The sequence below is a fragment of the Arthrobacter sp. NPDC057009 genome, assembly GCF_042673905.1.
In the GTDB taxonomy this organism is placed as follows: domain Bacteria; phylum Actinomycetota; class Actinomycetes; order Actinomycetales; family Micrococcaceae; genus Arthrobacter.
Genome location: NZ_JBHUSB010000001.1, coordinates 1 through 55532 on the forward strand (window position 1 = coordinate 1; position 55532 = coordinate 55532).

Annotated in this window: 52 protein-coding genes, 4 tRNA genes and 1 other RNA gene (1 of these 57 running past the window's edge); 22 read left to right on the plus strand and 35 right to left on the minus strand. The window is 66.4% G+C overall.

Translation table 11 applies throughout. The features are described 5' to 3' along the window. Positions 1-62 precede the first annotated feature (62 nt). The 4 genes from ndk to ileS are packed head-to-tail and all read right to left on the minus strand — an operon-like array spanning position 63 to position 5693. A complete protein-coding gene (gene ndk, locus ACFTR6_RS00005) occupies positions 63-482 on the minus strand; it encodes a nucleoside-diphosphate kinase (protein ID WP_076802543.1) in 420 nt (139 codons plus the stop codon). 40 nt (positions 483-522) lie between these two features. Further along, on the minus strand, positions 523-1017 hold the full coding sequence (locus tag ACFTR6_RS00010) for a DUF4233 domain-containing protein (RefSeq protein ID WP_377956474.1): 495 nt from the start codon (positions 1015-1017) through the stop codon (positions 523-525). Continuing rightward, the gene (locus tag ACFTR6_RS00015) at positions 1017-2378 is read right to left on the minus strand and encodes a bifunctional folylpolyglutamate synthase/dihydrofolate synthase (RefSeq protein ID WP_377956475.1); all 1362 of its coding nucleotides are present in this window, start codon (positions 2376-2378) and stop codon (positions 1017-1019) included. Before ACFTR6_RS00015 ends, ACFTR6_RS00010 begins: the two co-directional genes overlap by 1 nt. A 3-nt stretch (positions 2379-2381) precedes the next feature. Further along, entirely contained in the window at positions 2382-5693 is a 3312-nt protein-coding gene (gene ileS, locus ACFTR6_RS00020) for an isoleucine--tRNA ligase (protein WP_377956476.1), read from the minus strand. Between the two features lie 347 nt (positions 5694-6040). On the opposite strand from ileS, the gene ACFTR6_RS00025 reads away from it, so the two are divergent. Then, a complete protein-coding gene (locus ACFTR6_RS00025) occupies positions 6041-7084 on the plus strand; it encodes an endonuclease/exonuclease/phosphatase family protein (protein ID WP_377956477.1) in 1044 nt (347 codons plus the stop codon). A 20-nt stretch (positions 7085-7104) separates the two neighbouring features. Here ACFTR6_RS00025 and ACFTR6_RS00030 read toward each other — a convergent pair whose 3' ends face one another. Beyond that, positions 7105-7884: an SDR family oxidoreductase gene (locus ACFTR6_RS00030; protein WP_377956478.1), complete on the minus strand. Its 780-nt coding sequence runs from the start codon at positions 7882-7884 to the stop codon at positions 7105-7107. Between the two features lie 9 nt (positions 7885-7893). After that, positions 7894-8256, minus strand: coding sequence for a DUF488 domain-containing protein (locus ACFTR6_RS00035; RefSeq protein WP_377956480.1), 363 nt, complete (start codon positions 8254-8256; stop codon positions 7894-7896). 75 nt (positions 8257-8331) lie between these two features. Here ACFTR6_RS00035 and valS point away from each other — a divergent pair, with 75 nt between their 5' ends. Then, positions 8332-10953 carry a valine--tRNA ligase gene (gene valS / locus ACFTR6_RS00040; RefSeq protein ID WP_377956481.1) on the plus strand — a complete coding sequence of 874 codons (2622 nt, stop codon included), beginning with the start codon at positions 8332-8334 and terminating at the stop codon, positions 10951-10953. A 362-nt stretch (positions 10954-11315) separates the two neighbouring features. Here valS and ACFTR6_RS00045 read toward each other — a convergent pair whose 3' ends face one another. The 6 genes from ACFTR6_RS00045 to ACFTR6_RS00070 form a co-directional block, all read right to left on the minus strand. Further along, the gene (locus tag ACFTR6_RS00045; protein ID WP_377956482.1) at positions 11316-11930 is read right to left on the minus strand and encodes a DsbA family protein; all 615 of its coding nucleotides are present in this window, start codon (positions 11928-11930) and stop codon (positions 11316-11318) included. Between the two features lie 123 nt (positions 11931-12053). Next, positions 12054-13340: an ATP-dependent Clp protease ATP-binding subunit ClpX gene (clpX, locus tag ACFTR6_RS00050; RefSeq protein ID WP_076802524.1), complete on the minus strand. Its 1287-nt coding sequence runs from the start codon at positions 13338-13340 to the stop codon at positions 12054-12056. Positions 13341-13535: 195 nt separating this feature from the next. Beyond that, positions 13536-14195, minus strand: a complete 660-nt coding sequence (locus ACFTR6_RS00055; RefSeq protein WP_076803851.1) for an ATP-dependent Clp protease proteolytic subunit — start codon at positions 14193-14195, stop codon at positions 13536-13538. A 33-nt stretch (positions 14196-14228) separates the two neighbouring features. Further along, entirely contained in the window at positions 14229-14843 is a 615-nt protein-coding gene (locus ACFTR6_RS00060; protein WP_003803391.1) for an ATP-dependent Clp protease proteolytic subunit, read from the minus strand. A gap of 259 nt (positions 14844-15102) precedes the next feature. Continuing rightward, a complete protein-coding gene (gene tig / locus ACFTR6_RS00065) occupies positions 15103-16494 on the minus strand; it encodes a trigger factor (protein WP_076802521.1) in 1392 nt (463 codons plus the stop codon). Between the two features lie 78 nt (positions 16495-16572). Then, positions 16573-16647: transfer RNA gene (locus ACFTR6_RS00070), tRNA-Pro, on the minus strand. A 154-nt stretch (positions 16648-16801) separates the two neighbouring features. Here ACFTR6_RS00070 and ACFTR6_RS00075 point away from each other — a divergent pair. Then, positions 16802-16875, plus strand: a tRNA-Gly gene (locus ACFTR6_RS00075). A 75-nt stretch (positions 16876-16950) separates the two neighbouring features. Here ACFTR6_RS00075 and ACFTR6_RS00080 read toward each other — a convergent pair. From ACFTR6_RS00080 to ACFTR6_RS00090, 3 genes are all read right to left on the minus strand, one after another. Next, a complete protein-coding gene (locus tag ACFTR6_RS00080) occupies positions 16951-17850 on the minus strand; it encodes an Fpg/Nei family DNA glycosylase (protein WP_377956483.1) in 900 nt (299 codons plus the stop codon). Continuing rightward, positions 17850-18344: a ribose-5-phosphate isomerase gene (locus ACFTR6_RS00085; RefSeq protein WP_076802514.1), complete on the minus strand. Its 495-nt coding sequence runs from the start codon at positions 18342-18344 to the stop codon at positions 17850-17852. The genes ACFTR6_RS00080 and ACFTR6_RS00085 overlap by 1 nt, the downstream gene beginning before the upstream one ends. A gap of 122 nt (positions 18345-18466) precedes the next feature. Further along, positions 18467-19498, minus strand: a complete 1032-nt coding sequence (locus ACFTR6_RS00090) for a hypothetical protein (RefSeq protein WP_377956484.1) — start codon at positions 19496-19498, stop codon at positions 18467-18469. A 193-nt stretch (positions 19499-19691) separates the two neighbouring features. Here ACFTR6_RS00090 and pepN point away from each other — a divergent pair, with 193 nt between their 5' ends. From pepN to ACFTR6_RS00110, 4 genes are all read left to right on the plus strand, one after another. After that, complete coding sequence (gene pepN, locus ACFTR6_RS00095) at positions 19692-22244, plus strand: aminopeptidase N (protein ID WP_377956485.1); 2553 nt, start codon at positions 19692-19694, stop codon at positions 22242-22244. A 9-nt stretch (positions 22245-22253) separates the two neighbouring features. Continuing rightward, positions 22254-22733, plus strand: a complete 480-nt coding sequence (locus ACFTR6_RS00100) for an OsmC family protein (protein ID WP_377956486.1) — start codon at positions 22254-22256, stop codon at positions 22731-22733. Between the two features lie 106 nt (positions 22734-22839). Beyond that, positions 22840-23502 (plus strand): mechanosensitive ion channel family protein, encoded by a 663-nt coding sequence (locus ACFTR6_RS00105; protein ID WP_377956488.1) that lies wholly within the window; start codon positions 22840-22842, stop codon positions 23500-23502. 2 nt (positions 23503-23504) lie between these two features. Further along, complete coding sequence (locus ACFTR6_RS00110) at positions 23505-23975, plus strand: globin (protein ID WP_377956489.1); 471 nt, start codon at positions 23505-23507, stop codon at positions 23973-23975. A 12-nt stretch (positions 23976-23987) separates the two neighbouring features. Here ACFTR6_RS00110 and ACFTR6_RS00115 read toward each other — a convergent pair whose 3' ends face one another. Then, entirely contained in the window at positions 23988-24665 is a 678-nt protein-coding gene (locus tag ACFTR6_RS00115) for a hypothetical protein (RefSeq protein ID WP_076802498.1), read from the minus strand. A 63-nt stretch (positions 24666-24728) separates the two neighbouring features. On the opposite strand from ACFTR6_RS00115, the gene ACFTR6_RS00120 reads away from it, so the two are divergent. Then, the gene (locus tag ACFTR6_RS00120; RefSeq protein WP_377956490.1) at positions 24729-25700 is read left to right on the plus strand and encodes an acyl-CoA thioesterase; all 972 of its coding nucleotides are present in this window, start codon (positions 24729-24731) and stop codon (positions 25698-25700) included. Positions 25701-25821: 121 nt separating this feature from the next. On the opposite strand, the gene ettA is transcribed toward ACFTR6_RS00120, so the two are convergent. The 3 genes from ettA to ACFTR6_RS00135 form a co-directional block, all read right to left on the minus strand. After that, positions 25822-27504, minus strand: a complete 1683-nt coding sequence (ettA, locus tag ACFTR6_RS00125) for an energy-dependent translational throttle protein EttA (RefSeq protein WP_076802493.1) — start codon at positions 27502-27504, stop codon at positions 25822-25824. Between the two features lie 78 nt (positions 27505-27582). Further along, entirely contained in the window at positions 27583-28164 is a 582-nt protein-coding gene (locus ACFTR6_RS00130) for a DUF6993 domain-containing protein (protein WP_377956491.1), read from the minus strand. 57 nt (positions 28165-28221) lie between these two features. After that, a complete protein-coding gene (locus ACFTR6_RS00135; protein WP_377956492.1) occupies positions 28222-28773 on the minus strand; it encodes a single-stranded DNA-binding protein in 552 nt (183 codons plus the stop codon). Between the two features lie 207 nt (positions 28774-28980). Here ACFTR6_RS00135 and ACFTR6_RS00140 point away from each other — a divergent pair. Next, positions 28981-29053, plus strand: a tRNA-Arg gene (locus ACFTR6_RS00140). A 421-nt stretch (positions 29054-29474) separates the two neighbouring features. Next, positions 29475-29735 carry a lipopolysaccharide assembly LapA domain-containing protein gene (locus tag ACFTR6_RS00145; RefSeq protein ID WP_367301644.1) on the plus strand — a complete coding sequence of 87 codons (261 nt, stop codon included), beginning with the start codon at positions 29475-29477 and terminating at the stop codon, positions 29733-29735. A gap of 15 nt (positions 29736-29750) precedes the next feature. On the opposite strand, the gene ACFTR6_RS00150 is transcribed toward ACFTR6_RS00145, so the two are convergent. Genes ACFTR6_RS00150 through ACFTR6_RS00165 form a run of 4 tightly spaced genes read right to left on the minus strand, consistent with a single transcriptional unit; the run spans position 29751 to position 33459 of the window. Next, on the minus strand, positions 29751-30182 hold the full coding sequence (locus ACFTR6_RS00150) for an SRPBCC domain-containing protein (protein WP_377956493.1): 432 nt from the start codon (positions 30180-30182) through the stop codon (positions 29751-29753). 57 nt (positions 30183-30239) lie between these two features. Continuing rightward, positions 30240-31079 carry a sugar phosphate isomerase/epimerase family protein gene (locus ACFTR6_RS00155; RefSeq protein ID WP_377956494.1) on the minus strand — a complete coding sequence of 280 codons (840 nt, stop codon included), beginning with the start codon at positions 31077-31079 and terminating at the stop codon, positions 30240-30242. Continuing rightward, a complete protein-coding gene (locus tag ACFTR6_RS00160; RefSeq protein ID WP_377956495.1) occupies positions 31076-32290 on the minus strand; it encodes a dihydrodipicolinate synthase family protein in 1215 nt (404 codons plus the stop codon). The genes ACFTR6_RS00155 and ACFTR6_RS00160 overlap by 4 nt, the downstream gene beginning before the upstream one ends. Then, positions 32290-33459, minus strand: a complete 1170-nt coding sequence (locus tag ACFTR6_RS00165; protein ID WP_377956496.1) for a Gfo/Idh/MocA family protein — start codon at positions 33457-33459, stop codon at positions 32290-32292. The genes ACFTR6_RS00160 and ACFTR6_RS00165 overlap by 1 nt, the downstream gene beginning before the upstream one ends. Positions 33460-33646: 187 nt before the next feature. Between ACFTR6_RS00165 and ACFTR6_RS00170 the strand changes: the two genes are divergently transcribed. Both ACFTR6_RS00170 and ACFTR6_RS00175 read left to right on the plus strand, forming a co-directional pair. After that, positions 33647-34732 carry a LacI family DNA-binding transcriptional regulator gene (locus ACFTR6_RS00170; protein ID WP_377956497.1) on the plus strand — a complete coding sequence of 362 codons (1086 nt, stop codon included), beginning with the start codon at positions 33647-33649 and terminating at the stop codon, positions 34730-34732. Between the two features lie 73 nt (positions 34733-34805). Then, positions 34806-35417 (plus strand): GNAT family N-acetyltransferase, encoded by a 612-nt coding sequence (locus tag ACFTR6_RS00175; RefSeq protein WP_377956498.1) that lies wholly within the window; start codon positions 34806-34808, stop codon positions 35415-35417. Here the strand turns inward: ACFTR6_RS00175 and mptB are convergent. Further along, positions 35410-36966 (minus strand): polyprenol phosphomannose-dependent alpha 1,6 mannosyltransferase MptB, encoded by a 1557-nt coding sequence (gene mptB, locus ACFTR6_RS00180; RefSeq protein WP_377956499.1) that lies wholly within the window; start codon positions 36964-36966, stop codon positions 35410-35412. The two genes, ACFTR6_RS00175 and mptB, sit on opposite strands and share 8 nt — an antisense overlap. A gap of 308 nt (positions 36967-37274) precedes the next feature. On the opposite strand from mptB, the gene orn reads away from it, so the two are divergent. From orn to def, 3 genes are all read left to right on the plus strand, one after another. After that, complete coding sequence (gene orn, locus ACFTR6_RS00185) at positions 37275-37904, plus strand: oligoribonuclease (RefSeq protein ID WP_377956830.1); 630 nt, start codon at positions 37275-37277, stop codon at positions 37902-37904. 131 nt (positions 37905-38035) lie between these two features. Beyond that, positions 38036-38108: transfer RNA gene (locus ACFTR6_RS00190), tRNA-His, on the plus strand. A gap of 125 nt (positions 38109-38233) precedes the next feature. Beyond that, the gene (def, locus tag ACFTR6_RS00195; RefSeq protein WP_076802467.1) at positions 38234-38806 is read left to right on the plus strand and encodes a peptide deformylase; all 573 of its coding nucleotides are present in this window, start codon (positions 38234-38236) and stop codon (positions 38804-38806) included. A gap of 11 nt (positions 38807-38817) precedes the next feature. Here def and ACFTR6_RS00200 read toward each other — a convergent pair whose 3' ends face one another. The 5 genes from ACFTR6_RS00200 to rnpB all read right to left on the minus strand — a co-directional run bounded on the left by ACFTR6_RS00200 (position 38818) and on the right by rnpB (position 43966). Then, positions 38818-39615, minus strand: a complete 798-nt coding sequence (locus ACFTR6_RS00200; protein WP_377956500.1) for an HNH endonuclease family protein — start codon at positions 39613-39615, stop codon at positions 38818-38820. Positions 39616-39746: 131 nt separating this feature from the next. Continuing rightward, entirely contained in the window at positions 39747-39956 is a 210-nt protein-coding gene (locus tag ACFTR6_RS00205; RefSeq protein WP_076802462.1) for a hypothetical protein, read from the minus strand. 115 nt (positions 39957-40071) lie between these two features. Then, entirely contained in the window at positions 40072-41565 is a 1494-nt protein-coding gene (locus ACFTR6_RS00210; RefSeq protein WP_377956501.1) for a glyceraldehyde-3-phosphate dehydrogenase, read from the minus strand. Between the two features lie 233 nt (positions 41566-41798). Next, complete coding sequence (locus ACFTR6_RS00215; protein WP_377956502.1) at positions 41799-43466, minus strand: GMC family oxidoreductase; 1668 nt, start codon at positions 43464-43466, stop codon at positions 41799-41801. Positions 43467-43574: 108 nt separating this feature from the next. Continuing rightward, positions 43575-43966, minus strand: an RNA gene (rnpB, locus tag ACFTR6_RS00220) — RNase P RNA component class A. A 71-nt stretch (positions 43967-44037) separates the two neighbouring features. On the opposite strand from rnpB, the gene ACFTR6_RS00225 reads away from it, so the two are divergent. Beyond that, the gene (locus tag ACFTR6_RS00225) at positions 44038-45012 is read left to right on the plus strand and encodes an alpha/beta hydrolase (RefSeq protein ID WP_377956503.1); all 975 of its coding nucleotides are present in this window, start codon (positions 44038-44040) and stop codon (positions 45010-45012) included. Between the two features lie 31 nt (positions 45013-45043). Next, positions 45044-45808, plus strand: a complete 765-nt coding sequence (locus ACFTR6_RS00230) for a YaaA family protein (protein WP_377956504.1) — start codon at positions 45044-45046, stop codon at positions 45806-45808. A 65-nt stretch (positions 45809-45873) separates the two neighbouring features. Here ACFTR6_RS00230 and ACFTR6_RS00235 read toward each other — a convergent pair whose 3' ends face one another. After that, on the minus strand, positions 45874-46611 hold the full coding sequence (locus ACFTR6_RS00235; RefSeq protein ID WP_076802446.1) for a zinc ribbon domain-containing protein: 738 nt from the start codon (positions 46609-46611) through the stop codon (positions 45874-45876). 180 nt (positions 46612-46791) lie between these two features. Then, the gene (locus ACFTR6_RS00240) at positions 46792-47694 is read right to left on the minus strand and encodes a Nif3-like dinuclear metal center hexameric protein (RefSeq protein ID WP_377956831.1); all 903 of its coding nucleotides are present in this window, start codon (positions 47692-47694) and stop codon (positions 46792-46794) included. A 101-nt stretch (positions 47695-47795) separates the two neighbouring features. Here ACFTR6_RS00240 and msrA point away from each other — a divergent pair, with 101 nt between their 5' ends. The 3 genes from msrA (at position 47796) to epsC (ending at position 49949) form a co-directional block, all read left to right on the plus strand. Further along, positions 47796-48320, plus strand: a complete 525-nt coding sequence (gene msrA / locus ACFTR6_RS00245; protein ID WP_076802442.1) for a peptide-methionine (S)-S-oxide reductase MsrA — start codon at positions 47796-47798, stop codon at positions 48318-48320. Positions 48321-48387: 67 nt separating this feature from the next. Next, a complete protein-coding gene (cysK, locus tag ACFTR6_RS00250; RefSeq protein WP_076802439.1) occupies positions 48388-49323 on the plus strand; it encodes a cysteine synthase A in 936 nt (311 codons plus the stop codon). A 41-nt stretch (positions 49324-49364) separates the two neighbouring features. After that, on the plus strand, positions 49365-49949 hold the full coding sequence (gene epsC, locus ACFTR6_RS00255; protein ID WP_076802437.1) for a serine O-acetyltransferase EpsC: 585 nt from the start codon (positions 49365-49367) through the stop codon (positions 49947-49949). A gap of 118 nt (positions 49950-50067) precedes the next feature. Here the strand turns inward: epsC and gndA are convergent, their stop codons facing one another. Next, a complete protein-coding gene (gndA, locus tag ACFTR6_RS00260) occupies positions 50068-51504 on the minus strand; it encodes an NADP-dependent phosphogluconate dehydrogenase (protein WP_076802434.1) in 1437 nt (478 codons plus the stop codon). Between the two features lie 196 nt (positions 51505-51700). On the opposite strand from gndA, the gene ACFTR6_RS00265 reads away from it, so the two are divergent. After that, on the plus strand, positions 51701-52441 hold the full coding sequence (locus ACFTR6_RS00265) for a FadR/GntR family transcriptional regulator (protein WP_076802432.1): 741 nt from the start codon (positions 51701-51703) through the stop codon (positions 52439-52441). A gap of 38 nt (positions 52442-52479) precedes the next feature. Here ACFTR6_RS00265 and ACFTR6_RS00270 read toward each other — a convergent pair whose 3' ends face one another. Genes ACFTR6_RS00270 through ACFTR6_RS00280 form a run of 3 tightly spaced genes read right to left on the minus strand, consistent with a single transcriptional unit; the run spans position 52480 to position 55276 of the window. Next, a complete protein-coding gene (locus ACFTR6_RS00270) occupies positions 52480-53580 on the minus strand; it encodes an L-idonate 5-dehydrogenase (RefSeq protein WP_377956505.1) in 1101 nt (366 codons plus the stop codon). Next, positions 53580-54350 carry an SDR family oxidoreductase gene (locus ACFTR6_RS00275; protein ID WP_377956506.1) on the minus strand — a complete coding sequence of 257 codons (771 nt, stop codon included), beginning with the start codon at positions 54348-54350 and terminating at the stop codon, positions 53580-53582. The genes ACFTR6_RS00270 and ACFTR6_RS00275 overlap by 1 nt, the downstream gene beginning before the upstream one ends. After that, entirely contained in the window at positions 54347-55276 is a 930-nt protein-coding gene (locus tag ACFTR6_RS00280; RefSeq protein ID WP_377956507.1) for an NAD(P)-dependent oxidoreductase, read from the minus strand. The genes ACFTR6_RS00275 and ACFTR6_RS00280 overlap by 4 nt, the downstream gene beginning before the upstream one ends. Positions 55277-55356: 80 nt before the next feature. On the opposite strand from ACFTR6_RS00280, the gene ACFTR6_RS00285 reads away from it, so the two are divergent. After that, positions 55357-55532 carry the beginning of a D-2-hydroxyacid dehydrogenase gene (locus ACFTR6_RS00285; RefSeq protein WP_377956508.1) on the plus strand. Its footprint extends 889 nt past the window's final position, so 176 of the gene's 1065 nt are visible here — the first part of the coding sequence; it begins with the start codon at positions 55357-55359; its stop codon lies beyond the right edge, outside the window.

Consider the following 55532-nt stretch of genomic DNA (forward strand, 5'->3'; position numbering starts at 1 on the left):
GCCCCTGACTCTTCGGAGTCAGGGGCCACAACTGTACGTTCGCGCTTAACCGGGCGGAGAGATTAAGCCTGGAACCAGATCTTGATCTCGCGCTCGGCCGAGTCCACGGAGTCGGAGCCGTGGACGAGGTTCTGCTGGACCTTCAGGCCCCAGTCGCGGCCGAAGTCGCCGCGGATGGTGCCGGGGGCCGCCGTCGTGGGGTCGGTGGTGCCGGCCAGCGAGCGGAAGCCCTCGATGACGCGGTGGCCTTCGAAGATCGCCGCGACCACGGGGCCGCTCAGCATGAACTCCACGAGGGGCTCATAGAAGGACTTGCCTACGTGCTCCTCGTAGTGCTGCTCGAGCAGTTCACGGCTGGCGTTGGTCTTCTTGAGTTCAGCCAGGGTGTAGCCCTTGGCTTCGATCCTCTTGAGGATTTCGCCGGTCAGGTTGCGGGTGACGCCGTCCGGCTTGATCAGGACAAGGGTGCGCTCAATGCTCACAGTTGCTCCAATGAGGTTGGTTGCGGGTTTACCGGTAAGTCTACGGGGTCTGGCCAGTGCCTTCAGTGCCAGCGCCTTCGTTACCGGCGCCTTCATTTCCGGCTGACGCCGGGTGCGCGGCCTCCCATTCAGCCTGCTCGCGCTCCCGCTGGGCTGATTCGCGGTCGATCCGAATGCCGGTCCGGATGCCGTACCACCAGGACAGGGCGAAGAGTGCCCCGACCAGGAACATCATGGGCTCCACGAAACCAAGGAGGATGAGCACCAGCTGCAGGATCCAGCCCAGCGCCACGCCCCACGGCTTGGACAGCACGGCGCAGGCCAGGATCAGGACAACGCTCAGCCCGATGCCCACGGAGAGGATCAGCGCCGGGGGGATCTCCGCGCGCCGCAGGCCGAACACGGCAAGCGTTGCGAAGAAAACCACGAACGCTTCCAGCAGCAGCACCGTCGAGGCGAACATGACCTTGGTGGAGCGCCGCTTCTTGGGCATGCCCGGGCGCCATTCGCGCTGGGCCTTGGTAAGCCGGGCCATCAGGTGGCCGCCTTGCCAAGCAGGATGCGGGCGTCCGCCACCAGCGTGATGGAACCGGTCACCAGCACGCCGCCGGCGAGGTCGTCGTTGGCTTCGGCGCGCTCCACGGCCCACTCCAGCGCATCGTCCAGCTTCTCGGCGATGTGCACGTTTTCCTCGCCAAAGCCGAGGTCGACGGCGAGCTCCGCCAGTTCCGCTGCCGGCACGGCCCGCGGGGAGTTGGACTGGGTGAAGCAGAATTCCTCCGCGAGGTCCCCCAGCGACTCCTTGAGCTGGCGCAGGATTTCCTCGGCGTCCTTTTCCTTGAGCACGCCCACCACGGTCACCAGTTTGCTGAAGCTGAAGGCCTCCTGGATCGCCTCGGCGGAGGCACGGATGCCGTCCGGGTTGTGCGCGGCGTCCACGATGATCGTCGGTGCCGTCCGCACCACCTCGAGGCGCCCGGGGGACGAGACATTGGCGAAGGCCTCCTGCAGGACCTCCAGGGACAACTTCTTCTCGCCGCCGCCCAGGAACGCTTCCAGTGCCGCCACGGCCACGGCGGCGTTCTCGGCCTGGTGGGCGCCGTGCAGCGGGACCATGAGGTCCGGGTAGCGGCCGGCGATGCCCTGCACGGTCACCACCTGTCCACCGACGGCGACCTGCCGGGATTCGACGCCGAACTCCACCCCCTCAAAGCGGAACGGGACCTGCACCTCCTTGGCCTTCTCCAGCAGGACCTGCGCGGCGTCCAGCGGCTGGGCCGCGCTGACGAGGAAGCCGCCGGGCTTGATGATGCCGGCTTTCTCGTAGGCGATGTCCTCGGTAGTGTCGCCGAGCAGGTCGGTGTGGTCGAGGGAGATGGGTGTCACCACAGACACCTGGCCGTCGCCGACGTTGGTGGCGTCGGTGATGCCGCCGAGCCCCACCTCCATGATCGCCACGTTGACCGGCTGGTCGGCGAACACGGCGAAGGCCAGGATGGTCAGGCACTCGAAGTACGTCAGCCGGGGCTGGCCCTCGGCGGTGAGCTCGTCGTCCACGATCTGCAGGTAGGGGCGAATCTCGTCCCAGATGCGCACGAACGTCTCATCGGGCACGGGCGCGCCGTCCAGGCTGATCCGCTCCGTCACCTTGGACAGATGCGGGCTGGTGTAGCGCCCGGTGCTGAGGCCATGGGCCCGCAGGCCGGCCTCGATCATCCGGGCCGTTGAGGTCTTGCCGTTGGTGCCGGTGATGTGGATGATCGGGAAGGCCTTGTTCGGCTCCCCCAGCACATCCATGGCGCGGAACAGCGGCGCAAGCCGGGGCTCCATCTTGTTTTCCGGCGCCCGGCCCAGCAGCTCGGCGTAGACGCTCTCCACGGAGAATTCGTCGGTCATGTTTCAGGCCCCCACTTTTTCGACGGTGATGCGCGGTTCCGCGGCGTCGGCGGGCACGGCATCCAGTTCCAGCGTCAGCGTTTCGGTCTTGACCAGCTCGGAGTTGGCCAGCAGGGCGTCGATGACGTTCTGCGCGGCGCTGACTGTGGTCCGGATCCTGTCGCTCACGTTGAGCGCGGCATCCTTGCGTGCCTGCTGGATGGCCCGGACCATGTCCCGGGCCAGGCCTTCGGCCTCGAGTTCCGGGGTCACCTCGGTGTTCAGGACCACGAAGCCGCCGCCCGGAAGCACCGCAACGGAGGCCGAACCGGCGTCGGACTCTGCCACCACCGTCTCCAGCGTGTATTCCTGCGGCTCCAGCTCAAGGCCGCCGGCGGTGACCACGCCGGCGTCGGAAACAGACCAGTCACCGGACTTGGAGCCCTTGATGGCCAGCTGCACGTTCTTGCCCAGGCGCGGACCGGCGGCGCGGGCGTTGACCACGAGCTTCTGTTCGATGCCGAATTCCTCCGGGGAGGCGGTTGCGGCGTCCAGCAGGCGGACCGAGCGCAGGTTCAGTTCGTCGGCGACGACGGCGGCAAAGCCTTCCAGCGCATCTGCACCGGGTGCGACGACGGTGAGCTCCTGCAGCGGCAGGCGCACGCGCAGGTTGGCGGCCTTGCGCAGCGAGGAACCGGTGGAGCAGATCTGCTGGACCCGGTCCATGGCCTCCACCAGGGCGGCGTTGGACGGGAACAGCTCCGGGTCCGGCCAGTCGGCCAGGTGCACGGAGCGGCCGCCGGTGAGGCCGCGCCAGATCTCCTCGGACACCAGCGGCAGCAGCGGGGCGGCCACGCGGCACACGGCCTCCAGGGCGGTGTACAGGGCGTCGAAGGCGTCGGCGTTCTCGTCGAAGAAGCGCTGCCGGCTGCGGCGGACGTACCAGTTGGTGAGCATGTCCAGGTAGCTGCGGAGCTCATCGCAGGCGCCGGAGATGTCGTAGGTGTCCAGCTGGGCGGTCATGTTGCGGACGAGGTCGCCGGTGTTGGCCAGCAGGTACTGGTCCAGCGTGTCCGTGTAGCCGTCGTACCGGAGCTGGGCGTCGTAGCCGGATCCGCCGGCAGCGGCGTTGGTGTACAGCGTGAAGAAGCTGTACACGTTCCACAGCGGCAGGATCACCTGGCGGACGCCGTCGCGGATGCCCTGTTCGGTGACCACGAGGTTGCCGCCGCGCAGGATCGGGCTGGACATGAGGAACCAGCGCATGGCGTCGGAACCGTCGCGGTCCAGGACCTCGGAAACGTCCGGGTAGTTCCGCAGGCTCTTGGACATCTTCTGCCCGTCGGAGCCGAGCACGATGCCGTGGCTGATGACGTTCCGGAAGGCCGGGCGGTCAAACAGCGCCGTGGACAGGATGTGCAGCATGTAGAACCAGCCGCGGGTCTGTCCGATGTACTCCACGATGAAGTCGGCCGGGTTGTGGGTGTCGAACCAGGCCTCGTTCTCGAACGGGTAGTGCACTTGGCCGTACGGCATGGAGCCGGAGTCGAACCAGACGTCCAGCACGTCCTCCACGCGGCGCATGACGGACTGGCCCTCTTCGGGCGTGCGGGGGTCGTCCGGGTTGGGCCGGGTCAGCTCGTCGATGAACGGCCGGTGCAGGTCAACCTGCCCGTCCTTGTTCAGCGGCAGCCGGCCGAAGTCGGCCTCGATCTCGGCGAGCGAACCGTACACGTCGGTGCGCGGGTACTCGGGGTCGCTGGACTGCCACACCGGGATGGGGCTGCCCCAGTACCTGTTGCGGCTGATGGACCAGTCGCGGGCGTTGGCGAGCCACTTGCCGAACTGGCCGTCCTTGACGTTGCCGGGGATCCAGTTGATTTCCTGGTTCAGCTCGGACATCCGGTCGCGGAACTTGGTGACCTCCACGTACCAGGACGAGACGGCGCGGTAGATCAGCGGGTTGCGGCAGCGCCAGCAGTGCGGGTAGCTGTGCTCGTAGCTGGCCTGGCGGACCAGGCGGCCCTGGGCACGGAGCACCTGGGTGATGGGCTTGTTGGCCTCGAACACCTGCAGCCCCACGATGTCGTGCAGGTCGCCGTGGGCGAACAGGTGCAGGAACTTGGCGCCCTCGTCCACTGAGAGGACCACGGGGATGCCGGCTTCCTCACAGACCTTCTGGTCGTCCTCACCGTAGGCCGGGGCCTGGTGGACGATGCCGGTGCCGTCGGTGGTGGTGACGTAGTCCGCCACCAGGAAGCGCCAGGCGTTCTCGGTGCCGTACTTTTCGGTGTCTGCGAAGTCGTGCCACAGCGGCTCGTAGGTGATTCCTTCAAGCTCGGCGCCGGTGTGGGTGGAGGTTACGGCGGCGGCCGCAGCCGCTGCATCGTCGTACCCCAGGTCCTTGGCGTAGGTGCCCAGCAGGTCCTCGGCCAGCAGGAAGCTCCCGCTGACCGGCGCCTCTGCCGAGGCGGCCTTGATCCCGTTCGGTCCGGCGGGCAGCACGGCGTAACTGATGGCAGGCCCGACGGCGAGCGCCAGGTTGGTGGGCAGCGTCCAGGGCGTGGTGGTCCAGGCGAGCGCCTGGACGCCGCCCAGCTGCCGGGAGAGTACGGATTCCCCCGCCTTGATCGGGAAGGTCACCGTGACAGTCTGGTCCTGGCGGTTCTTGTAGACGTCGTCGTCCATGCGCAGCTCGTGGTTGGACAGCGGAGTCTCGTCCTTCCAGCAGTACGGCAGCACGCGGTAGCCGTTGTAGGTCAGGCCCTTCTCGTGCAGCTGCTTGAAGGCCCAGAGCACGGACTCCATGTACTCGACGTTGAGCGTCTTGTAGTCGTTGTCGAAGTCCACCCAGCGGGCCTGGCGGGTGACGTAGGCCTGCCATTCGTTGGCGTACTTCATCACCGAGGCGCGGCAGGCGTCGTTGAACTTGTCGATGCCCATGGCCTCGATCTGGGTCTTGTCCGTCATGCCCAGCTGCTTCATGGCTTCCAGCTCGGCGGGCAGGCCGTGGGTGTCCCAGCCGAAGCGGCGCTCGACCCGCTTGCCGCGCTGGGTCTGGTAGCGGCCCACCAGGTCCTTGGCGTAGCCGGTCAGCAGGTGGCCGTAGTGCGGCAGGCCGTTGGCGAAGGGCGGGCCGTCATAGAAGACGAATTCGTTGCTGCCGGGGGCACCGCCGGGAAGGTCGGCGCTGCGCTGGTCGATGCTTGCCTGGAAGGTGCCGTCCTCGTCCCAGTACTTGAGGATCCGCTCTTCGATCTCCGGAAACTTCACGGAGGCGGAAACTCCTGCGGAGGAGCCCGACGGGGCTGCTGAGGCCTTGGGGTAATACGTCATCTCGACATCCTGGGTTGAGCTGGTGAACAAGTGGATCATTCAGGATGCGAGGACGGCACGTGGCAGTCAGAACGACTGCACCGGCACCGCGGTACCACCTCACTTACCGGCACCGAACCGCACCTTTCCAGGAAAGGGCTGCACCGGCGCCGGCCGCTCATTGCTGCTGTGACGGGCTTACCCGTCCGGTTCTACTTGCCTGGTCCCCCGCGAACGGTGTCCGCACCGCGGGCCGGGTGTTCTTCCGGAAGCTCGCCGGTGATGGCCGGGTCAAAGCTGTTGCGTCCAGTCTAACTGTTGTGGCCGCGGCGGCCATAACCGCAGCACCGTGGGCCTACACTCGATCCATGACTGCTTGGGCGCGGGTTTTGGCGCTGTGCATCCTGCTGCCGGTGGCGGCGCTTTCGGTGTTCCGCGCCGTCCCGGCAGAGTGGCCTACAACGGTGGTGCAGCTGCTGTCCTTCACTCCCTGGCTGGTGATTCCGGCCGCGCTGGCACTGGCCCTGCCCGGCCGGCGGCCCGTGGTGACGGCGGCTGCCGGCCTGCTCCTGGGCGCGCAGCTTTTCTGGCTCTGGGCGCCGGACGCCGGCCGGGCGGACACCAGACCATCGGATACCGGACAAGCGGAGGCGGGACGGGCGGGCACCGCGGCCTCCCGGCCCGGCAGTGCGGCGCAGCTGACGGTGATGAGCATCAACTCCCTCTTCGGCAGGGCCGATGCTGCGGAAATCGTCAGGTTGGTCCGGGAAAACCGTGTTGGTCTGCTGGCCGTCCAGGAGCACACACAGGCGCTGGAGGACAGGCTGGCTGCGGAGGGACTGGGGAAGCTCCTGCCCCACAGGATCAGCAATCCGGGGAAGAAGGCCTCGGGCAGCGCAACCTACTCCAAACATCCCCTCGAAGCCATCGGGTTGGTTCCCGATACCCCTTTCCGGATGCCGACCCTCCGGTTGACACTCTCCGAAGCCGGTCCCGGAACGGCCGCCACTCTTGAGGTCACGAACGTGCATGCGTTCCCGCCGGTACATGACCGCGTCGGGCAGTGGCGCAGCGACCTGGCGGCGCTGGGCCGGATCGCCGCGCGCAACGGAGCGGAGGCCAGGGGCAGCCAGCTCCTGCTCGGGGACTTCAACGCCACCTATGACCACTCGGAGTTCCGCCGTCTGCTCGACGGCGGCCCGGGCAGCCGCAAGCTGGTGGATGTCGGCATGGCGTCCGGGACGCGGTTCACGCCCACTTGGCCGATGGACGGCCAGGCGCTGCCCGGCGTCACCATCGACCATCTGGTCACCAGTCCGCACATTCCGGCGTCGGGCTATGCCGTGCACCGCGTCACCGGGACGGACCACGCGGCCGTCCTGGCCACGCTGCACATCCCGGCCGGGGGCTAGCCTGCCGGCGCTTCGCCGGATCAGGCCTGCTTGCGGATCAGCTTGAAGGTCGACGCCTGCGCCACCGGGCGGATCACGATCTGGTCGAGGTTGACGTGGTGCGGGGCGCTCACGGCATAACGCACCACCTCGGCCACATCCTCGGCGGTCAGCGGCTTCTCCACGCCCTGGTACACCTTGCTGGCCGCCTGGGCATCACCGAGCCGGTTAAGGGCAAACTCCTCGGTCTGGACCAGGCCGGGCGCGATCTCGATGACCCGGACATTGTGCTCGGCTTCTTCCAGCCGCAGCGCCCCGGTCAGGGCGTGCTGGGCGAACTTGGCGGCGTTGTAGCCGCCCCCGCCCTCGTACGCATCGAGCCCGGCCGTGGAGGTGAGGTTCAGGACGGTGCCTTCGCCGTTCTCCCGCAGCATCGGCAGGAAGGCGCGCGTGACCTTCATGGTGCCCAGGACGTTGACGCGGTACATCCACTCCCAGTCTTCGGTCACGGCCTGGCCCACGCGGTCAGCCCCGCGGGCACCGCCGGCGATGTTGACCAGCGTGTCGATCCCGCCGGCGGACGTCACTTCGGCCAGCAGGCGTGCCACAGCGCCGTCCTCGGCGATATCCGCGGCCAGGGCGACGGCACCGGTCTCGGCGGCCAGCGCATCCAGCCGTTCCTGGCGGCGGGCGACGGCGTAGACGGTCCAACCGTCGGCGCGGAGCGCGCGCACGGTGGCCTCGCCAATGCCGGAACTGGCGCCTGTAACCAGGGCTGCTTTGTTGGTGGACACGTCAGAACTTGCGGAAACGTCAGTCATGGCACCACCCTAACGGGCTGCCAGGAACTCCAGCAGCACCCTGGCGTGGTTCACCTCCGGATCCCGGGCCGCGTACAGCAGCGTCACCTTCCCGTGCTTCGCCGCCAACTCCAGGAGCTGACCGACGGCAGGGTTGCCGGCCAGTTCGTCCTCGTACCGGGCCCGGAAGTCCTCGAACCTCTCCTGCATGTGGGCGAATTCCTGCCGCAGCGGCGGCGAGGGGGCAATGTCCTTCAGCCACAGCTCCAGGCGGGCCCGGTCCTTGCTGACCCCGCGCGGCCAGAGCCTGTCCACCAAAACCCGGCAGCCGTCGTCGTCCGCGGGTTCCTCATAAATGCGTTTGATCGCAAAGGAAGCGTCTGCTTTGGTCATAGGCGGCATGCTACTCCCGGCTGCCGGCGGGCAGCATGGGCAGGAAACAAATGTCCGGCATGAAACAATTGGGCCATGGCTGAATCAACGCAGGGTACAGACACGCCCGCCACCACCCCCATCAACGTTCCCGACAAGCCGGCCCTGGAAGGCCTGGAGGCTGCCCTTACGCAGCGCTGGCTCGAGGAAGGAACCTACCGGTTCGACCCCAACACCGCCCGGGAGCAGGTCTACTCGATCGACACTCCCCCGCCCACCGCTTCGGGTTCCCTCCACGTGGGCCACATGTTCTCCTTCACGCAGACGGACGTGCAGGCCCGCTACATGCGCATGACCGGCAAGAACGTCTTTTACCCCATGGGCTGGGACGACAACGGCCTGCCCACCGAGCGCCGCGTCCAGAACTACTACGGTGTCCGCTGCGATCCCGCCATCCCGTACAACCCGGATTACCAGCCGCCGGCACAGCCGGCGAAGAACCAGCGGGACTTCGACGTCGTCTCCCGCCAGAACTTCATCGAACTCTGCGAGGAGCTCGCGGTCGAGGACGAAAAGGTCTTCGAGAACCTGTTCCAGACCCTTGGCCTGTCCGTGGACTGGAACCTCACTTACCGCACCATCGATGACACGTCCCGCGCGGTCTCCCAGCGCGCGTTCCTCGCCAACCTGGCTGCCGGTGATGCCTACATGGCCGAGGCCCCCACGCTGTGGGACGTCACGTTCCGCACCGCCGTGGCCCAGGCAGAGCTCGAGGACCGCGAAGTGCCGGGCGCCTACTACCGCTACCCGTTCTTCACGGCCGACGGCGAGAAGATCTTCATCGAGACGACCCGTCCGGAACTGCTGGCGGCCTGCGCCGCGCTGGTGGCAAACCCCGACGACGAACGGTACCAGCCGCTGTTCGGCAAGACTGTGAAGTCCCCACTGTTCGACGTCGAGCTGGAGGTCAAGGCACACCCGCTGGCCAAGGCAGACAAGGGCTCCGGCATCGCCATGGTCTGCACCTTCGGTGACCTGACCGACGTGACCTGGTGGCGCGAACTGCAGCTCCCGACCCGCGCGATCGTGGGCCGCGACGGCCGCATCCTCGCCGACACCCCGGACTGGATCACCACAGAGGCCGGCCGTGAGGCCTACGCCGCCATCGCCGGCAAGACGGTCTTCTCCGCCAAGGAGGCCGTGGTGGAGCTGCTCACGCAGGCAGACCTGCTCGACGGCGAGCCCAAGAAGATCACCCACCCGGTGAACTTCTTCGAAAAGGGCGACAAGCCCCTCGAGGTGGTCACCTCCCGCCAGTGGTACATCCGCAACGGCGGCCGCGACGAGGACCGCCGCGAACGCCTGATTGGCCGAGGCCACGAGATCGATTTCCACCCGTCCTTCATGCGCTCCCGGTACGAGAACTGGATTGCGGGCCTGAACGGTGACTGGCTGGTTTCCCGCCAGCGGTTCTTCGGAGTCCCGATCCCCGTCTGGTACCCGCTGGACGCCCAGGGCAACCCCGACTACGACTCCCCCATCCTGCCGTCCGACGAGCAGCTGCCCGTTGACCCGGCAGCGGACGCCGCTCCCGGGTACGACGAATCCCAGCGCGAGCAGCCCAACGGCTTCACCGGCGACGCCGACGTGCTGGACACCTGGGCCACGTCATCCCTGACCCCGCAGATCGTGGGCGGCTGGAGCCGGGACGAGGACCTGTTCGGCAAGGTCTTCCCGTTCGACCTGCGTCCCCAGGGCCACGACATCATCCGGACCTGGCTGTTCTCCTCCGTCGTCCGCGCCGACGCCCTGCAGGGCGTCGCGCCGTGGAAGCACGCGGCAATCTCCGGCTGGATCCTGGATCCGGACCGCAAGAAGATGTCCAAGTCCAAGGGCAACGTGGTGGTGCCGACGGATGTCCTGAACGAATACGGCTCCGACGCTGTCCGGTATTGGGCTGCCTCGGCACGCCTAGGCGCGGACACGGCCTACGAGATCGCGCAGATGAAGATCGGCCGGCGCCTGGCCATCAAGCTTCTGAATGCCTCGAAATTCGTCCTGAACCTGGGCGCCACGGAGAACTCGGTGGTCTCCACGGACCTGTCCGTCCTGACGAACCCCCTGGACCGTGCCCTGCTGGCCCAGCTGTCCGACGTCGTGGCCCAGGCCACGAAGGCGTTCGACAACTACGACTACGCCCGTGCACTGCAGATCAGCGAATCGTTCTTCTGGCAGTTCACGGACGATTATGTCGAGCTGATCAAGGACCGCGCCTACGGTGCCGCCGGCGAGACCGAGCAGGCTTCCGTGCTGGCGGCCCTGGCTACAACGCTGGACTCGCTGCTGCGCCTCTTCGCGCCGTTCCTGCCCTTCGCCACCGAAGAGGTGTGGAGCTGGTGGCGGGCCGGTTCCGTGCACCGCGCCGCGTGGCCCGCTCCGCTGGAGATCGCCGACGGCGACACCGCCATGCTGGGCACCGTTGGCCTTGCGCTCAGCGGCATCCGGAAGGCCAAGTCCGAGGCCAAGGTCAAGCAGCGCACCGAGGTGCTGTCGGCAACGATCACGGCCTCGGAGGCGCTTGTGGCGCAGCTCCAGGCAGGACTCGGGGATCTGAAGGCTGCGGCCAACGCGCAGGAGATCTCGCTCAACACGGGCGAGGGCGAGCTCACGGTCAGCGATGTGGAGCTGGCCCCGGCCGAGGAGCCGGCGCAGGCCTGACAGAAAAATAAGCCCGGACCAAGTCCGGGCAGCCCGGATGTTTTTGGGCAAAGGGGAAGCCCCATCAGCGTTTTGCCGTTGGTGGGGCTTCGACTTTTCGGCTGTCTGGTGACATCTTTGACAGTCTGGCAAGATCCTTAGAATTTCGGGTCTTCCTACCTTGTCACTGGTAGCCTGCTTCTAACTTTGCCAAAGGCTGCGTTGGAAGCATGTCACTGAATCTTTGGTTCTTGCGTCCCGCTTCTTTCGAAGTGGGTAAGAACTATCCTCGTCCTCCTGATCCGAATGCGCAAGAGCCCCGGCAGAACTACTCTGGTGTAGTTCTGCCGGGGCTCTAACATGGCCCGACGGCGGGCGCCGGCTCAGTCGAAGGCAGGGCTTTCGGTGCGGCTGCGCTTGATCTCGAAGAAGTGCGGGTAGGCAGCGAGGGTCACCGCTGCGTCCCAGATCTTCCCGGCTTCCTCGCCCCGCGGGATGCGGGTGAGGACGGGTCCGAAGAAGGCGGTGCCGTTGAAGGCGACCACGGGGGTTCCAACATCCTGGCCCACCAGCGAGATGCCCTTTTCGTGGCTGGCGCGCAGCTGCTGGTCGTACTCGTCGGAGTCGGCGACGGCTGCCAGCTCGGCGGGGAGGCCGACCTCGGCCAGGGCCTTGCTGATGACGATCGAGAAGTCCTGCTGGCCGCCGTCGTGGATCTGCGATCCCATGGCGTCATACAGCGGCTTGACCACGTGGTCGCCGTGCTGCTCCTGCGCGGCGATGATGACCCGCACCGGCCCCCACGCCTTGTCCATGGCTTCCCGGTACTTGGGGTCGAGGTCGCGGCCTTCGTTCAGCACGGACAGGCTCATCACGTGCCATTCCGTCTTGATGTCGCGGACCTCTTCCACTTCACCGATCCAGCGGGAGGTGATCCAGGCGAACGGGCAAAGGGGGTCGAACCAGAAGTCGGCCTTGTTGGCGGCGTTCTCAGACACAGCGAATCTCCTCAAGGAAGTCATTGGGGTGTGGCGTGCCGCATGGCAATACCCGGTCGGCACGCTTAAGGGACAGCGACGGGCCGGGTGAATTTATTCCAGCCGGGCGGATGTTTATTTCCGCTACGCGGACTTGTTGCGGCGCTTCGCCACGACGTCGTGCGTGATCATGGTGGGCTGTGCCTTCTTGGCCACCACGTCTGCGGTGATGACCACGCTGGCGATGTCGTCCCTGCTGGGCAGGTCGAACATGACCGGCAGGAGGACTTCCTCCATGATGGCGCGCAGGCCGCGTGCTCCGGTGCCCCGCTCCAGTGCCTGGTCGGCAATCATGTCCAGGGCGGCGTCGTCGAACACCAGCTCCACGCCGTCCAGCTGGAACATCTTTTGGTACTGCTTGACCAGGGCGTTCTTGGGCGTGGACAGGATCTGGATCAGGGCGGGACGGTCAAGGTTGGATACCGTGGTGATGACCGGCAGGCGGCCGATGAACTCCGGAATCAGGCCGAACTTCAGCAGGTCTTCCGGCATCACTTCGCCGTAGGAGTCGGTGTTCTTGACCTCGTTCAGCGGTGCACCGAAACCGATGCCCTTGCGTCCGGACCGGGAGCCGATGATGTCCTCAAGGCCGGCGAACGCACCGGCAACGATGAAGAGGACGTTGGTGGTGTCGATCTGGATGAATTCCTGGTGCGGGTGCTTGCGGCCGCCCTGCGGGGGAACCGAGGCAACGGTTCCCTCAAGGATCTTCAGCAGCGCCTGCTGCACGCCCTCGCCCGAAACGTCGCGGGTGATCGAGGGGTTTTCGCTCTTGCGCGAGATTTTGTCGATCTCGTCAATGTAGATGATGCCCTGTTCGGCCTTCTTGACGTCGTAGTCGGCGGCCTGGATGAGCTTGAGGAGGATGTTCTCCACGTCTTCGCCCACGTAGCCGGCTTCGGTCAGTGCTGTGGCATCGGCAACGGCAAACGGGACGTTCAGCCGGCGCGCCAGGGTTTGCGCAAGGTAGGTCTTGCCGCAGCCCGTGGGGCCAATCAGGAGAATGTTGGATTTGGCGATTTCCACGTCGTCATGGTGGACGCCGTCGGCGAGCGTGCCGCTCTTGGGTGAGTGGCCGGCCTGGATCCGCTTGTAGTGGTTGTAAACCGCGACGGCCAGGGAACGCTTGGCCGGTTCCTGGCCGATGACATATTCCTGCAGGAAGTCAAAGATCTCGCGGGGCTTGGGCAGTTCGAAGCTGCCCAGGTCGGCGACTTCTGCGAGTTCTTCCTCGATGATCTCGTTGCAGAGCTCAATACACTCGTCGCAGATGTAGACGCCGGGCCCGGCAATGAGCTTGCGCACCTGCTTCTGGCTCTTGCCGCAGAAAGAGCACTTTAGCAGATCCGCGCTCTCGCCAATCCGAGCCATATGTGAACCCCTTAGAATCTTGCCGCAAGGGCAGCTTTGCACCGGTCGCTGACAGTCACCGCCGGAAACCGGCAATGACTACATCCACTCTAGGTCACATTCGGCCCGAGGGGTGGAAACCCGGCGCCGGTGCGGTTCAAAAATCTCAACCGCACCGGCGTCCGTTACTGCTGTTTACCCGGCAGGTACCTGTCGTTACCTGACGAGCGCCTGCGGCTTGATCTTGCGGGAATCGAGGACCTGGTCGATCAGGCCGTAGCTCTGTGCCTCGGCAGCGGTGAGGATCTTGTCCCGCTCGATGTCGTTGTTGACCTGTTCCGGCGTGCGGCCGGAGTGCTTGGCCAGGGTCTCTTCCAGCCAGGTACGCATGCGCATGACCTCGGCCGCCTGGATCTCGAGGTCGGACGCCTGTCCGCCCTGGCCGCCGGACAGCGCCGGCTGGTGGATCAGGACACGGGCGTTGGGCAGGGCGAGGCGCTTGCCCGGCGTGCCCGCGGCCAGCAGCACGGCGGCGGCACTTGCCGCCTGGCCCAGGCACACGGTCTGGATCTCGGGGCGGATGTACTGCATGGTGTCGTAGATCGCGGTCATGGCGGTGAAGGAGCCGCCTGGCGAGTTGATGTAGATGGTGATGTCGCGGTCCGGGTCCGTGGACTCCAGCACCAGCAGCTGCGCCATGATGTCGTCGGCAGAGGCGTCGTCCACCTGCACCCCGAGGAAGATGATGCGGTCCTCAAAGAGCTTGGTGTAGGGGTCCTGGCGCTTGAAGCCGTAAGGTGTCCGCTCCTCGAACTGCGGCAGCACGTAGCGGCTTGTCGGCAGGTTACCGGCAGACGATCCGAAATTGTAGTTCATGTTCATTGCTCCTGGATTCTGTCTTGATGCCGGTTAGCTCTGGCCGTTGGATGAAGCGTTCTGGGTTCCGCCGCCGCCGGCGACAGATCCTGCGTGCGCGGAGATCTTATCGAAGAAGCCGTATTCCAGCGCTTCGGTGGCGGTGAACCACTTGTCGCGGTCGTTGTCCTTGAGGATGGTCTCCACCGTCTGGCCGGTCTGGTCCGCGGTCAGTTCAGCCATGACCTTCTTCATGTGGAGGATCAGCTCGGCCTGGATCTTGATGTCAGACGCCGTTCCGCCGATGCCGCCTGAGGGCTGGTGCATCAGGATGCGGGCATTCGGGGTGGCGTACCGCTTGCCCTTGGTGCCGGAGGACAGCAGGAACTGTCCCATGGAGGCCGCCAGGCCGGTGGCGACGGTCACGACGTCGTTGGGGATGAACTGCATGGTGTCGTAGATGGCCATGCCGGCCGTCACCGAGCCGCCGGGCGAATTGATGTAGAGGTAGATGTCCTTGTTGGGGTCCTCGGCGGACAGCAGCAGCAGCTGCGAGCAGATCGCGTTCGCGTTCTCGTCGCGGACCTCGGAGCCAAGCCAAATGATGCGCTCTTTCAGCAGGCGGTTGTAGATGTAGTTGTCCTGGGCTGCAGGATCGACGGTTGCCATGCGGGGGGCCGCTGCTTGCTGTGACATTTGTACTTACCTCTCGCTGGTGACGGTGACGTTACTGTTCGACATCACTGAACTTCACTACTTGGACACTAACCGCTTTCGGAGTGGAATTGTTCGCCGGAATCGCACTGTTCGCTGACGGCGCACGATTGCCCGCAGCGGCTGCCCAATGCCGTTAACGCGCCAGCCCCCGGATCCGAGGACCCGGGGGCTGGCACACTGCTTGCACGCTGCTGCTAGAACTTCACAGCTGCTAGAACTTCACGGCCGCGGGATCGTCGTTCGCGACGGTCTCGCCGGCTGCCTCGTCAGCTTCGGTAACTTCTTCGGCGTCGACGGCCGGGGCCTCTTCGCCGGCGGGGCGCACGAAGTCGGTCAGGTCGACCTTGTTGCCCTCGGAGTCGGTGACCTCGGCCTGGCCCAGGACGACGGCCAGCGCCTTGCGGCGGCGGACCTCGGAAACCATCATGGGAACCTGGCCGCTCTGGTCGATGATCTGGGCGAACTGGTTCGGGTCCATGCCGTACTGGCTGGCAGTGGTGACGATGTAGTCGATCAGCTCGTTCTGGCTGACGCCCACTTCTTCCTTCTCAGCGATGGCGTCGAGGATGATCTCGTTCTGGAAGGCGCGCTCGGTGTTGGCCTTGACCTCGGCGCGGTGCTCTTCGGTGTCGTGCTCGCCTTCACCGTGGGAGTTTTCGGCCTTGAAGTGCTGCTCAAGCTGCTCTTCGACGACGGATTCCGGAACCGGAACCTCAACCAGCTCAACGAGCTTGTCCAGGACCTTGTCGCGGGCTTCGACGCCCTGCTCCACGACCTTGGAGCTGGCAGCCTGCTTGGCGAGGTCCTCGCGCAGTTCGGCGAGGGTGTCGAACTCGGAAGCCAGCTGGGCGAAGTCGTCGTTCGCCTCGGGCAGCTCGCGCTCCTTGACGGACTTGACCACAACCTTGACCTGCGCGGCTTCGCCGGCGTGGTCGCCGCCCACGAGGGTGGTGTCGAAGATGGCGTCCTCGTCAGCGCTGAGGCCGGTCACGGCCTCGTCCATGCCCTCGAGCATGGTGCCGGCGCCAACCTGGTAGGACAGGCCGGAAGCGGAGTCCACCTCGGCGCCGTCGATGCTGGCCGTGATGTCGATGGTCAGGAAGTCGCCGTCAGCGGCGGGGCGCTCAACGGTCTTCAGCGTGCCGAAGCGGCCACGCAGTTCGTCCAGGGCCTTGTCGACGTCGGCGTCGGAGGACTCGGCGGCGGCAACCTCGACCTTGATGCCGGAGTAGTCGGGCAGTTCGATCTCGGGGCGGACGTCAACCTCGGCCTGGAACTTCAGCTCACCCTCGGTGGCGGAAGGATCCGGAACCTCGGTGATCTCAACCTCGGGGCGGCTCAGGGGACGGATACCGGATTCCTGGACAGCAGCCTGGTACCAGCCGTTGAGGCCCTCGTTGATGGCGGTCTCCAGGACGTAGCCGCGGCCGACGCGCTGGTCGATCAGCTTGGCGGGAACCTTGCCCTTACGGAAGCCAGGAACCTGGATCTGCGAAGCAACAGTCTTGTATGCCTCGTCGATGCTGGGCTTCAATTCCTCAAAGGGGACCTCAACATTGAGCTTGACCCGCGTGGGGGTGAGGTTCTCGACAGCGCTCTTCACGGTCTAAGTACTCCTGGTTTTGTTGGATGGGCTCTGCAACGCGTTGTTGTGACCAGGCCTGGGGCCCGGGCCGCAGAGTCGGGGTGACAGGATTTGAACCTGCGACTTCCTGCTCCCAAAGCAGGCGCTCTAGCCAAGCTGAGCTACACCCCGTAATGCACAGGACAGTCTACGTTCATACCTGCCGGGTTTGCACATTTGACACTGGGGGCATGAATTAGGTTTAGTTATATCCGGCTTGAACAGCCGCCGAAGAAAAGCCCCAAGGCCAGTGCCGGAACAAGACCAGCGCCGGAACGCTTTCCTCGGGGACGTAGCTTAATGGTAAAGCCTCAGTCTTCCAAACTGATTACGCGGGTTCGATTCCCGTCGTCCCCTCCAGAACCAAAGAGGCCCCTCGATGAGGGGCCTCTTTTCGTTAAGGCTGCTGGTTGGCTGCCGTCGCGGGCATAAAAGTCAGGGCTGCTGGCAGGACGGGCACCAGTACAGCTTGCGGGCCGCGTGTTCGGACAGGGCAACCGCGGTGCCGCACACCCGGCACGGCTGGCCGTGCCGGCGGTAGACAAAGTGCGCCTCCTCCCCCGGCGGAAGCTGGTCGCTCCGGGTCCAGAAACCGGCGGTGGTGGTAATGATCCGCCCGTCGCGGACGCCGTCGGACATCACCGCGGCCGTGTCGTCCCAGAGGAGGCCGGCGGCGTCCTCAGTGAGCGCGCGGCCGGGAAGCAGGGGGTCGATCCTGCCGCGGAACAGCACCTCGGCCCGGTAGACGTTCCCGACGCCGGCAATCACCTTCTGGTCCATCAGCAGCGTGGCCACCGGGGTCCGCTTGGTCAGGATGCGCCGGATGAAGCCATCCCTGCTGCTGCCGGAGTTGTGGAGCGGATCCGGGCCAAGCCTGCCCAGCACCGCGGCCGCCTCGGCCTCGGTGATGGCCGCGCACGTGGTGGCGCCACGGAGGTCGGCCCAGCCGTGGGCGCTGGCCAGCCTGACCCGCACCGCACCCACCGGCACGGGCGGACCGGCGTACCCGGCTGGAGCAGGATCACCGGTGCTGCCGGCAACCTCCCGCTCCCCCACCCTGCGCGGCGCGCCGATGCTGGAGGCGCCGCGGAACTGGCTGTCCCCGCCGAAATCCCAGGCGCCGTAGAGCCCCAGGTGGACGTGCAGCACCAGCCCGTGCTCGAAGTGCAGGAACAGGTGCTTGCCGTGCGCGGACGCGTGCAGCATGCTGTGCCCGTCCAGCAGGGCGGCGCCGGCGGCAAAGCGGCCCTGCGGGCTGCTGACGGCCAGCCGCTCGCCGGCGAAGACGTCACCGAACTGGCGGGCAAGCCGGTGGATCGAGTGGCCTTCCGGCACTATTCGACGATCTCGCCGGTGGTTTCGTAAGTGGCGATCTTGCCAATGCGGCGCACGTGCCGCTCATCGTTGCTGAAGGGTTCCTGCAGGAAGGCTTCGATCAGCGCCGTGGCTTCCTCGACGCTGTGCTGGCGCCCGCCGACGGCCACGACGTTGGCATCGTTGTGCTCGCGGGCCAGCGTGGCGGTGGCGTGGTTCCAGGCGAGGGCGGCGCGGACACCCTTGACCTTGTTGGCGGCGATCTGCTCACCGTTGCCGGATCCGCCCAGCACGATACCAAGCGCGTGGACGCCGGCTTCCTGGTCAGCCACCACTGCGAGCGCCGCATTGATGCAGAACGACGGGTAGTCATCCAGCGCGTCGTATTCCTTGGGGCCGTGATCGACCACCTCGTAGCCGTTCGCCGTCAGGTGCTTAACCAGATGGGCGCTCAGCTCCATGCCGGCGTGGTCGGTGGCGATGTGGACCCGCGGAAAGGCAGGGTTTGTTGTCACGGTAGCTTCCGTTCAGTCGTCAGCACCGGGGCGCGGCCGGGCTGGTACAGGTCAAATCAACAGATCCAAGAGTACTCGGTGTGATTCCCGCGGCGGTTGAGGGCCGCGCAGTTACGCGGCAGTTACGCCTCCGCCCCGCCCTCGGCGGGCGGACGGTTCTCCGGCGGGCGCCCGTCGCGGCGCGCCCTCGCCGCCACACGGGTCAGGACCTCGGCGAGAAGGGCGGCGGAGTCGGGGTTTTTGCCGCTTACGGCGAGCCGGTGGCCGTCGGTCTTCCGGACGACGACGGCGGGGCCGCTGCTGACCAGGACGGCTGCGGTTCCGTCGTGATGGCGGTAGCCCCAGCCGCCGTAGTCGGCGGCACGGACGTCGGCGGGATCCGCTGCTGAAATGGCGGCGGCGGGGACATCAACCACACGCAGGATGCCGGCGAGGAAAACGCGAAGGCCGCTGCGGTCAGCGGTAACCCGGGCGAAAAGGAACGCGGCACCCACCAGTGCGGCGGCCACCAGCAGGGCCCCCAGCCACGGCACGGCAATGGCGATCAGCGAAGCGGGAAACAGGCTGGCGATGGCGATCATGACGAAGACGGAGCTGCGCGCATGCACCCAGAACCGCACGGAGTCCTTGGCCAGCTCGGGGTCGAGTTCCTGCTCCAGCGCCCGCTGCAGGGCGCGGTCATCCTCCGGTGTCCACTGGTGGTCCGCCTTGAAGACGAATCCGATGATGACGCCCAGCGACAGCGCGGCACCGCTGCCCATGGCGAGGACAATCATGTCGACACTGGATTCCCGTGCATCGGCCACCCCGGCCTGGCCCACGAGGGCGGCGGCCAGCACGGTGGTGACAAACAGGCTCACCGTCAGCCCTGCGCCCATCATGATCCGGCGCATCACTGTTGGCCGCGAAAGCGGCACGGACTGCAGCAGGGCCAGCCAGCCGATGATGACTATCAGGGCCGCCCCGCCGCCCACAAAGGCGGGGAACGGCGCGAAGGCGGTACCGCCGTCGCTGTCCCACATGACCGCGACGGGTTCCGGCAGATCCGGGCGCAACAGCACGGCACTGACGGCGAAGCCCGCGGCGAGCAACACTGGGAAGCCGATCGCGAACCGCAGCGCCTTGGTGTCCACAGCATCGAGGATCTTTCCCATGCCTTAACGCTACCCCTGCGGCTGCCGGCTGAAGAGTGCCGCCAGGGACGTGAGCTGCGCAACTTGCCAAGGCACGCCGGAATGAAACAATGGCTTCACAGTGATGCAACGCATGCGGGAACACCGTGCGCGCAGCCGGCGGACCGGGCCAGTCCGGCCACCACAACCTCTGGAGGCACCCACCTTGCCAGGCATGAACCTGACCCGCGCCGAAGCACGCGAGCGCGCCGCCCTGATCGCCGTCGACTCCTACGATGTCAGCCTGGACCTGACCAGGGGCGAGACGGTCTTCGGTTCCACCACCACTGTCAGGTTCACGGCGGCGCCGGGATCGTCGTCGTTCATTGACGCCGTGACGGACGCTGTCCACAGCGTGACGCTGAACGGCCGCGGCCTGGACCCCGCCGAGGTGTCGGACGGCATCCGGATCCAGCTGCCGGACCTGGCCGCGGAGAACGAGCTGACCGTGGTGGCGGACGCCCCCTACATGAACACCGGCGAAGGCCTGCACCGCTTCGTGGACCCCGTGGACGGCGAGGTGTACCTGTACACCCAGTTCGAGGTGCCGGATTCGCGCCGCATGTTCGCCGTCTTTGAACAGCCCGACCTCAAGGCCACCTTCCGGTTCCGCGTCACCGCGCCCTCGCACTGGGACGTCGTCTCCAACTCCCCGACGCCGGAGCCCGTGCCGGCTTCCCCGGCGGAAGACGGCAGCGCCCGCTCGGTCTGGGACTTTCCGCCCACCCCGCGCCTGTCCTCGTACGTCACCGCGCTGATCGCCGGACCGTACCAGTCGGTGCGCAGCGACGTCACCAGTTCGGATGGCCGCGTCGTGCCGCTGGGCGTCTTCGCCCGCAAGTCCCTCATGCAGTACCTGGACGCTGACAACATCTTTGAGCTCACCCGGCAGGGGTTCGAGTTCTTCGAGGCCGAGTTCGGCTGCCCGTACCCGTTTGAGAAGTACGACCAGCTGTTTGTGCCCGAGTTCAACGCCGGCGCCATGGAAAACGCCGGCGCGGTCACCATCCTCGAGGGCTACGTCTTCCGCGGCAAGGTCCCGGAGGCGCAGGTGGAACGCCGTGCCATCACCGTGCTGCACGAACTGGCCCACATGTGGTTCGGAGACCTCGTGACGATGCGCTGGTGGAACGACCTCTGGCTCAACGAGTCCTTCGCCGAATACATGTCGCACCTGGCGGCGGTGGAGAACACGAAGTTCCAGAGCGCCTGGACCACCTTCGCCTCGGTCGAAAAGTCGTGGGCCTACCGGCAGGACCAGCTGCCCACCACCCACCCGATCTTCGCCGAGATCAACGACCTGCATGACGTCGAGGTGAACTTCGACGGCATCACCTATGCCAAGGGCGCCTCCGTGCTGCGGCAGCTGGTGGCCTGGGTGGGGCCGGACAAGTTCATGGCGGGGGTGCGTGAATACTTTGCCAAGCATTCCTGGCGGAACACCGAGCTCGGTGACCTGATGGTTGAACTGGAGAAGGCCAGCGGACGTGACCTGGACCAGTGGGGCCGCCTCTGGCTGGAAACGGCCGGGGTGAACTCGCTCAAGCCGGAGCTGGCAGTGGACGCGAACGGCACCATCTCGTCCTTCGCCATCCTGCAGTCCGCCGCGGCCGAGCAGCCCACCATCCGCCCGCACCGCCTGGCGGTGGGGTTCTACGACCTCACCGCGGAGGGCACGCTTGAGCGCGTGCACCGTGAGGAACTCGACGTCGACGGCGAACGCACCGAGGTGCCGGAGCTGGCCGGGCTCCAGCGGCCGGACCTGATCCTGCTCAATGACGACGACCTCGCCTACGCAAAGGTGCGCCTGGATGAGCTGTCACTGGCCACCGCCACCCGGCACCTGAAGGATTTCCGCGAAAGCCTGCCGCGGACCCTGGTGTGGGGCTCGGCCTGGGACGCTGCCAGGGACGGCGAGAGCCCCGCCCGCGGCTACGTCGAGCTGATCCTGGCCAACATCGCCTCCGAGTCTGATTCCTCGGTGATCCTGGTGCAGCTGCGGCAGCTGGCCACCACGCTCGCGTTCTACGTGGCCGAGGAGCACCGTGAAGCCGCCACCGTGGCCGCCGTCGACCGCCTCTGGGAGCTCGCCTCGGACGTTCCGGGAGGCTCGGACGCCCAGCTGCAGTTCATCAAGTCGTTCGCGCTCCTGGCCCGCAGCGGACAGCAGCTCGACCGGGTCGCCGGGCTGCTGGACGGCTCGGTCGCCCTGGCCGGGCTCGAGGTGGACCAGGACCTCCGCTGGGAGCTCGTGGCTTCGCTCGTTGCCGGAGGCAGACTCGGCCAGGCCGACATCGACGCGGAACTGGAGCGGGACAACACCTCCAGCGGCCAGAACGCCGCCGCCCTGGCGAAGGCTGCCATCCCCACACCGGAGGCCAAGGCGGAGGCCTGGGAGTCGATCGTCGTCAAGGGCGAGCTCTCCAACGCCACCCAGGCCTCCGCCGTCGCCGGCTTCACACGGGTCCTCGACACCGCGCTGCTGGAGCCGTACGCGGAGAAGTACTTCCAGGCCGTGCCCGGCATCGTCACCGAACGGACATTTGCCCTGGCCCAGCAGATCGTCGTCGGGCTGTACCCTGCGCAGCTCACGAGCCAGGCCATCGTGGACCGTACCGACGAGTTCCTGGCGTCGCTGCCGGAGGAGAGTGCAGCGCTGCGCCGGATGATGCTGGAAAACCGCGACGGCGTGGCCCGGGCGCTCCGGGCCCGCGCGGCTGATGTCTAGGCCGGATCCGTGGCGCTCAACGAACACCACTATTCGCTGACAGTCCGCTGGACCGGCAACCTCGGAAGCGGCACGTCGTCCTACCGGGAGTACTCGCGGGACCACGACATCGTGATCCCGGGGCTGCCGGTGCTGCAGGGCTCGGCCGACCCCACGTTCCACGGCGACCGCTCCCGGTACAACCCCGAGCAGCTGCTGCTCACGGCACTGGCGCAGTGCCACATGCTCTCCTTCCTGCACGTCGCGGTGAAGCATGGTGTGGTGGTTCTCTCCTACGAGGACAACGCCACGGGCATGATGCGCCTGAACCGGGACGGCAGCGGCCAGTTCGAAACCGTGACCCTGCGCCCGCAGGTGACGGTTGCGGATCCCGCGCACGTCGCGCTGGCGGAGCAGATGCACCATGAGGCGCACCAGGTGTGCTTCATTGCCCGCAGCGTAAATTTCCCGGTGCTGCACGTTCCTGTTACCACAGCCGGAAGTCCATAGCCAGCGGCAGACCCCGCTAGGCTTAAAAGCGACCAAGAGCGGCCGGTCTCCCCGGCAAGGGCGGAGACCGGCCGCCGCCGGACAGCAGCTAGGAGCCTTCCTGCAGATGTACAGCATGTTCACAACGCCCTCGGCCTCACTGGAGCCCACAGGACTTGACCTCGTCGGCGTGGCCATCAGCCTCGGCGCAGGCATTATCCTGTGGCTGATCGCGAGTTTCCTGATCGCCAGGATCACCAAACGCGTGGCGGACGGCACGTCGCTGTTCAAGAAGCCGCATTTCCGCTGGGTGGCGCCGGCGCTGCGCGCCCTGGACCACGAGCGGCGCGTGCAGCGGGCCCACACGATCGGCTCGCTCCTGAAGAGCGGCATCGGCGTGATCATTGCCGTCATCACCAGCATCTACATCCTGAAAAACCTCGACGTCGATGTGGCGCCGCTGCTGACCAGCGTGGGAATCCTCGGTATCGCCATCGGTTTTGGTGCCCAGCAGCTGATCAGGGACTTCCTGGCCGGCATCTTCATCACCATCGAGGACCAGTACGGCATTGGCGACATCATCGAGACCAGCGAGGTGGTGGGCGTGGTGGAGTCGATCGGACTGCGGATCACGCGTGTGCGCGACGAGAACGGCGCCATCTGGTACCTCCGCAACGGCGAAATCCTCCGTGTGGGCAACCGCTCACAGGGAAACTACGTCCCGCCGGCCGAGCCTGAAGAATCCGCCGACGAAGCCGAGCACGCACCCCAGCAGAAGGCCGGAGAATAGCCATGACCATGCCATCCCTTCCCACCCCGCCGGAGCCCGGCGCCCGCAAGCCGCTGATGCGCAATGACCCGTTCAGCCAGCCGGGCTACACCGACAACTTCTATGACGCGGTGGGCGGCCACGAGACGTTCGTGAAGCTCATTGACGTCTTTTACGACGGCGTGGCCACGGATCCGCTGCTGCGCCCCATGTATCCGGAGGAGGATTTGGGACCGGCCAAGCGGCGGTTCCTGATGTTCCTCGAGCAGTACTGGGGCGGCCCCACCACCTACGGCGAGGAACGCGGCCACCCCCGGCTGCGGATGCGCCACATGCCGTTCCGGGTGACGCCCGAGGCCAAGGACCGGTGGCTGCACCACATGCGGACAGCTGTCGATTCGCTGGGCCTGCCGCCGCTGTACGAGGGAACGCTGTGGGATTACATGGAGCGGGCTGCCCTCTCCATGGTGAACAGCCCGACAGACGCCAACTGAAACGGACGCTGACTAGAGCAGGCCTGCGCCGGTCCGGGCCAGCACGTGCCCGCGGCTGCCGCTGAGCCGGAACCAGCGTCCGGCGCGGTAGAGCTGCTGTTCGCCCTCACCAGGTTCGTTTCCGCCCAGGAAGCCCAGGGCGAGGGCGGCGAAGGCCGCTCCCGCCGGCACCCCGTGCCGTCCCTCCAGTTCGCGCCCCCAGACGGCGGCCCGGGCATTGTTCACGATCGCCGCTCCCGGCTTGTCCGGAACGATTCCCGCCACTTCGGCAATGCCTGCTTCGGCGGCCTGACGCAGTTCGGCGTCAGGGACGGAGTCCACCAGTTCCCAGCCGCTGCGCGGCGCGCCCACCCCGGCCCATGATTCGGTGACGGTCGACGGCGGGACCGGCAGTTCGGCGTCGTTCTCCCCGGCCCGGGCCAGCCGGTCAAGGACAGCGGCGAGCGGAACCGTGACGTCGACGGCGGACGGCTCCGCCAGGCCCATGGTCCGCAGGCCGAGGATGGTGGGCGTTGATTCCCCCAGGATCCGGGGCCGGAGGACGCAAACGTAGGCAGCCAGGACCGTTCCGGCCGCCTGCAGGCGGATGGCGCCGTCGTCGATGGCTTTGGCGCGCGTGACGAAGGTCCTGAGATCGGCGAGGTCGCGGGGGTCGGCGAAGCTGAAAGACTGGGTAAGGAGATCAGACACGTTAAGAACACTACCGGCTGAGGCCCGGTTGAGCGGTGCCGGGGCGCCGTCTAGAGTCAAACCATGACTGAAGCGGACGCCGGATTGCAGGCCTTGCCCACGAATGACCCCACCACTTCCCTCCTCGACCTGCTGGACCTCGGCGAGCTGGAAGGCGCCCGCACCGACGAGGACATCTTCATGGGTCCGTCGCAGCGCCAGCCGCACCAGCGGGTTTTCGGCGGCCAGGTCCTGGCCCAGTCCCTGATTGCGGGCATGCGCACGGTGGACGAGGAGCGCTCGGTCCATTCCATGCACGGCTACTTCCTCCGGCCCGGCGACGCAAACAAGCCCATTACCTTCGGTGTCCAGCGCCTGCGGGACGGCCGTTCGTTCTCCGCGCGGCGCGTGCATGCCTACCAGGACGGCACGCCGATTCTGTCCATGATCGCCTCGTTCCAGGCCGGCGACGACGGCATAGAGCACCAGTCCGAAATGCCTGCCGGCATCCCCGACCCGGAGATGCTGCCCAGCACCGCGGACCTGCTGGGCAAGTTCGACCATCCCGTCGCCCGGCACTGGGCGTATGAGCGGCCGTTCGATATCCGCCACGTCGACCCCGCCCTGTACGTGGCGGCCCCGGGGAAGAAGGAAGCGCGCAACGCGGTGTGGATGAAGACCTTCAGCGCCATGCCGGACAACGCCAATACCCACCGCGCCGCCCTGGCCTATGCCAGCGACTACACTCTGCTCGAATCAATCCTACGGAGGCACGGACTGAGCTGGATCACGCCGGGCATGAGCGTGGCCAGCCTCGACCACGCCATGTGGTGGCACCGTCCTGTCCGCGTTGACGAGTGGCTCCTGTACGTGCAGGAATCACCCAGCGCCCAGGGAGCACGCGGCCTTGCCACCGGCAAGATCTTCAACCGGGAGGGCCTGCACGTCGCGTCCGTGGCCCAGGAGGGCATGGTCCGGGTCCCGACGGACATCAAAAGCAAGGTAGCGGGCGCCGTGCAGTCCAAGATCCTGCAGCACCAGATGCGCAAGGCCTGACCCGCCACCAAAAGGGCCCGGCACCAAAAGGGCCGGGCCCGGGATGAACAGTTGAACTGTCCAGTCCCGGGCCCGGCCTTTTGCATACCTGCGCCTCTGCCTGGTTAGTCGCGCGTCAGGTTTAGTCGCGCGTCAGGCGGCGGTGCGTCACACGGTGCGGCTTGGCGGCGTCGGGGCCGAGGCGCTGCACCTTGTTCTCCTCATAAGATTCGAAGTTGCCTTCAAACCAGTACCACTTCGACGGGTTTTCCTCGTCACCCTCGTAGGCAAGGATGTGGGTGGCCACGCGGTCCAGGAACCAGCGGTCGTGGGAAACCACGACGGCGCAGCCCGGGAACTCCAGCAGCGCGTTTTCCAGGCTGCTGAGGGTTTCGACGTCGAGGTCGTTGGTCGGTTCGTCGAGCAGCAGCAGGTTGCCGCCCTGCTTGAGGGTCAGCGCCAGGTTGAGGCGGTTGCGCTCACCACCGGAAAGCACGCCGGCCTTCTTCTGCTGGTCCGGTCCCTTGAAGCCGAACGCCGCGACGTAGGCGCGGGACGGCATTTCAACGTTGCCCACCTGGATGTGGTCGAGACCGTCGGACACGACCTCCCAGAGGGTCTTGTTGGGGTCGATGCCCCCGCGGCTCTGGTCCGCGTAGGAGATCTTGACCGAGTCGCCGATCTTCAGCTCGCCGCCGTCGAGGGGCTCGAGGCCCACGATGGTCTTGAACAGCGTGGACTTGCCCACACCGTTGGGACCGATGACGCCGACGATGCCGTTGCGCGGCAGCGAGAAGGACAGGCCGTCGATCAGGGTGCGGTCGTCGAAGCCCTTCTGCAGGTTCTTGGCTTCGAGGACCAGTCCGCCGAGGCGCGGTCCCGGCGGGATCTGGATCTCTTCGAAGTCCAGCTTCCGGGTGCGGTCTGCCTCGGCTGCCATTTCCTCGTAGCGCGCAAGACGTGCCTTGGACTTGGTCTGCCGGCCCTTGGCGTTGGAGCGGACCCACTCGAGTTCCTCGGCGAGCCGCTTGGCCTGCTTGGCGTCCTTCTTGCCCTGGATTTCGAGGCGGGCGCGCTTCTTCTCCAGGTAGGTGGAGTAGTTGCCCTCATAGGGGTACAGGTGGCCGCGGTCGACCTCGGCGATCCATTCCGCGACGTGGTCCAGGAAGTACCGGTCGTGGGTGACGGCGAGGACTGCGCCCTCATACTTGGAGAGGTGCTGTTCCAGCCACAGCACGCTCTCGGCGTCGAGGTGGTTGGTGGGCTCGTCAAGGAGCAGGAGGTCCGGCTTCTGCAGGAGCAGCTTGCAGAGCGCCACGCGGCGGCGCTCACCGCCGGAGAGCAGGGTGACGTCCGCGTCGGCGGGCGGGCAGCGGAGGGCGTCCATGGCCTGCTCGAGCTGGGAGTCCAGGTCCCAGGCGTCGGCGGAGTCGATGGCTTCCTGCAGGTGGCCCATCTCCTCGAGGAGTGCGTCGTAGTCCGCGTCCGGGCTGGCCATCTCCTCGGAGATCTGGTTGAAGCGCTGGATCTTGCCGTAGATCTCGCCCACGCCTTCCTGGACGTTGCCCAGGACGGTCTTCTCCTCGTTCAGTGGCGGTTCCTGCAGCAGGATGCCCACGGTGTAGCCAGGGCTCAGCCGGGCCTCACCGTTTGAGGGGGTGTCCAGGCCGGCCATGATTTTCAGGATGGTGGACTTACCGGCACCGTTGGGGCCAACAACACCGATCTTGGCGCCCGGGAAGAAGGACATGCTTACGTCGTCGAGAATAAGTTTTTCGCCAACAGCCTTTCGGGCCTTGGTCATTGTGTAGATAAATTCCGCCATGGTTCCAAATCTAGTGGGTTGGCGGGCATATCTCACATTCGCGTCAGGCCTGACATGAGCCTCACGCCGGCATGCAGGTCAGGCCGGGGCGCCCACGAAGCACTTACCGTTGGACAGGGCCGGCAGCACGGTCACCGTCACCTTCCCTTCCCGGATCTGCCCCACCACGCATTCCTTCCCCTGGACTGCCGCCGCTTCCATGGAATCCACTTCAAGGCCTGTGGGGGTACGTCCCGCCGACACCTCCAGGTTTTTTGCCGGAACACCTGCCGCCGTGAGCGCTGAGGTGATGTCCGCCGTGGCCGGTTTCGCATTGGCTTTGACGACGTTTCCGAGCACCTCCGCCATGGTCCGCTCCAGGGCCGCAGTTGCTGCCTCCGACGCGGAGGCCTTGGGGGCGGACGCGGATGCCGACGATTGTGCCGGGACTGGGGCTGCCTCTCCCCCCGCTGCCTGTCCGCCCGCTGCCTGTCCTTCCGCCTGCGTGGGGGCCGGCTGGCTTACCGCCGCCTGATCCGCGGGTGCCGTGCAGGCGGCGAGCGCCGACAGCAGTACAACCGAGACTGCAAGCCGGCCGGCACCACGGCGAGCGTGTCCCCGGGGATCACTGGCGTTGTTGCGGAGTGCATTGTTCCCCGGAAGTCTCGTCGCTTGAATCACGCAGCCATTCTGCCATGCGGCACCGCCAGGGGGTGCGGTGCCGCACGCCTCCGGCGTTCAGGCAGCAGCTCCGCTAAGTTCGCCCGTGTCGGGATCGAGCTGCAGTTCGTCGCCGTTGTCGTCCAGGAAGATGCCGGCCGCGTCCTCATCCCGCTCCTCTCCGTCCTCGCGGTCATCGTCGGGCCCGTCTCCGCCCACCCCTGAGAAGGGATTTCCGCTATTCGCCGGCCCGAGTTCATCGGCGGACTGCGGGCTGGAGTTGCGAAGGTAGTTGGCGGTCCCCCATCGGAGGTCGTGGCCCACGGCGTCGGCGTCGATGTCGGCCTGATGATGGGTGCGGCCGTCTTTCTCCCAGCTGCGCAATTTCAGCTTGCCGACGACGATGACCTTCTGGCCCTTCTTGATGCTGCAGCCCATATTCCCGGCCAGCTGGCGATACCCCTGGACAGTGAACCAACTCATGTTGGATTCCACCCAGGCGCCGGCAGCCTTGTCGAACCGCCGTTCGGGGCAACCGAGCCGGAATGAGGCGGTGGGAACGCCTCCGGGAGTTGTGGAACTCTTGATTTCCGTGGCCACGAAGCCGCGGAGCGTAATGGTGTCAGTCATCTTGCTGTCCTGTCTCGAAGTGTCGTGCCCTAGCAGGCAGTTCAAGCATCAGTCGGCAGCGGGCTGGCAGGGAGTGCCGAAGTTCCGTATGTGGAAAACCGCAGCTGCCGCAAGATACGCCACGGTGAACCACGCCGGCGCCTGACACTGGCAGGATGCAAGTCAATGTAGACTTTTTAGGCGCCAGCAATGTGATGGACAGCCATTGCCCCAGTAGCTCAGGGGATAGAGCAGCGGCCTTCTAATCCGCCGGTCGGGGGTTCGATTCCCTCCTGGGGCGCGTTTGTGATGGAGCAGAAAACACCCCGGTCTTCGGACCGGGGTGTTTTCTTTGGCTGGCGTTCTTTGCACAGTGGTTCTTGGACCGGCGGCAACTGCCAAGCATGCTTACTATTACCGCCGGATTGTGCCTATGATCGGAATGACGCCGGTGGAATGCATGGGCCGGTGCACCTGACAGCCGAGGAAGGAACACCCGGATGCAGCACAGCCAGTCGGGCGGACACCCAACCGAGCCGGAGACGCCACGGCCTGCGGGCCCGGCGCCAGATCAGCCCCACACCAGCACCCCTCATGACCTGACTCAACCGGGCACGCCTTCGGGAACCCCGGCGGCCAGCCGCCATCCCGGGACGGCGGCCATTCCGGGGTATGACGGAACTGTGCCACCGCAGCCGGGCATCGCGGAGCCGGAGCGTCGCGTGACGCGCGCCGGAATGATCTGGGCGGCGGTGGCCTCCGCGCTGGTGGTGCTGGTGCTGCTGATCGTCTTCATCCTGCAGAACCAGGAACTCGTCCAGGTGAAATTCTTCGGCCTCGAAGGAGCGGTGTCGCTCGGTGTGTCCCTCTTCATCGCGGCAGTCGGCGGCGGAGTCCTCGTGGCCATGGCCGGCGCAGCCCGGATCATCCAGCTGCGCGCCGCTGCCCACCGCCGCAGGGTGCAGGCCGGCCGGAAGCGGTAACTCCGGAAGAACCGGTCAGTCCTCCAGGTACTGCTTGAGGTTGCCGAGCACCATGCCCCAGAGTTTTTCCGATTCCGCGGCCTCGTCATCACTTCTGTTGTTGCCTTGGGTGATGCTGACCCGGGTCCCCTCTGCCACCGGCTCCAGCCCGTATTCCACGGTGTGGTAACTGTCCGGCTCATCAGGCAGCCCGGACAGCGGACTGTAGTGGGTGATGCGCAGGAGTTCATTCGGGCGGGCTTCCAGCACGGTCCCCTTGTCGCGGTAGGACTTGCCCTGCCACTCCCCCTCGAACGTCACCGGTTCACCTTCCCGCCAGGTGGATGTGACATGAGTGCCGAGGAAGTATTCCCTGACGTCGGCGGGATCCGTCAGTGCCGCCCAGACCCGCTCCGGCGCCGCCGCGACGACAACGCTTGCCCGCGCTTCCCTGACCTGCTTGTCCATGGCTTCCCCTCCTGGCGCCACCCTACCTGCGGATGGCCGCGGAGGTAAGGGATGGGTTCAGGCGAACGGCTGGACGAGTGCGGCATAGCGGTCCTTCATCCGGGCCAGGACGTCGTGGCCGTCGGCGTCCCAGATCTCCTGGTTGAAGATTTCCACCTCGATGTCGCCGGTGTACCCTGCGTCCCGGACCCAGGTTCCGATCGTGGCGAAGTCGATCACGCCGTCGCCCATCATTCCGCGGGAGAGCAGCGCATCCGCCGCGATGGGAAGGTTGAAATCGCACACCTGGTACGAGGCAATCCGGTTCTCCCGGCCCGCCCTCTCGATCGCGGTTTTCAGCCCAGGGTCCCACCAGACATGGAAAGTGTCGACGGCGACCCCCACTGCCCGGGCATCGTACGGAGCCGCCAGGTCCAGGGCCTGCCCCAGGGTGGAGATGAGGGCGCGGTCGGCGGCGTACATCGGGTGCAGTGGCTCCAGCACCAGGCGGACGCCGTGTCCGACGGCGAACGGAACGAGTTCCTCGAGCCGGTCCGCCACGCGCTGGCGGGCGGCCACCACGTCCTTCTCCCCCGGCGCCAGGCCGCCGACCACGAGGAACAGCTCCCGGGTATCGAGCGCAACCGCCTCCAGAACCGCGGCCCTGTTGTCCGCCAGCGCTGCTGCCTGGCCAGCGGCGTCCGGGGCCGTGAGGAACCCGCCGCGGCACAGCGAGGAAACCCGCAGTCCGGCGTCCCTGATCAGCTTCGCAGCCTTGTCCAGCCCGGCGTCGGCCACGATGTCGCGCCAGGGCCCAATCGCGGGGATGCCGGCACGGGCGCAACCGTCGACGGCCTCGGCGAGTGTCCATTTCTTGGTGGTGGCGCTGTTGAGGGAAAGCCGTGCGAAGTCGCTCATACGCCCACCCCGTTAATGCGAAGGAAATCGGACATGCGGAAGGCTGCAAGCGCAGGGTCCTTCAGCAGTCCTGCCTCGTCGGCCAGCTCGAAGGTCTTCGCAAGGTGCACGACGGAACGGCCCGAGTGCAGTCCGCCCACCATCTGGAAGCCGGGCTGCCTGCCGTTAAGCCAGGACAGGAAGGCGATCCCGGTCTTGTAGTAGAACGTGGGGGCACTGAAGATGTGCTTGCCCAGTTCCCGGGTGGAGTCCAGGATGGCACGCGCTTTGCCCGCGTCTCCGGCGTCGTAGCTCTGCAGTGCCGCCGACGCCGCCGGATAGATGGCCGCGAAAATGCCCAGCAGGGCATCCGAATGGAAGGTGCCGTCGCCGTCGATCAGTTCCGGGTAGTTGAAATCGTCGCCGGTGTAGAGCCGGACACCCCCGGGAAGCGCAGCCCGCAGCGCGACTTCATGTGAAGCATCCAGGAGGGAGACCTTGACGCCGTCCACCTTGTCCGCGTTGTCGCGGATGAGGGACAGGAACGTTTCGGTGGCCTCGGAGACGTCGTTCGAGCCCCAGTAGCCGGCGAGCGCGGGATCGAACATGGTGCCGAGCCAGTGCAGGATGACCGGCTGCTCGGCTTCCTGCAGCAGCGTGGAGTAGATCCGCAGATAGTCTTCGGGACCGCTGGCCACCCGGGCCAGCGCCCGGGACGCCATAAGGATCACCTTGGGTCCGGCCTCACTGACGACGGCGGCCTGCTCACGGTAGGCGGCCAGGACGGCCTGCAGTCCGGCCTCGCCGGAAGGCAGTGCGGCAAGGTCCAGCTGGTCGGTGCCGGCACCGCAGGACACGAGGTCCCGGACCGTCATGCCCGCCGTGGCGGTCCCGCCGGCGCTGGCCACGGCGGCAGCCTCCGCCCCGGTGCGCTTGATCAGCTGCTGGGTGGCATCCCAGTCGAGGCCCATTCCGCGCTGGGCGGTGTCCATCGCATCGGCGACACCCAGCCCGTAGGACCACAGTTCGTGCCGGTAGGCCAGGGTGGCGTCCCAGTCCAGTCGGGCGGGAGTGCCCGGGGTGTTGTCGGCGGTGACCTCGGGGATGACGTGCGCCGCCGCGTACGCCCGGCGCGAAGTCAGCGGTGCCGCCGGCCTGGCCCAGGTGGTGGCGGAGCGGAGCCGGTACTCCCGGGTTCCGCCGTCGGATGTGGGAAGGATCAGGGACGTCATTAGAGCGTGATCTCCGGGATGTCGATGGTGCGGCGTTCGTCGCTGGACTGCAGGCCGAGCTCGGCGAGCTGGACGCCGCGGGCGGCGGAGAGCAGCCCGAATCGGTGCTCGCGGCCGGCGGTGACGTCGCGCAGGAATTCTTCCCACTGCAGCTTGAAGCCGTTGTCCAGCTCTGCGTTGGCCGGGACTTCCTGCCACTGGCTGCGGAAGGATTCAGTGACGGGCAGGTCAGGGTTCCACACCGGCTTGGGCGTGTGGGCGCGTTGCTGCGCGACGCACTTGTTCAGGCCTGCCACGGCGGATCCGTGCGTGCCGTCCACCTGGAATTCGACCAGCTCGTCGCGGTAGACCCGGACGGCCCAGGAGGAGTTGATCTGGCCGATGACGTCGTCTCCGCCGGGGGTAACGAGCTCGAAGATGCCGTAGGAGGCGTCGTCCGCCGTGGCCGTGTACTGCTTGCCGGACTCGTCCCAGCGGGTGGGGATGTGGGTGGCGGTCTTGGCGTTGACGCTCCTGACCTTGCCGATGATGCCTTCCAGGACATAGTTCCAGTGGCAGAACATGTCCGTGGTCATTCCGCCGCCGTCCTCCTTGCGGTAGTTCCAGGATGGGCGCTGCGCCGCCTGCACGTCGCCTTCGAAGACCCAGTAGCCGAATTCGCCGCGGATGGACAGGATCCTGCCGAAGAACCCTTCATCGACGAGGCGGCGCAGCTTGACCAGGCCGGGGAGGTAGAGCTTGTCGTGCACGACGCCGGCGGTGACCCCGGCTTCCTTGCCGATGCGGGCGAGCTCGATGGCCTCCTCCAGGCTTTCCGCCGTCGGCTTCTCCGTGAAGATGTGCTTGCCGGCCGCCATGGCCTTCTTCAGGGTCGCGGCCCGCAGGCTGGTCATGGAGGCGTCGAAGACGACGTCGACAGTGGGGTCGTTGATGACGCCGTCAAGGTCGGTGGTCCATTCCGAAATCTTGTGCAGCTCGGCCAGCTCGCGGATCTTTGCTTCGTTGCGGCCAACGAGGATCGGTTCGACCTGCACCTTGGTGCCGTCCTCCAGCGTGAACCCGCCGGCGTCGCGGATCGGGAGGATCGAGCGCAGGAGGTGCTGACGGTAGCCCATCCGGCCGGTGATGCCGTTCATGGCTATACGGATCGTCTTTGTTTCGAAGCCCATGGGTCCTCATTCAGTCGTAGGTGAAAGCTGATCGGAAAAGCAGATCGGGAAAGCGCATTCCCGCTGCATCTATAGTGCAGAACTTGCATCCATCTGGCAAGCGCTTTCCTTGTCTTTTTGCACCTGCGATAATGTGGGCACCAGCCGAGTTTCCCGCGCCGGGGCCCGTTGAAGAGGAGTTGCGTCTGTGGCTGCAAGCACGCTGACCGAAGTAGCCCGCCTGGCAGGAGTCTCCCCCGCCACCGCCAGCCGGGTCCTGAACGGCTCGGCCAGGACCCCCGGACCGGACATCGCCGAGCGCGTCCGGAAGGCCGCGGACTCCCTCGGCTACATCCCCAATGCCCAGGCTCAGGGCCTCGCGAAGTCGAGCTCCGGGCTCATCGGGCTCATCGTGCACGACATCGCCGACCCCTATTTCTCGGCCATTGCCCGCGGTGTCCAGGCGGCTGCCCGGCACCAGAACAAGATGGTGCTGCTGGCCACGACCGCAGGCAGCCCCGCCGATGAGCGTGCGGCCGTCGCTGCCTTTGCCGCGCGCCGGGCGGACTCGATAGTGATTGCGGGATCGCGTTCTGCGCGGACCACTGACCAGAAGGGCAACGCCGAACTGGCAGCCGAGCTTGACCGCTACTGCCGCAACGGCGGCCGGGTGGGCGTAGTGGGACATGCCGTGGTGGGCGCCGAATCCGACGAGGGCTATCACGTGGTTGAGGTTCCCAATGAGGAGCTCGCCGCGGAACTCGCCCGCGAACTGGCCGCCGTGCATACCGGGGATTTCGTGGTCATCGCCGGACCGGAGGGACTTCTGACCTCCGACGACCGGGTGCGAGGCTTCCAGCGCGGCCTGGCCGATGCCGGGCTGCCCGCGGCAGAGGTCCTCCACACAGGATTCGACCGCGCGGGCGGCTACGAGGCGGGCCTGGAACTCGCTGAACGCATCAGGCCGCACGGCGATAGGGGCGCGGCCGCTCCCGGTTCCGCCGGGCCCAGGCTTTGCATCTTCGCCGTCAACGACGTCATGGCGATCGGGGCCACCGCGGCGCTGCGCTCCGAGGGACTGCGGATCCCCCGCGATGCCGCCATCGCAGGGTTTGACGACATCGAAACCCTGCGTGACTTCCGCCCTGCACTCTCCACCGTCCGGCTGCCCCTCGAGGAGATCGGCAGGCTGGCAGTTCCCGGCGCGGTGTCCGGCCAGGCGGACGCCGTGGCGGTCAGCGGCGAGGTGACGCTGCGCCGCAGCACCGGACACGCAAGCGACGCCGACTCCTAGTTCCCCGGCAAGATCCGTTCGCGTCGGCAACACCAGCCCCGCAACACCAGTCCGGCAACAAGGGAAGGCGGCCATGACAGACCCTCCACACGGGGCGGCAGAAGGCATCACCACAGCGCCCGCCGAATGGCCCGCCGTCGAGCAGCTGTTCGGCGTCCGGGGTGAGCCGTCACGCTGCTGGTGCCGGTTCTTTGCCCTGCCGGGCAATGGCTTTGCTGCCACGCCCCCTGCTGACCGCAAGGCACAGCTGAAAGGCAAGTTCGACGGCGGCGGGCCGGCACCGGGGGTCCTGGCTCACCGCGGCGGATCCGCCGTCGGCTGGTGTGCGGTGGAACCGCGGCAGTGCTACCCGCGGATTCTCCGCTCACAGGTATTCAAGGCCGCCGGCCCCGCGGTGGCGGACGACAACGGCGGTGAAAGCGTGTGGTCGGTGAGCTGTTTCGTCGTCGCTCCCGGCCACCGGCGCAGCGGCGTGGCAGCAACCCTCCTGGCCGCCGCCGTCGACCACGCACGCGCCAACGGCGCCACCGTCGTCGAGGGGTATCCGGTGGACCCGGCGCAGCGGACCAAGGCCGGACCGGCCGACCTCTACCAGGGCACCCTCGGGCTGTTCCTCGGCGCCGGGTTTGAGGTGGTCAGCGACGCCGTGCCGGGGCGTGCGGTGGTGCGGCTGCGGGTCAGATGACGGGCCGGGTGGTGACGGGCTGGTCCGCCTTGCTGAAAAGCAGCTTGGTGCTGCGGTCCAGGAAGATTAGGTAGAGCGCAAACAGCAGCGCGATAATGGCTGCCGCATTGCGGGCCAGCGCCAGGGCAAGGCCCAGATCGTCGGTCTGCAGGTAGGGGAAGACTTCCAGCTGGTCGGAGATGGCATAGACCATGAAGAAGGACACGATGAAGTACAGGGCCTTCACCTGCCAGTCGTCACGGATGCCCGTGACGGCGAACAGCGGGATCAGCCACACGACGTACCAGGACTGGATCATGGGGGCCAGCACCACAACCGCGGCGAAGGCGAGGGTCAGGCGGCGCATGAGGCGGTCGTGCCCGCCGCGGAAAATCTGCCAGGCGACGATGCCCACGGCAAGGAGCTTCCCGGCGTCGTAAACCCATTTGGCAAGCCCCCAGCCGTCCAGGCTGAACGCATTGGCGATGGAGGCCACGATCAGGCCAAGCAGACCCACCGGGGCGTACCAGATCCACACGCTGCCCGGCGCGGAGAGTCCGTTGATCCAGCCGAACCCGAAGCCGTTTACCAGGCTCATTGCGTAGAGCAGGCCAACGCTGAGTCCCGCCGTCAGGCCCCAGAACACAAACTTCCTGGGCCAGCTGGCCCCCTTGCCGGCCCAGAGCAGGCCAATGAACGGCAGGAACACCACGGTGATGGGCTTCACCGCGATGGAGGCTGTGACAAGCACAATGCCGAAGATGACCCGCCGTGTGGCGCAGTAGTAGAGGCCGGCAAGGGCGAGCCCGATCATCAGTGAATCGTTGTGGACGCTGGCAATGAAGTTGGTGAGGAAGAGCGGATTCGCCGCCGTCAGCCAGAGGGCACGGTGCGGATTGACCCCGTGCAGGTCGGCAAGCTTGGGAACGTAGATGATGCACAGGATCACGCCGGCCAGGGAGGCGAGACGGAACAGCATGATGCTGGCTTCCGGATGCACATTGGTGGACCACACCACGAACTGCTCGATCCAGAGGAACAGCTGGCCGTAGGGAACCGGGGCCTCGGTCCACATCTTGTCGGCGCCGAGCTGGAAGTAGTTGGACAGCGCGGAGATGCCGTTTTCATACGGGTTGAAGCCCTCGACCATCAGCCGGCCCTGGCCTATATAGGCGTACACGTCCCGGCTGAAGAGCGGGACCGTGAACATCATCGGAAGGCCCCACGCCACGACGGCCTGGAGCGTGGCCTTGCGGGCCTGCCGGCCCCAGACGTGGACGTGCTGGCCAAGCCTGAGCCAGGCCCGGACCAGGAGCATGCCGCCGACCGCCAACAGGACGATGGACAGCCCGACGCCGAATGCCTCGGTGCGCATCCAGATGAACAGCGGCATCCGCCGCAGCTCCGAGACGGGCGCCAGCCAGCCGACGCCGAGCGAGCCGATGAGGAGGAACATGGAGCCGACGAAGCCGGAGAGGATGGGCGAGCGCGGGTTGTCCGCTTCCGGCCGGGCCGGGTCCGTGGAAGTGCCAGTGGCCGTTTCCCCTATCGCAGGCACAGGCGCCGTCATCTCAGGATCGTCCAATCTCTTCTGCGCCTATCTCGTTAGGCATGTCTCTTCCGGGCATGTTTCTTTTGGGCGTGCTCCCGGCCTGCAACCAATCCAATGGAGCCAACCCAAGTACAGCCAGCCCATGTGCAGCCGGGCTGGGCGGCCAGCCAAGTGAGGCGTCGCCGGGGTCGCGGCCACGCAATGACCCGTTGCCACGTATCCGAAATATTAGCATCGGAGCGCCTCTCCAAGGCTTGCCCGCGCCTAAACGGTAGGCTGAACGGGTGCCTATTACTAACGAACGCATCGTCTGGATCGACTGCGAAATGACCGGCCTCGACAGCGTCAACGACGCCCTGATCGAGGTCGCTGCCCTGGTGACCGATTCCGAACTCAACATCCTCGGTGACGGGGTGGACGTGGTGATCAAGCCGGACGACTCCGCACTCGCCCAGATGAACGATTTCGTCCGGGACATGCACACCCGGTCCGGCCTCCTGAACGAGCTTCCGGCCGGCAAAACGATGGCCGAAGCAGAGGCCCTGGTGCTGGACTACATCCGCAAGTGGGTTCCCGACCCCCGCAAGGCGCCCCTTGCCGGCAACTCGGTGGGAACGGACCGGGTCTTCCTGGCCAGGGACATGCCCTCGGTGGTGGAGCACCTGCACTACCGGATCATCGATGTCAGCACCATCAAGGAACTCGCCCGTCGCTGGTACGCCCGGGCCTACTTCCAGGCACCGGCGAAGCTCGGCGGCCACCGCGCCCTCGGCGACATCAAGGATTCCATCGACGAGCTCCGGTACTACCGGGAAGCCGTCTTTGTGCCTGCCCCGGGACCGGACAGTGCCACCGCCCAGAAGATCTCCCAGCGGATCGCAGCCTCCCCCTCTGCCGTCGACCATGCAGCCGCGGAGAGCGTTCCGCCGCCCGCGGCACAGCAACCGGGAAAGTAATCTGCGCCACGTTTGAGGGAAATTTTGCCGAAACTGCCAAAAGTGGCAAAAGCAAGCCCCAACAGCAGGTACACTATTTCTCGTTGCCTTTTCGGACGGCCGGGAAAACCGGACAGTCTGCAGGGCACATGGTGGGCGTAGCTCAGTTGGCAGAGCGCCTGGTTGTGGTCCAGGAGGTCGCGGGTTCAACCCCCGTCGCTCACCCGCACCGAGGACGGCAGTTTATTGCCGGCCAGCAACAAAGGCCGTACCGGTTATCCGGTGCGGCCTTTGTTGGTTTTCACCCCTGCCGGCTCCCGCCCGGCAAAGCGCCGAAGGAATCCCCTGACATGACCGTTCTGCCCATCACCATCTGGGGTGAGCCGGTGCTGCACCGCCGGGCCGCCGAAGTGGAGGAGTTCGACGACGCGCTTCGCCAGCTGATTGCCGACATGTTCGAAACCAACGACAAGGCGAACGGCGTGGGGCTGGCCGCACCGCAGATCGGCGTGGGCAAGCGGATCTTCGTGTACAAGTACCAGAACGAGGACGGCGCTCCCCCGGCCGGGGCCGTGGTCAATCCTGTGCTGACTCTCTCCAAGGTGTCCGGGGCGCTGCCGGATCCGGACGATGAAGTGGAGGGCTGCCTCTCCTTCCCCGGCGAGCAGTATCCGCTCAAGCGCGCCGAGTGGGTCCGCGTCCAGGGCTTTGACGGGCACGGAAATCCGGTGGATTTTGAGGCCACCGGCTGGTTCGCCCGCATCATCCAGCACGAGTACGACCACCTGGACGGCAAGCTGTACGTCAACCGCCTCATCGACAGGTACGCCCGCAAGGCGATGAAGCAGGCCAAGAAGAACAGCTGGGGCGTCCCCGGCCTGACCTGGATGCCCGGCGTCGACCCGGACCCCTTCGGCCACTGACCCCGGAGCTTCTACCCCGGCGTCACCGTCTGCTGCTGCGGGCACGACGCCAGAACGCGTGCCATGGCGTCCTTCTCCGGCTGCGTGACCCAGAGGCCGTACGCGGCCTTCACCGAGATCTGCCGCGCCACATAGTGGCACCGCAGCGCCTTGTTCTTCGGCAGCCAGGTGGCGGCATCCGACGCGCTTTTCTCCTGGTTGGCCTCCCCGTCCGCCGCAATGAGGTTGAGGGGGTCGTTGGCCAGGATCTGCCGCTCCAACGGCGTCAGCTGCTGGGCACCTTTTTGCCAGGCGTCGCCCAGTGCGACGACGTGGTCGATCTGCACTTCCTTGCTGGAGTCTGCACCGCGGACGAACCTGACCGTAAGCCCCACATACGGCTCATGCAGGCTGCCGGAAGCAACTTTGCACCTTGATCCCTGGCTGAACCCAACGTCGCGAAGGTCACGGCGCAGGATGTCGTTGCGCGTGTCGCAGCCGTTCCGGTCCGCGTCCTGCCAGGCCTGGCCGAAGGCCGACCGGTCATAGTCGCTGCCGGCTGCCCTGCCCTTCACGTCCAGTTCTTCCAGTGCAGCGGCCGCGCCGCCCCGCGGCACCGGGTATGGCGGCGTCACCGGTTTCATCCAGCCGGCGTCGAACACCGGCACCTCGGCAGGACCGGACACCGCAGGCTCGACGGCGGCAAACTGGCCGGCCGTAAAAAACCACACGCTGCCGGCGATCACCGCAGCGGCGGCCGCGCCGAGCAGCGCCCAGGCCTGCCGGGCGTGGCGGCGGGCACGCCGGTAAGCGGCCCAGCTGACGCTCACGGGCGAATCCCGGGGCACCGGCAGCTTCGGGCAGGTTGTGGATCCACACCCAGGAGCTTAGGCGAAACCACCCGCGGCGGCGCGGGTATCCACAGTGTTGGGGACAGGTGCCCTGTGGAGGACGGGTCGGCCTACTGCTCGCGCATGACCCGGCGAAGATCGGTGTTGGCGAGGTCAAGGAGCCGCTCCAGCTGGGCCACCCTGTCGTTGCCGATTTCCCCGGCCGCATGCGCAGTGCGTGCCTCATCCAGCAGCCTCTGGGCTTCTTTCTGGTTGGCCCTTGCAACGTCGAGGGCGTGTTCCAGGGTCGTCTCGTGCTCAAGTGTGCGGTTGTGTTCCATGACACAAGTTTGTCCCCGATCGCCGGCCGATTCCAGCGAATTGCCCGGGAAGTTCCCGGGCATGGGTCAGCCCCGCCGGCACAGCAGTGCGGGCGGGGCTGACGAAGGGTTCCGGTTAGACAGACGCTGCCGAGGCCAGGACCGGGGCAATATCCTTATCGGAGTCCTTGGCAGGGAAGGTCGGCGGGTTGACCCCGGCCATCTCCTCCATGACGCGGACCACCTGGCAGCTGTAGCCGAACTCGTTGTCGTACCAGACGTAGACAACCAGGTTCTTGTCGTTGGAGATGGTGGCGAGGCCATCAACGATGCCGGCGCGGCGGGAGCCGACGAAGTCGGTGGAGACCACTTCAGGGGAGTCGATGTAGTCGATCTGCTTGCGCAGGTCCGAGTGCAGCGACATCTCGCGCAGGTAATCGTTGACCTCGTCCTTGGTGGCGCCCCGTTCCAGGTTCAGGTTCAGGACAGCCAGGGACACGTCCGGGGTGGGGACGCGGATGGAGCTGCCGCTAAGCTTGCCCTGCAGTTCGGGCAGTGCCTTGGCCACGGCCTTGGCGGCGCCGGTCTCGGTGATCACCATGTTCAGGGCGGCGGAGCGTCCGCGGCGGTCGCCCTTGTGGAAGTTGTCGATCAGGTTCTGGTCGTTCGTGAACGAGTGGACCGTCTCGACGTGGCCGTGGATCACGCCGTACTTGTCATTGAGGGCCTTCAGCACGGGGGTGATGGCGTTGGTGGTGCAGGAGGCTGCCGTCACGATCTTGTCCGACTCGGCGATGTCCCGGTGATTGATGCCGTGCACGATGTTCTTCAGCTCGCCCTTGCCCGGCGCGGTCAGCAGGACCTTGGCCACGCCCTTGCTCAGCAGGTGCTGGCCAAGGCCTTCGGCGTCGCGCCAGCGGCCGGTGTTGTCCACCACGAGGGCGTCCTTGATGCCGTAGGCGGTGTAATCGATGGTGGCCGGGTTGTCCGAGTAGATGACCTGGATCCGGACGCCGTTGGCCGTGATGGTGTTGGCCTCGGTGTCCACCCGGATGGTTCCTTCGAAGGAACCGTGCACGGAGTCGCGGCGCAGCAGGCTGGCACGCTTGGTGAGGTCGTTGTCGGAGCCGCGGCGGACCACGATGGCGCGCAGGCGCAGGCCGTGGCCGCCGCCGGCCTTTTCGATGAGCAGGCGCGCCAGCAGGCGGCCGATGCGGCCGAAGCCGTAGAGCACGACGTCGGTGCTGGTGCGCTCGTCGGCGCCCCGCTTGCCCACAATCTCAGCCAGTTCGGCGCGGAGGAATTCCTCCAGAGTCAGGTCCCCGCCGTCGGACTTGAACTTCTGGTTCAGTCGGGCGATGTCGATGGCAGCGGCACCCAGGTCCAGCTGTGCCAGCGTGTTCAGCAGCGGCGCCGTCTCCTCCAGCAGCAGCTCGTCCTTGCTCATCCGGCGCGCAAAGCGGTGCGCCTTCAGGATGCTCATGGTGGACTTGTTAATCAGGCTGCGGCCGTGGATGGAGGTAACCACGTTGTTTTCACGGTACAGCCGGCCGATCACCGGGATCATGGCCTCAGCGAGCGCCTCCCGGCTCATCCACGTATCAAGACAAGAATCTGACGTCTGGCTCACAGAACTACCTTCCTTGGTTCAACCGGCTACGTCCTCGTAAACCGGATGGCGGCCACTGGAAGTTATCCAGGGCAAGCTGGCACCGGCAGGGTTTCGGTCTACCCCGGATGCCGTTGGACGTGCAAAGAAAAACCGCCGGCTGCGAACGCAGATCCGGCGGAAGAACTTCTACGTTCACCATCCATTCTAGGGCGGGCCGGGCACCTGAAACGGCCGCGCGCCCGTGAAATCACTCACACAGCATCCGGGCCCGCGTGGGATCTGGCGAAGCCGCTTAGGCCGGGTGCCACGATGCCCGCGTCCTCAAGGATCATGTCGACGGCTTTTTCCGCGATCATGATGGTGGGCGCCTGCGTGTTGGCACTGATCAGCCGGGGCATGATCGAGGAATCAACCACCCGCAATCCCTCCAGCCCATGGACCTTCAGGCGCGGGGAGACGACAGAATCGTCGGTGGTGCCCATGGCACAGGTGCCGACCGGGTGGTAAGAGGTCCGTCCGTAGGAGCGCACGAAATTCACGTACTCGTCCCGGGTTGCCACCCGCGAGCCGTCGCCGATGTGCTCCGCCTTGATGAACGGAGCAAGTGACGCCTGCCCCATGATCTCCCGGCTCTGCCGTACGCCGGCGATCGTTATCTCGAGATCGTAGTCGTCGGCGAGGTACCTCGGGTCGATAAGAGGTGCCCTTGTGGGGTCCGATGATGCGACGCGGACCGTCCCCCGGCTGCGGGGGCGCAGGAAGTACGAGTTCAGCGTCGCCCCGAACCCGGGCCGGAGGGATGCAATCCCCGGCTCCGACCTCGCCGCAGGCAGGAAGTGGAACTGCAGGTCCGGGGTCTTCTCCTCCGTGTTGGCATAACTGAAGCCCCCGGCCTCGACCAGGTTGGACGCGAACGGTCCGGAGCGGAAGGCCACGTATTCAAGGCCGGCCAGGACGGTTTCCGGGCACACGCGGTTGAACCGGTCCAGGCTGTGGTTCTCGGTGAGTTCATAGATGATGTCCAGGTCAACGTGGTCCTGGAGGTTCTTCCCGACGCCGGGCAGCGCATGGACTGTTTCGATTCCGGCGGCGGCGAGGTCAGCGGGGTCGCCAACGCCTGAAAGCTGAAGTAACTTCGGCGAACCGAAAGCGCCGCTGGAGAGAATCACCTCACGCCGTGCGGTGTACGTTCGCGCCACTCCGCCCTCGATCGACTGAACGCCGACGGCACGGCCATGCTTGATGATCACCTTCGCGACGGTCGCGTTGACGCGGATAGTGAGGTTGGGCCGGCCACGCGCAGGTTTCAGATAGGCGACCGCCGCGCTGCACCGGCGCCCGTTCCTGGTAGTCGTCTGGTAGAAGCCGACACCGTGCTGCCGTTCGCCGTTGAAGTCCCGGTTGTAGGGCAGCCCGAACTCCTGGCCTGCCTGCACGAAGGCCGCGGACAGAGTGTGCGGGCGCCCGAGGTCTGAGACGCCGAGGGGTCCATGAGTTCCGTGGAGAGGCCCGGAGAGTCTGGCATTCGATTCCGAGCGGACGAAATACCTGGACACCTCAGCGCCGGACCATCCCTCGCACCCGTAGTCCGCAACCCAGCCGTCGTAGTCCTCGTTCACGCCGCGGGTGAAGACCTGGGAGTTGATGGACCCGCCGCCGCCGAGTCCGCGGCCTTGAGGCAGCGGGATGCTGCGGCCGTTGCTGTACTTTTGCGGAACGGTCCGGTAATCCCACTGATAAGGGCCTCCCTTGAGACGGGGGAAGCCCGCAGGAATATGGATGAACGGGTGGGAGTCGGACCTGCCCGCTTCGAGCAGGAGCACGCGGACCGACGGGTCTTCGGTCAGCCTGCCGGCCAGGACGCTGCCGCCCGTTCCGCCCCCGGCGATCACATAATCGAATGCTGAGTCATCCGGCACGTTGGCTCCTCAACCATCATTCATGCACCGAGGCGTTCACTGAAGTGTCGGGGGTAGCCGATGTGATGTCAAGCACAGATTTGCAGCCGAGGCCGGTTGGAGCTTGGATGGATGGGTTGGCCGATACGCCGGGTTCTGTGCTCCCGAGCCGTTGCCAGCGCGGGAGTAGCGGCCATCCATCTACGAGCGCCGTTGCCGACGCCCTCCAGCGGCCTACCCGGGCACTCGGGCGGGCAGCCCTCAAACGTGCCCTGTCTGGCCTTGCTCCGGGTGGGGTTTACCTAGCCTTTCCGGTCACCCGGAAAGCTGGTGGTCTCTTACACCGCCGTTTCACCCTTACCTGTTTCGTGCCGCTTTCAAATCGGCGCGACCCAGGCGGTCTGTTTTCTGTGGCACTGGCCTGCGGGTTACCCCGAGTGGGCGTTACCCACCACCCTGCCCTGTGGAGCCCGGACGTTCCTCGAGCCACTTGCGTGGCGCGCGGCCGCCTGGCCAACCCATCCTGCTGTCCAGTCTACGGGCTTTCCTGCGGTGCCGGACGCACGCCGGTTCCGGGGCTTAAGATCGGGAAATGGACACGTCGTCCTCCCCGCGGCCGTCCTTTCCACGGCGCCGCCTGCTGCAGCTGGCAGGGATCTCTGCCGCACTGACCGCGGCCGCCCCGTCGGCCTGCACAACCCCGCCGCCACCGGTTCCGCTCCCCGATGTGCCGGTCCCCGATGTGCCGGTCCCTGATGTGCCAGTGCCCGAGGTGACAGGCCCGGCAACGACGGCGGGCATCCCGCCGCCTCCCCCATCTGCCCTGCTGCCGTCCACGATTTCGACCCGGACCGGCGCATTTGTGTCCCGCTTCCGTCCATCGGTGAGAACGCATTGGTCGCTGGCCGTGCCGCTTCCGGAGCAGGCCAACCAGTTGCTGCCGGTGGCGGTCTTCCTGCACGGGCTGGGTGGCAGCAGCGAGGTTCTGCTGCGGGACCTCGCCGCAGACGTGGCGCTGCAGCGCCATCTCGACGACGGCGGGATGCCCTTTGGTATTGCCGCCGTAGACGGCGGCGACTCGTGGTGGCACGCCCGCGCCGACGGCAGCGACACTCAGTCGATGCTGGTGCTGGAGTTCCTCCCGTTCCTGGCCGAGCAGGGGTTCGACCTCGGAAGGGTCGCCCTGTTCGGCACGTCAATGGGAGGTTTCGGCGCTCTCCTTCTGGCGTCGCTCGGCAGGGTGACCGGGCTTCGCGCCGTTGCTGCCATGAGCCCGGCTGTCTGGTCCAGCTACGAAGCGGGGATGGAGGGCGCCTTCGACGGCCCCGCCGATTTCGCCGCGAACAGCGTTTTTGCGCTGCGGCCGAGGCTTGCGGCCATTCCCAAACGGATCGACTGCGGCAGCGAGGACGATCTCGCCCCAGCAGTGCGCGCATACCGGTCGGGCCTTCCCGGCCGCGTGGAGGGAGGCTTTGGCCCCGGCGGCCACGACGCGTCCTACTGGCGCTCCCTCATGCCTGACGTGCTGGACTTCCTGGGCCGTCATGTGGGGCGCACGCGGGACTGAGCGCGCATGCGCCGGCCGGTAAGATCGTACGGTGCTGATTCTGCTCCCCCCGTCTGAAGGCAAGACCCCTGCAGTCCACGGTGACGCCATGGACTGGACTTCGTTGAGTTTTCCTGTGCTGAACACCTACCGGGCCAAGGTGCTGGACGCGCTGGGGACAGTCAGCGCGCACGAGGACGCCCTCGCGCTCCTGGGCGTCGGAGCCTCGCTGAGGGACGACGTCGAGCGCAATACCCGGCTCCACGCCGAACCGGCGGCCCCCGCGCACCAGGTGTATTCCGGGGTGCTGTACGACGCCCTCGGCTACAAATCGATGACGCCGGCGCAGCGGCGTCGTGCGGATGAGTCGGTGCTGGTCATTTCGGCGCTGTGGGGCGCCATCAGGTTCGCCGACTCCGTGCCCGCCTACCGGTTGTCCATGTCAACGGCACTGCCCGACGTCGGACGCCTTGCCTCATTCTGGAAACCGCAGCTGACCGATGCCCTCGGGAGTGTGGCCGAAGGCCACCTCCTGGTCGATTGCCGCTCCAGCACCTACGCCGCCGCCTGGGCTCCCCCGCCGGCAGGCACCGTGACGGTCAACGTTTTCACGGAGGTGAACGGCGTGCGCAAGGTGGTCAGCCATTTCGCCAAGCACACCCGGGGCGAGCTGGCGCGGCACCTGCTGACGCGGCGGGGCAAGGCCCCGGCCACTCCGGAACAGCTCCTGACGGCGGCAGCCGAAAAGTGGCAGGCCGAGCTGGTCCCGGGCACGGCGCGCAAGGCACACGCCCTGAACATCATCCTGCCCAACTGACTCGCACTTAATGTCGTTTTGAGGGCTCAGAACGACGTCTAATGCCAGTCAGTTGGGTGCGGCGGTCAGACCCACTCGGCGGAGCGCACCAGGATGCAGCCGGAGTCCGGGCAGAACACGATGTCGTCCTCGGCGGCGGCCTTGATCTCGGCCAGGTCGCCCGGGCTCAGCTGCATGCCGGACCCCTCGGAGGTGCCGTGGAAGAGGCGCGCCGCGCCCACTCCGCGGCGGGCCAGCGTCTTCTCGTACACGGCAAGCATTCCGCCGTCAAGGCCCGCCGCGAAGGCCGCGCGCCGGGCGGCCACCTCGTTCTCTTCCGCGGTGACTTCGGCCAGGGCGGCGTCAAGCTCCGCCCGGATCACGCCGAAGGAACCCTGGATGTCGTCCACGATGCTTTGCTGGGCGGCCTGCCGTTCGCGCAGGACATCCAGCCGTTCGAGGACCTCCAGTTCGACGTCCTCCAGGTCCGAACGGCGCTTGTTGAGGGAAGCAATGTCCTTCTGCAGGGCTACGAGGTCCTTGGACAGGCCGGTGCCGCTGTTGAGCCTGGCCTCGTCCTTTTCGATCCGCGTTGCCACCTGCTCCACGTCTGCCTCGGCACGCTTCAGTTCCGCTTCGGCATCATGGACGGCGAGCTTCGCGGCGCCCAGTTCCCCGTTGGCGACGTTGAGGGCGGCTTCGAGGTCGGTGATCCGGGGATCGTTTTCAAGGCTGCGGCGGCGGTTGGACAGTGACTTCAGCCGGGCGTCGAGGCCCTGGAGCTCGAGCAACTTCAATTGTTCCGCCGGTGCTGCCTTGGCCACGTTTTACCTCCGCTTGATCCCATCCGGCCGCCGGCCGGCACCCCTGTGGGGTTTCCTAGACTCTAGCGCCTAACGGGCTCCCCAGCCTCGCTACGCATCCCCACCGGCTCCCAAACCTCGCTGCGCTCGGCGCGGGCCCCTCGCCGGCGTGGGCCCTGTGATGGACTTCGCACGCCAGGCTTAGCCGGGAGTCAGTATGAAGTCCCACGGGTCGCTGTTGGTGGTGCTGACGCGGATCTCGACGTCGAGGCCCTGGTCCGTGAGCACGTTGCCCAGCGCCTCGGCGGCGGCCGGCAGCCATAGCCATTCGCTCGCGAAGTGCGACACATCGATGAGGTAAGGCCGGCCGTTCACAGCGGCCTCCCTGGCTTCCGAGGCCGGATGGTGGCGCAGGTCCGCGGTGACATACAGGTCCGCGTTGCTTGCCCTCACCTCGTCGAAGAGGGAGTCCCCTGCCCCGCCGCACACGGCAACCCGCTGCACCAGACCGTCCTTGTCCCCGGATACGCGCACTCCGCCGGCCACGGAGGGGAGGATGCCGAAAACACGGGCGGCGAAATCGCCCAGGGTCATCGACTCGCTGAGGTCCCCGACGCGCCCTATGCCCTCCTCCGGAAGACCGTCGGCTGCCGGGGTCAGCGGCGATACGTTCTGCAGGCCCAGGGCGTCGGCCAGCACATCCGAAACACCGCCCACGGCTGAGTCGCCATTGGTGTGGACGGTCAGCAGCGCCGTGCCGGATTCGATCAGGCGGTGGACGGCCCGGCCTTTGGGCGTGTTGGCGGCAACCGACGTGACACCTTTGAGGAGCAGCGGATGATGGGTGATGAGCAGTTCCGCGCCCCATTCGACGGCCTCGTCGATGACCTCGAGCGTGGGATCGACGGCGAACATGACGCGCGTGACTTCAGCGGAAGGATGGCCGGCCACCAGGCCCACTTCATCCCACGCCTCTGCAAGCGACTCCGGCCAGAGTTCCTCCACGGCCAGCATCAGCTGCCCCAGGGTTGCAGCTGCGGGTGACTCGGCGGCGTCGGGAGCTTCTTCCGGTTCCGCTGCAACGTCGCTGTTCACAGGTTCCATACTCATATTTTTACCCTACAGTCGGCTCTGGCCCCTGACTGGCAGATGACTCTAGGGTGGTCTGCGGGAATCATTGACGCGGGCGAACCATTGAAGAGGACATGAAAACTTTTGTGCTTGGCGGGGGCTGCTTCTGGTGCCTGGACGCCGTCTACCAGAAAACGAAGGGCGTCACGTCGGTGGTTTCGGGATACACCGGCGGCCATGAACGCGACCCCGACTACTACTCGGTCTGCTCCGGCACCACAGGGCATGCCGAGGTGGTGGCCGTGACCTTCGATGAGGAGGTCATCCCGGCCGAGGTCATCCTGGACATGTTCTTCGCCCTGCATGATCCCACTACGCTCAACCGCCAGGGGTACGACGTCGGCACCCAGTACCGCTCGTCCATGTTCTATGAGACCACCGAGGAAAAAATCCTTTTCGAGGAGGCGATTGAGCGGAACCAGGCACTGTGGTCCCGGCCGATTGTGACCGAGGTCAGCCGGCTTCCTGTCTTCTATCCGGCGGAGAACATTCACCAGAACTACTACGCCAAGTTCCCGGAGCAGGGCTATTGCCAGGTCATCATCAACCCGAAGCTGGCCAAGGCGCGGAAATATTACTCTGCATGGCTTAATGCGTAGCAGGGGCGCCGATCCCATAGTTAGGCTGACCAAAGTATTCCCTCCTGAGAGATAGGCGCAAGTACACATGGCACGGATCTACGACGATGTAACACAGCTGGTGGGCGGCACCCCGCTGGTCAAGCTCAACCGCCTGACGGAAGGCCTGGACGCCACCGTTGCGGTCAAGCTTGAGTTCTACAACCCGGCCAACAGCGTCAAGGACCGCATCGGCGTCGCAATCATCGACGCTGCCGAGAAGTCCGGCGCACTGAAGCCCGGCGGAACCATCGTCGAAGGCACCTCCGGCAACACCGGCATCGCCCTGGCCATGGTGGGCGCTGCCCGCGGCTACAAGGTCATCCTGACCATGCCGGAAACCATGTCCACCGAGCGCCGCGTCATGCTCCGCGCCTTCGGTGCCGAGATCGTGCTGACCCCGGGTTCCGAAGGCATGCGCGGCGCCGTGGAAAAGGCCCAGGAAATCGTGGCCAACACCGAGAACTCCATCTGGGCCCAGCAGTTCGCCAACGAAGCCAACCCGGAGATCCACCGCAAGACCACCGCTGAGGAGGTCTGGGCCGACACCGACGGCAAGGTCGACATCTTTGTCTCCGGCATCGGCACCGGCGGCACCATCACCGGCGTCGGACAGGTCCTGAAGGAGCGCAACCCGGACATCCAGATTGTTGCCGTGGAACCCAAGGACTCCCCCATCCTGAACGGCGGCACCCCCGGCCCGCACAAGATCCAGGGCCTCGGGGCCAACTTCATCCCGGAACTCCTGGACACCAACGTCTACGACGAGGTCCTGGACGCCACGCTGGAGGACTCCGTGGCCGTGGCCCGCGAGCTCGGCATCAAGGAAGGCATCCTGGGCGGCATCTCCTCCGGCGCCATCGTCTGGGGCGCCCTCGAGCTGGCCAAGCGCCCGGAGAATGCGGGCAAGCTGATTGTGGCTGTCGTTTGCGACTTCGGTGAGCGTTACATCTCCACCGTGCTCTATGACGACATCCGGGGCTAGGCCTTAGCCAGCCGCTTTCCGTTTCCTGTAGAAAGAACTTTGTGGGTTTCTTCGCAAGACTTAAGGAAGACCTCGACGCCGCCCGGTCACACGACCCGGCGGCTCGAGGTTCTTTTGAGAACTTTTTCGCCTACTCCGGACTGCACGCCATCTGGGCGCACCGGCTGACGCACAAGCTGTGGCAAAACCCGTCCACGCGGTTCCCTGCCCGGCTGATTTCGCAGCTGGCGCGTTTCCTGACCGGCATCGAGATCCATCCCGGCGCCACGATCGGACGCCGCTTTTTCATTGACCACGGCATGGGCGTGGTCATCGGCGAAACGGCCGAGATCGGCGAGGACGTCATGATCTACCACGGCGTCACGCTCGGCGGCCGTTCCCTCGCCAAGGTCAAGCGCCACCCCACCATCGGGGACCGCGTCACGATCGGCGCGGGCGCCAAAATCCTGGGACCGATCAACATCGGCAACGACAGCGCCGTGGGGGCGAACGCCGTCGTGGTCAAGGACGCACCGGCCGAATCCATCATCACGGGCATCCCGGCAAGCTGGCGGCACCGCGACGCGCAGCGGGAGACCAAGCCCGCCGTCGACCCGGCAGAGTATTACATCGAGTACCGGATCTGACCCCTGCCTGGGGTTTGGACCCCAGGCAGGCGGTGCGCTTCAGCACGGACACACGAACGGCCGGCCTCCCGGAGAAATCCTGGAGGCCGGCCGTTCCTGTGTTATGCCGCGGGTGTGGCTAGTGGGTGTCCACTGCCTCGATCTCGGACTTGTCCTCGCCCCACAGGGTGTGGAACGTACCCTCAGCGTCAACGCGGCCGTAGGTGTGGGCACCGAAGAGGTCGCGCTGGCCCTGGATCAGGGCGGCGGCGACGCGCTTGCGGCGCAGGCCGTCGTAGTAAGCCAGCGACGACGAGAAGACCGGAACCGGAATGCCCAGCTGGACGGCGACGGCCACAACACGGCGCCAGGCCGGCAGGGCGTCGGCGATGGCCTTGGTGAACGCGGGAGCGAACAGCAGGTTGGCCGGCTTTTCGTCGGCAGCGTAGGCCTTGGTGATGTCCTTGAGCAGCTCGGCGCGGATGATGCACCCGGCGCGCCACAGGGAGGCGATCTCGTCCAGCTTGAGGTCCCAGCCGTATTCCTTGGCAGCGGACGTCAGCATGTCCAGGCCCTGCGCGTAGGAGACCAGCTTGGAGGCGTACAGCGCCTGGCGGACATCCTCGACGAAGGTCTCGGGGATCTCCACGGTTGCCTCGTTGCCGGCCAGCAGCTCCTGGCCCAGCTTGCGCTGCTCGGCCTGTGAGGACAGCGCACGGGCAAACACCGATTCGGCGATGCCGGAAACCGGCGAGCCAAGCTCCAGTGCGGAGATGACCGTCCAGCGGCCGGTGCCCTTCTGGCCGGCTGCGTCCACCACGACGTCGACAAACGGCTTGCCGGTCTTGGCGTCCACGTGGCCGAGGACTTCGGCGGAGATTTCGATCAGGAAGGAGGACAGGTCGCCCTTGTTCCATTCAGCAAAGATCTTGGACTGCTCGGCGGGCTCGATGCCGGCACCGGAGCGAAGGAGGTCGAAGGCTTCGCCGATGACCTGCATGTCAGCGTATTCAATGCCGTTGTGGACCATCTTCACAAAGTGGCCGGCACCGTCCGTGCCAACCCAGGCGCAGCAGGGTTCGCCGTCGACCTTGGCGGAGATCTTCTCCAGCAGCGGGCCGAGGGCCTTGTAGGACTCCTTGGAGCCGCCGGGCATGATCGACGGGCCGTTGAGGGCGCCTTCCTCACCGCCGGAAACGCCGACGCCGACGAAGTGCAGGCCCTTGCCGGCCAGCGCGGCTTCGCGGCGGCGGGTGTCCTCGTAGTGCGAGTTGCCGGCGTCGATGATGATGTCGCCCTCTTCCAGCAGCGGAACCAGCTGGTCGACGACGGCGTCAACAGGAGCGCCTGCCTTGACCATGATCAGGACGCGGCGCGGCTTTTCGAGGGAGTTGACCAGTTCCTCGAGGGATTCGGTCCGGACGAAGTCGCCCTCGTGGCCGTGCTTTTCGAGCAGGGCGTCGGTCTTGCCGACCGAGCGGTTGTGCAGGGCAACCGTGAAGCCATTGCGGGCAAGGTTACGCGCCAGGTTGGCACCCATCACCGCGAGGCCGGTGACACCGATCTGTGCTGACATCAAAAACTCCAATTCAGTGTTTGCATTGAGCAGGTCGTGAATAAAGCATATATATTCGTGGTCGAAGGCGAAAGGGTGTGACCACTCCTTGGACGCAAACCGCGCCAGAACGAGTCTATGGTGTGCGGCTGTGGCGGGGCCGACAGTCCCCCGGGCGCGGGCAACAAAGCTTCCCGGCGCGATTATGCTTACCACTATGTCAACCAGCCTCCACCACCGTGCCGTCGAGCACCTGGGTACCAGAATCGTCGACGGCAGCCTTCCGCCAGGACATGTGATGCTGGCGGAGCAGCTGGAGGACGAACTGCAGGTATCCCGGTCGGTGATCCGGGAAGCGGTCCGCGTGCTGCAGTCCCTGGGGCTGGTGGAGACCACGAAACGCGTCGGCATCAAGGTCCTGCCGGCGCACCGCTGGAACCCGTTCGATCCGCTGGTGATCCGGTGGCGGCTGGCCGGGGAAGGGCGCGGCGCCCAGCTGCGTTCCCTCGCGGAACTCCGCTCCGCCGTCGAGCCTGTGGCCGCTGAACTGGCGGCGGTGAATGCGCCGCAGGAACTGCGGCAGGAGCTGCTCGACGTTGCCCTAGCGATGCGCGACGCCGGGCAGGCCGGCGACGTGCCCCGCTTCCTTGAGCTGGACATCCAGTTCCACTCGCTGCTGCTCAGCGGCTCGGGCAACGAGATGTTTGCCAACCTTGTGGGTCAGGTGGCCGAGACCCTCACCGGCCGCACTGTGCATGGCCTCATGCCGGACCGCCCCAGGGACCTCACCCTGCAGTGGCACCTGGACGTGGCCAAAGCCATCTTTGACGGTCAGGCACCGGAGGCCCGCGAGGCGTCCAGCCGGATCATGCGCCGCACCATCTCCGAAATGGAGCCGGTGTGGGTGGAGCAGCCGAGGGTATTCGTTCCACTGCAGCGGCGGACGCAGTCCGCTTAGCCCTCTTTGCGGGCGCGGCCGCCGCTGAGCCTGCGCCGTCAGCCTCCGAAGTTGAGGAGGACTTTGCCGGATTGGGCGGAGTTGCGGGCGGTCTCGAAGGCTTCGAGGGCGTCGGTGACGGGGTAGTCGTGGGTGATGACCGGTCCGATGTGCAGGGTGCCGTCGGCGAGGGCGGTGATGACCTCGTCGATTTCGGCGTTGAACCGGAACGAGCCCTTGAGGTCCAGTTCGCGGGTGATGGCCAGGGAGATCAGGACCGGCTGGGGTCCGGTGGGCAGCAGCCCGACCATGACCACGGTCCCGCCCCGGCCCGCGCCCTGGATCGCGGAAGCCAGACCGTGGTGGTTCCCGGAGGACTCGATCACGACGTCGGCCTGCACCCCGGCGATCTTGTCGGTGTCCGCGGCGTGCAGGACCTCGTCCGCGCCCACGGCCGTGGCGATCTCCAGCGGCTTCTCGTGCATGTCGACCGCGACGATCCGGGCCGCCCCGGCGCGTTTGAGCACGGCGACGGTCAGCGCGCCGATCGGGCCACTGCCGATCACGAGGGCGGTTTTGCCGGCCACGTCCCCTGCCCGGGACACCGCATGCCACGCCACACTGGCCGGTTCGATCAGCGCCGCGGTCCGCAGATCCAGGGTTTCGGGCAGGGCGCGGAGCATCCGGACCGGCAGGTTCACGTACCGGCTGAACGCCCCGTCCGTGTGCGGGAACCGTGCCGCGGAGCCCAGGTACGTGCACCCCGGCGACAGGTTCGGCCGCTCCACCGGGAACCGCACTGTCCCGTCCCCCGGGCCCGGGGTGGCCGGGTGCACCGCTACCGGCGTCCCCGCCGCCGGGCCGGTCCCGTCCGCCGCGGCCCGGACGACCCGGCCGCTGATCTCATGCCCGAGGACCAGGGGCGCCTTCAGGATCGATTCCCCGGCCGCGCCGTGCAGCCAGTAATGCAGGTCCGACCCGCAAATCCCCCCGTACAGGACCTCCACCACCGCCTCACCCGGCCCCGGCGCTGTGACCGGGAGGTCATCGATCCGCAGGTCCCCCTTGCCGTGCGCCACGACCGCCGGACCCGAGGCCGGCAGCGCCGGTTCCACTGCTGCTGTTGTTTCTGCTGCCGTTGTACCGTTCGCCGTTGTCATCAGACCACCACCGTCATTCCGCCGTCGATAAAGATCGTCTGCCCGTTCACGAAATCAGACCCGGACGAGGCCAGCCACACCGCCGGGCCGGCCAGGTCCTGCACCGTGCCCCACCGCGCAGCCGGGGTCCGGCCCAGAATCCAGGCGTTGAACTGCTCATCGTCCACCAGGTTCTGCGTCATCTCCGTATGGATATACCCCGGCGCGATCGCGTTGATCTGCAACCCCGAACCCGCCCACTCCGCGGTCATCGCCCGCGTCAGGTTCCGCAGCCCGCCCTTCGCCGCCACATACGGGGCGATCGTGGGCCGGGCCAGATCCGTCTGCACCGAACAGATATTGATGATCTTCCCGTGCCCCCGGGACACCATGTGCCGGGCCGCGGCCCGGCCCACCAGGAACGCGCTGGTCAGATCCGTCGACAGCACCCGCTCCCAGTCCGCCACGTCCAGCTCCAGCATCGGCACCCGGTGCTGGATCCCGGCATTGTTCACCAGGACCTCCAACGCGCCCACGTGCTCCTCGACCCACGCCACCCCCGCCTGGGCTGCGGCGTCGTCCGTGACATCAAACGCCACACTGTGCACCCGCCCCGGTGCATAATCCGCAGCCATCGCGGCCTCGGCAGCCTTCAACCGCTCCGGATTCACCCCGTTCAACACCACCGTCGCGCCCGCGTCAGCCAACCCCCGCGCCAGGGCGTTACCAATCCCCCGGCTCGAACCCGTCACCAAAGCAACCCGCCCGGTCAAATCAAAAAGTGAAGTCATGAATGAGTCCCTTCTGTGGCGCGCACTGCGCCCGTCCTGCTGAGGTTGGAAATGGTCTGCCGCACAACGGCGAGGTCCTGGTCGCCAAGGCCCTGCCGTTTTAGTTCGGCATACAGCTCGACGCCGGCCCGGGCCATCGGGACGGCGCTCCCCGCGGCATCCGCCGACTCCACGACGAAGGACAGATCCTTGTGCATGAACTTGGCCGGGCCCGTGGGGGCGTAGTCCTTCCGGGCAATCCGGGGGCCCACCTGCTCCAGGACCCGGCTTCCTGCCAGGCCACCGGAGAGCACCTCGTAGAGGGCCGCGACATCGACGCCCGAACGCTCGGCGAGCTCGGCAGCTTCGGCGAGCGCCGCCGTCGTCGTTCCCACCACCAACTGGTTGCAGGCCTTTGCCAGCGATCCGGCGCCGAGCGGGCCCAGGAGCCGCACGGTAGTGCCCATGGCCTCGAAAAACGGCTGCAGCCGGCGGAAGTCGGCCTCATCGTCCGCGCCGGCCATGATGGCGAGGGTGCCCTCGATGGCTCCCTTCGTCCCGCCGCTCACCGGGGCGTCCAGCACCACGGCGTTGCCCGAACTGGCCTCCTGGACCTTTTGCCCGAAAGCCTTGACCGCAGTGGGGGAAACGCTGCTCATGACCACCACTGCCGTGCCGGCCGCCGGCGGTGCCGCCTGCCAGCTCGCCAGCAACCCGACCGCCGCGTCCTCGATGTAGGCGAGGTCAGGCAGCATGAAGGCGATCACCGGCTCGTCCCTGAGCTGCTCCACACCGCCGGCGGCCGATCCGCCGATGCGCCGGAAGTCCTCCAGCGCGCCAGGCGACCGGTTCCATGCCGTAACTGTCCAGCCCTTCTGCACCAGGTTCACCGCCATCGGCGCCCCCATCAGCCCCAGGCCCACAAAGCCAGCCCTCTGTATCTCCATGTGCAGCGAACCCTCACTTCGTCGTGGCAACGTCTGGTCTATATCCGAAAATCTGTTCAGTATTCTAGCCCCTATTCAGTATGATGAACATCATGACGACTGAAACCACCGTCGCGATCGCCGTCCCGCTCGAAGCCGAGTTCGTGGAACGCATCCGCGCCGTAGATCCCTCCGTAACCGTTCTCTACGAACCCGACCTGCTGCCGCCAGAGCGGTTCCCCGCAGACCACGCCGGCGACCCGGACTTCAAGCGCAC

Excerpts from the sequence above, each read along its gene's own strand:
- ACFTR6_RS00010 (WP_377956474.1), bottom strand. The coding sequence starts at position 1,017 with ATGGCCCGGCTTACCAAGGCCCAGCGCGAATGGCGCCCGGGCATGCCC.
- ACFTR6_RS00015 (WP_377956475.1), bottom strand. The coding sequence starts at position 2,378 with ATGACCGACGAATTCTCCGTGGAGAGCGTCTACGCCGAGCTGCTGGGC.
- ileS (WP_377956476.1), bottom strand. The coding sequence starts at position 5,693 with ATGACGTATTACCCCAAGGCCTCAGCAGCCCCGTCGGGCTCCTCCGCA.
- ACFTR6_RS00025 (WP_377956477.1), top strand. The coding sequence starts at position 6,041 with ATGACTGCTTGGGCGCGGGTTTTGGCGCTGTGCATCCTGCTGCCGGTG.
- ACFTR6_RS00030 (WP_377956478.1), bottom strand. The coding sequence starts at position 7,884 with ATGACTGACGTTTCCGCAAGTTCTGACGTGTCCACCAACAAAGCAGCC.
- ACFTR6_RS00035 (WP_377956480.1), bottom strand. The coding sequence starts at position 8,256 with ATGACCAAAGCAGACGCTTCCTTTGCGATCAAACGCATTTATGAGGAA.
- valS (WP_377956481.1), top strand. The coding sequence starts at position 8,332 with ATGGCTGAATCAACGCAGGGTACAGACACGCCCGCCACCACCCCCATC.
- clpX (WP_076802524.1), bottom strand. The coding sequence starts at position 13,340 with ATGGCTCGGATTGGCGAGAGCGCGGATCTGCTAAAGTGCTCTTTCTGC.
- ACFTR6_RS00055 (WP_076803851.1), bottom strand. The coding sequence starts at position 14,195 with ATGAACTACAATTTCGGATCGTCTGCCGGTAACCTGCCGACAAGCCGC.
- ACFTR6_RS00060 (WP_003803391.1), bottom strand. The coding sequence starts at position 14,843 with ATGGCAACCGTCGATCCTGCAGCCCAGGACAACTACATCTACAACCGC.
- ACFTR6_RS00090 (WP_377956484.1), bottom strand. The coding sequence starts at position 19,498 with ATGGGAAAGATCCTCGATGCTGTGGACACCAAGGCGCTGCGGTTCGCG.
- pepN (WP_377956485.1), top strand. The coding sequence starts at position 19,692 with ATGAACCTGACCCGCGCCGAAGCACGCGAGCGCGCCGCCCTGATCGCC.
- ACFTR6_RS00105 (WP_377956488.1), top strand. The coding sequence starts at position 22,840 with ATGTACAGCATGTTCACAACGCCCTCGGCCTCACTGGAGCCCACAGGA.
- ACFTR6_RS00110 (WP_377956489.1), top strand. The coding sequence starts at position 23,505 with ATGACCATGCCATCCCTTCCCACCCCGCCGGAGCCCGGCGCCCGCAAG.
- ACFTR6_RS00120 (WP_377956490.1), top strand. The coding sequence starts at position 24,729 with ATGACTGAAGCGGACGCCGGATTGCAGGCCTTGCCCACGAATGACCCC.
- ettA (WP_076802493.1), bottom strand. The coding sequence starts at position 27,504 with ATGGCGGAATTTATCTACACAATGACCAAGGCCCGAAAGGCTGTTGGC.
- ACFTR6_RS00135 (WP_377956492.1), bottom strand. The coding sequence starts at position 28,773 with ATGACTGACACCATTACGCTCCGCGGCTTCGTGGCCACGGAAATCAAG.
- ACFTR6_RS00150 (WP_377956493.1), bottom strand. The coding sequence starts at position 30,182 with ATGGACAAGCAGGTCAGGGAAGCGCGGGCAAGCGTTGTCGTCGCGGCG.
- ACFTR6_RS00155 (WP_377956494.1), bottom strand. The coding sequence starts at position 31,079 with ATGAGCGACTTCGCACGGCTTTCCCTCAACAGCGCCACCACCAAGAAA.
- ACFTR6_RS00160 (WP_377956495.1), bottom strand. The coding sequence starts at position 32,290 with ATGACGTCCCTGATCCTTCCCACATCCGACGGCGGAACCCGGGAGTAC.
- ACFTR6_RS00165 (WP_377956496.1), bottom strand. The coding sequence starts at position 33,459 with ATGGGCTTCGAAACAAAGACGATCCGTATAGCCATGAACGGCATCACC.
- ACFTR6_RS00175 (WP_377956498.1), top strand. The coding sequence starts at position 34,806 with ATGACAGACCCTCCACACGGGGCGGCAGAAGGCATCACCACAGCGCCC.
- mptB (WP_377956499.1), bottom strand. The coding sequence starts at position 36,966 with ATGACGGCGCCTGTGCCTGCGATAGGGGAAACGGCCACTGGCACTTCC.
- orn (WP_377956830.1), top strand. The coding sequence starts at position 37,275 with ATGACCGGCCTCGACAGCGTCAACGACGCCCTGATCGAGGTCGCTGCC.
- def (WP_076802467.1), top strand. The coding sequence starts at position 38,234 with ATGACCGTTCTGCCCATCACCATCTGGGGTGAGCCGGTGCTGCACCGC.
- ACFTR6_RS00205 (WP_076802462.1), bottom strand. The coding sequence starts at position 39,956 with ATGGAACACAACCGCACACTTGAGCACGAGACGACCCTGGAACACGCC.
- ACFTR6_RS00225 (WP_377956503.1), top strand. The coding sequence starts at position 44,038 with ATGGACACGTCGTCCTCCCCGCGGCCGTCCTTTCCACGGCGCCGCCTG.
- ACFTR6_RS00240 (WP_377956831.1), bottom strand. The coding sequence starts at position 47,694 with ATGGAACCTGTGAACAGCGACGTTGCAGCGGAACCGGAAGAAGCTCCC.
- msrA (WP_076802442.1), top strand. The coding sequence starts at position 47,796 with ATGAAAACTTTTGTGCTTGGCGGGGGCTGCTTCTGGTGCCTGGACGCC.
- cysK (WP_076802439.1), top strand. The coding sequence starts at position 48,388 with ATGGCACGGATCTACGACGATGTAACACAGCTGGTGGGCGGCACCCCG.
- gndA (WP_076802434.1), bottom strand. The coding sequence starts at position 51,504 with ATGTCAGCACAGATCGGTGTCACCGGCCTCGCGGTGATGGGTGCCAAC.
- ACFTR6_RS00265 (WP_076802432.1), top strand. The coding sequence starts at position 51,701 with ATGTCAACCAGCCTCCACCACCGTGCCGTCGAGCACCTGGGTACCAGA.
- ACFTR6_RS00270 (WP_377956505.1), bottom strand. The coding sequence starts at position 53,580 with ATGACAACGGCGAACGGTACAACGGCAGCAGAAACAACAGCAGCAGTG.
- ACFTR6_RS00275 (WP_377956506.1), bottom strand. The coding sequence starts at position 54,350 with ATGACTTCACTTTTTGATTTGACCGGGCGGGTTGCTTTGGTGACGGGT.
- ACFTR6_RS00280 (WP_377956507.1), bottom strand. The coding sequence starts at position 55,276 with ATGGAGATACAGAGGGCTGGCTTTGTGGGCCTGGGGCTGATGGGGGCG.